The sequence below is a fragment of the Arthrobacter sp. Leaf337 genome, assembly GCF_001423745.1.
Lineage (GTDB): Bacteria > Actinomycetota > Actinomycetes > Actinomycetales > Micrococcaceae > Arthrobacter.
This window is the reverse complement of sequence record NZ_LMPC01000003.1, coordinates 1-57,082: the sequence shown is the minus strand read 5'-3', so window position 1 is coordinate 57,082 and position 57,082 is coordinate 1. Positions and strand designations below refer to the sequence as shown.

At 66.4% G+C, this 57,082-nt stretch carries 49 protein-coding genes and 2 pseudogenes (1 of these 51 cut by a window edge); 26 read left to right on the top strand and 25 right to left on the bottom strand.

The window, feature by feature from the left end:
• The 3 genes in view from ASF98_RS04425 to ASF98_RS04415 are tightly spaced (at most 40 nt apart) and all read left to right on the top strand, a layout consistent with a single transcriptional unit that may run on beyond the window.
• Positions 1 to 233: the final stretch of a MarR family winged helix-turn-helix transcriptional regulator gene (locus tag ASF98_RS04425; RefSeq protein WP_055798016.1), read on the top strand. It extends 307 nt beyond the left edge of the window; the window shows 233 of its 540 coding nt (coding positions 308–540); its start codon lies off the left edge, out of view; the stop codon is at positions 231 to 233.
• Between the two features lie 40 nt (positions 234 to 273).
• Entirely contained in the window at positions 274 to 747 is a 474-nt protein-coding gene (locus ASF98_RS04420; RefSeq protein WP_055798013.1) for a hypothetical protein, read from the top strand.
• Positions 744 to 1,613 (top strand): serine/threonine-protein kinase, encoded by an 870-nt coding sequence (locus ASF98_RS04415; protein WP_235505606.1) that lies wholly within the window; start codon positions 744 to 746, stop codon positions 1,611 to 1,613. Before ASF98_RS04420 ends, ASF98_RS04415 begins: the two co-directional genes overlap by 4 nt.
• Here ASF98_RS04415 and ASF98_RS25125 read toward each other — a convergent pair.
• From ASF98_RS25125 to ASF98_RS04405, 3 genes are all read right to left on the bottom strand, one after another.
• Positions 1,603 to 1,995, bottom strand: coding sequence for a beta-eliminating lyase-related protein (locus tag ASF98_RS25125; RefSeq protein ID WP_442854027.1), 393 nt, complete (start codon positions 1,993 to 1,995; stop codon positions 1,603 to 1,605). The two genes, ASF98_RS04415 and ASF98_RS25125, sit on opposite strands and share 11 nt — an antisense overlap.
• A gap of 109 nt (positions 1,996 to 2,104) precedes the next feature.
• The gene (locus ASF98_RS04410; RefSeq protein WP_055798010.1) at positions 2,105 to 2,863 is read right to left on the bottom strand and encodes an SDR family NAD(P)-dependent oxidoreductase; all 759 of its coding nucleotides are present in this window, start codon (positions 2,861 to 2,863) and stop codon (positions 2,105 to 2,107) included.
• Positions 2,860 to 4,263, bottom strand: coding sequence for a DUF6421 family protein (locus ASF98_RS04405; protein ID WP_055798007.1), 1,404 nt, complete (start codon positions 4,261 to 4,263; stop codon positions 2,860 to 2,862). The genes ASF98_RS04410 and ASF98_RS04405 overlap by 4 nt, the downstream gene beginning before the upstream one ends.
• A 743-nt stretch (positions 4,264 to 5,006) precedes the next feature.
• On the opposite strand from ASF98_RS04405, the gene ASF98_RS04400 reads away from it, so the two are divergent.
• Positions 5,007 to 6,563, top strand: a complete 1,557-nt coding sequence (locus ASF98_RS04400) for an amino acid permease (protein WP_055798004.1) — start codon at positions 5,007 to 5,009, stop codon at positions 6,561 to 6,563.
• 120 nt (positions 6,564 to 6,683) lie between these two features.
• Positions 6,684 to 7,466 (top strand): annotated as a pseudogene (locus ASF98_RS04395) (ABC transporter ATP-binding protein); the annotation flags it as partial.
• Positions 7,467 to 7,794: 328 nt separating this feature from the next.
• On the opposite strand, the gene ASF98_RS04390 reads toward ASF98_RS04395, so the two are convergent.
• Positions 7,795 to 8,400 carry a TetR family transcriptional regulator gene (locus ASF98_RS04390; RefSeq protein ID WP_055798001.1) on the bottom strand — a complete coding sequence of 202 codons (606 nt, stop codon included), beginning with the start codon at positions 8,398 to 8,400 and terminating at the stop codon, positions 7,795 to 7,797.
• An 83-nt stretch (positions 8,401 to 8,483) separates the two neighbouring features.
• On the opposite strand from ASF98_RS04390, the gene ASF98_RS04385 reads away from it, so the two are divergent.
• The 4 genes from ASF98_RS04385 to ASF98_RS24025 all read left to right on the top strand — a co-directional run bounded on the left by ASF98_RS04385 (position 8,484) and on the right by ASF98_RS24025 (position 13,613).
• Positions 8,484 to 9,263 (top strand): SDR family NAD(P)-dependent oxidoreductase, encoded by a 780-nt coding sequence (locus ASF98_RS04385; RefSeq protein ID WP_055798198.1) that lies wholly within the window; start codon positions 8,484 to 8,486, stop codon positions 9,261 to 9,263.
• A gap of 122 nt (positions 9,264 to 9,385) precedes the next feature.
• On the top strand, positions 9,386 to 9,691 hold the full coding sequence (locus ASF98_RS04380) for a hypothetical protein (protein WP_055797998.1): 306 nt from the start codon (positions 9,386 to 9,388) through the stop codon (positions 9,689 to 9,691).
• 70 nt (positions 9,692 to 9,761) lie between these two features.
• Positions 9,762 to 13,412 (top strand): methionine synthase, encoded by a 3,651-nt coding sequence (gene metH, locus ASF98_RS04375; RefSeq protein WP_055797995.1) that lies wholly within the window; start codon positions 9,762 to 9,764, stop codon positions 13,410 to 13,412.
• Between the two features lie 48 nt (positions 13,413 to 13,460).
• Entirely contained in the window at positions 13,461 to 13,613 is a 153-nt protein-coding gene (locus tag ASF98_RS24025; RefSeq protein WP_028269736.1) for an LPXTG cell wall anchor domain-containing protein, read from the top strand.
• On the opposite strand, the gene ASF98_RS04370 is transcribed toward ASF98_RS24025, so the two are convergent.
• The 7 genes from ASF98_RS04370 to ASF98_RS04340 form a co-directional block, all read right to left on the bottom strand.
• A complete protein-coding gene (locus ASF98_RS04370; RefSeq protein ID WP_055797992.1) occupies positions 13,603 to 16,494 on the bottom strand; it encodes an ATP-binding cassette domain-containing protein in 2,892 nt (963 codons plus the stop codon). The genes ASF98_RS24025 and ASF98_RS04370 overlap by 11 nt on opposite strands.
• On the bottom strand, positions 16,491 to 17,048 hold the full coding sequence (locus ASF98_RS04365) for a hypothetical protein (protein ID WP_055797989.1): 558 nt from the start codon (positions 17,046 to 17,048) through the stop codon (positions 16,491 to 16,493). The genes ASF98_RS04370 and ASF98_RS04365 overlap by 4 nt, the downstream gene beginning before the upstream one ends.
• Before the next feature lie 147 nt (positions 17,049 to 17,195).
• Positions 17,196 to 18,797: an APC family permease gene (locus ASF98_RS04360; protein ID WP_235505605.1), complete on the bottom strand. Its 1,602-nt coding sequence runs from the start codon at positions 18,795 to 18,797 to the stop codon at positions 17,196 to 17,198.
• Between the two features lie 124 nt (positions 18,798 to 18,921).
• A complete protein-coding gene (locus ASF98_RS04355; RefSeq protein WP_055797985.1) occupies positions 18,922 to 20,562 on the bottom strand; it encodes a GMC family oxidoreductase in 1,641 nt (546 codons plus the stop codon).
• Complete coding sequence (locus ASF98_RS04350; RefSeq protein WP_055797982.1) at positions 20,563 to 22,101, bottom strand: aldehyde dehydrogenase family protein; 1,539 nt, start codon at positions 22,099 to 22,101, stop codon at positions 20,563 to 20,565. It abuts the gene before it with no gap.
• A 97-nt stretch (positions 22,102 to 22,198) separates the two neighbouring features.
• On the bottom strand, positions 22,199 to 22,825 hold the full coding sequence (locus ASF98_RS04345) for a TetR/AcrR family transcriptional regulator (protein ID WP_055797979.1): 627 nt from the start codon (positions 22,823 to 22,825) through the stop codon (positions 22,199 to 22,201).
• 67 nt (positions 22,826 to 22,892) lie between these two features.
• Complete coding sequence (locus ASF98_RS04340) at positions 22,893 to 23,816, bottom strand: LysR family transcriptional regulator (protein WP_055797976.1); 924 nt, start codon at positions 23,814 to 23,816, stop codon at positions 22,893 to 22,895.
• Positions 23,817 to 24,012: 196 nt separating this feature from the next.
• Between ASF98_RS04340 and ASF98_RS04335 the strand changes: the two genes are divergently transcribed.
• Positions 24,013 to 24,360: a CBU_0592 family membrane protein gene (locus ASF98_RS04335; protein WP_055798193.1), complete on the top strand. Its 348-nt coding sequence runs from the start codon at positions 24,013 to 24,015 to the stop codon at positions 24,358 to 24,360.
• A gap of 487 nt (positions 24,361 to 24,847) precedes the next feature.
• Here ASF98_RS04335 and ASF98_RS04330 read toward each other — a convergent pair whose 3' ends face one another.
• Positions 24,848 to 25,387 carry a TspO/MBR family protein gene (locus ASF98_RS04330; RefSeq protein ID WP_055797973.1) on the bottom strand — a complete coding sequence of 180 codons (540 nt, stop codon included), beginning with the start codon at positions 25,385 to 25,387 and terminating at the stop codon, positions 24,848 to 24,850.
• 143 nt (positions 25,388 to 25,530) lie between these two features.
• Between ASF98_RS04330 and ASF98_RS04325 the strand changes: the two genes are divergently transcribed.
• The 3 genes and pseudogenes from ASF98_RS04325 (at position 25,531) to ASF98_RS04315 (ending at position 28,403) form a co-directional block, all read left to right on the top strand.
• Positions 25,531 to 25,824, top strand: a complete 294-nt coding sequence (locus tag ASF98_RS04325) for a hypothetical protein (RefSeq protein WP_055797970.1) — start codon at positions 25,531 to 25,533, stop codon at positions 25,822 to 25,824.
• A 133-nt stretch (positions 25,825 to 25,957) separates the two neighbouring features.
• Positions 25,958 to 26,833, top strand: coding sequence for an aminoglycoside phosphotransferase family protein (locus ASF98_RS04320; RefSeq protein ID WP_326949198.1), 876 nt, complete (start codon positions 25,958 to 25,960; stop codon positions 26,831 to 26,833).
• 96 nt (positions 26,834 to 26,929) lie between these two features.
• Positions 26,930 to 28,403: pseudogene (locus ASF98_RS04315) on the top strand (DUF222 domain-containing protein).
• Positions 28,404 to 28,497: 94 nt separating this feature from the next.
• Here the strand turns inward: ASF98_RS04315 and ASF98_RS04310 are convergent.
• A complete protein-coding gene (locus tag ASF98_RS04310) occupies positions 28,498 to 28,758 on the bottom strand; it encodes a hypothetical protein (RefSeq protein WP_055798191.1) in 261 nt (86 codons plus the stop codon).
• A 150-nt stretch (positions 28,759 to 28,908) separates the two neighbouring features.
• Here ASF98_RS04310 and ASF98_RS04305 point away from each other — a divergent pair, with 150 nt between their 5' ends.
• The gene (locus ASF98_RS04305) at positions 28,909 to 29,691 is read left to right on the top strand and encodes a GOLPH3/VPS74 family protein (RefSeq protein ID WP_055797963.1); all 783 of its coding nucleotides are present in this window, start codon (positions 28,909 to 28,911) and stop codon (positions 29,689 to 29,691) included.
• A gap of 48 nt (positions 29,692 to 29,739) precedes the next feature.
• Here the strand turns inward: ASF98_RS04305 and ASF98_RS04300 are convergent, their stop codons facing one another.
• Positions 29,740 to 30,588, bottom strand: a complete 849-nt coding sequence (locus ASF98_RS04300; RefSeq protein ID WP_055797960.1) for an HAD-IIB family hydrolase — start codon at positions 30,586 to 30,588, stop codon at positions 29,740 to 29,742.
• Between the two features lie 289 nt (positions 30,589 to 30,877).
• Positions 30,878 to 31,969, bottom strand: a complete 1,092-nt coding sequence (locus ASF98_RS04295) for a type I restriction endonuclease (protein WP_055798187.1) — start codon at positions 31,967 to 31,969, stop codon at positions 30,878 to 30,880.
• A gap of 425 nt (positions 31,970 to 32,394) precedes the next feature.
• Between ASF98_RS04295 and ASF98_RS04290 the strand changes: the two genes are divergently transcribed.
• The 6 genes from ASF98_RS04290 to ASF98_RS04265 are packed head-to-tail and all read left to right on the top strand — an operon-like array spanning position 32,395 to position 42,298.
• A complete protein-coding gene (locus ASF98_RS04290) occupies positions 32,395 to 36,072 on the top strand; it encodes a glycogen/starch synthase (protein ID WP_082506704.1) in 3,678 nt (1,225 codons plus the stop codon).
• Positions 36,069 to 37,112: a phosphotransferase gene (locus tag ASF98_RS04285; RefSeq protein ID WP_055797954.1), complete on the top strand. Its 1,044-nt coding sequence runs from the start codon at positions 36,069 to 36,071 to the stop codon at positions 37,110 to 37,112. Before ASF98_RS04290 ends, ASF98_RS04285 begins: the two co-directional genes overlap by 4 nt.
• Positions 37,109 to 39,067 carry an ABC transporter ATP-binding protein gene (locus tag ASF98_RS04280; RefSeq protein ID WP_055797951.1) on the top strand — a complete coding sequence of 653 codons (1,959 nt, stop codon included), beginning with the start codon at positions 37,109 to 37,111 and terminating at the stop codon, positions 39,065 to 39,067. Before ASF98_RS04285 ends, ASF98_RS04280 begins: the two co-directional genes overlap by 4 nt.
• A complete protein-coding gene (locus tag ASF98_RS04275; protein WP_055797948.1) occupies positions 39,064 to 40,275 on the top strand; it encodes a phosphotransferase in 1,212 nt (403 codons plus the stop codon). Before ASF98_RS04280 ends, ASF98_RS04275 begins: the two co-directional genes overlap by 4 nt.
• Positions 40,272 to 41,306, top strand: coding sequence for a phosphotransferase (locus ASF98_RS04270; RefSeq protein ID WP_055797945.1), 1,035 nt, complete (start codon positions 40,272 to 40,274; stop codon positions 41,304 to 41,306). The genes ASF98_RS04275 and ASF98_RS04270 overlap by 4 nt, the downstream gene beginning before the upstream one ends.
• Entirely contained in the window at positions 41,303 to 42,298 is a 996-nt protein-coding gene (locus tag ASF98_RS04265; protein ID WP_055797943.1) for a phosphotransferase enzyme family protein, read from the top strand. Before ASF98_RS04270 ends, ASF98_RS04265 begins: the two co-directional genes overlap by 4 nt.
• 402 nt (positions 42,299 to 42,700) lie before the next feature.
• Here the strand turns inward: ASF98_RS04265 and ASF98_RS04260 are convergent, their stop codons facing one another.
• The 6 genes from ASF98_RS04260 to ASF98_RS04235 form a co-directional block, all read right to left on the bottom strand.
• Complete coding sequence (locus tag ASF98_RS04260; RefSeq protein ID WP_028269769.1) at positions 42,701 to 43,012, bottom strand: putative quinol monooxygenase; 312 nt, start codon at positions 43,010 to 43,012, stop codon at positions 42,701 to 42,703.
• Between the two features lie 81 nt (positions 43,013 to 43,093).
• Positions 43,094 to 44,290, bottom strand: a complete 1,197-nt coding sequence (locus ASF98_RS04255) for an ABC transporter ATP-binding protein (protein ID WP_055797940.1) — start codon at positions 44,288 to 44,290, stop codon at positions 43,094 to 43,096.
• Between the two features lie 2 nt (positions 44,291 to 44,292).
• Entirely contained in the window at positions 44,293 to 45,186 is an 894-nt protein-coding gene (locus ASF98_RS04250; protein ID WP_082506701.1) for a carbohydrate ABC transporter permease, read from the bottom strand.
• Between the two features lie 4 nt (positions 45,187 to 45,190).
• Positions 45,191 to 46,138: a carbohydrate ABC transporter permease gene (locus tag ASF98_RS04245; RefSeq protein WP_200939300.1), complete on the bottom strand. Its 948-nt coding sequence runs from the start codon at positions 46,136 to 46,138 to the stop codon at positions 45,191 to 45,193.
• 26 nt (positions 46,139 to 46,164) lie between these two features.
• Positions 46,165 to 47,430, bottom strand: coding sequence for an ABC transporter substrate-binding protein (locus ASF98_RS04240; protein WP_055797935.1), 1,266 nt, complete (start codon positions 47,428 to 47,430; stop codon positions 46,165 to 46,167).
• Positions 47,427 to 48,779 (bottom strand): NAD(P)H-dependent oxidoreductase, encoded by a 1,353-nt coding sequence (locus ASF98_RS04235; RefSeq protein WP_055797932.1) that lies wholly within the window; start codon positions 48,777 to 48,779, stop codon positions 47,427 to 47,429. Before ASF98_RS04235 ends, ASF98_RS04240 begins: the two co-directional genes overlap by 4 nt.
• A 277-nt stretch (positions 48,780 to 49,056) precedes the next feature.
• On the opposite strand from ASF98_RS04235, the gene ASF98_RS04230 reads away from it, so the two are divergent.
• Positions 49,057 to 50,085, top strand: coding sequence for a substrate-binding domain-containing protein (locus ASF98_RS04230; protein WP_055797929.1), 1,029 nt, complete (start codon positions 49,057 to 49,059; stop codon positions 50,083 to 50,085).
• Between the two features lie 153 nt (positions 50,086 to 50,238).
• Positions 50,239 to 51,162 carry an NAD(P)-dependent oxidoreductase gene (locus ASF98_RS04225; protein WP_055797926.1) on the top strand — a complete coding sequence of 308 codons (924 nt, stop codon included), beginning with the start codon at positions 50,239 to 50,241 and terminating at the stop codon, positions 51,160 to 51,162.
• Between the two features lie 48 nt (positions 51,163 to 51,210).
• Here ASF98_RS04225 and ASF98_RS04220 read toward each other — a convergent pair whose 3' ends face one another.
• The gene (locus ASF98_RS04220) at positions 51,211 to 51,699 is read right to left on the bottom strand and encodes a GNAT family N-acetyltransferase (protein ID WP_055797923.1); all 489 of its coding nucleotides are present in this window, start codon (positions 51,697 to 51,699) and stop codon (positions 51,211 to 51,213) included.
• Positions 51,700 to 51,779: 80 nt separating this feature from the next.
• On the opposite strand from ASF98_RS04220, the gene ASF98_RS04215 reads away from it, so the two are divergent.
• The 3 genes from ASF98_RS04215 to ASF98_RS04205 all read left to right on the top strand — a co-directional run bounded on the left by ASF98_RS04215 (position 51,780) and on the right by ASF98_RS04205 (position 54,163).
• The gene (locus tag ASF98_RS04215) at positions 51,780 to 52,556 is read left to right on the top strand and encodes an alpha/beta fold hydrolase (protein WP_055797919.1); all 777 of its coding nucleotides are present in this window, start codon (positions 51,780 to 51,782) and stop codon (positions 52,554 to 52,556) included.
• A 337-nt stretch (positions 52,557 to 52,893) separates the two neighbouring features.
• Complete coding sequence (locus ASF98_RS04210) at positions 52,894 to 53,193, top strand: DUF3846 domain-containing protein (protein ID WP_235505604.1); 300 nt, start codon at positions 52,894 to 52,896, stop codon at positions 53,191 to 53,193.
• A gap of 268 nt (positions 53,194 to 53,461) precedes the next feature.
• Positions 53,462 to 54,163, top strand: coding sequence for a GOLPH3/VPS74 family protein (locus ASF98_RS04205; RefSeq protein ID WP_055797916.1), 702 nt, complete (start codon positions 53,462 to 53,464; stop codon positions 54,161 to 54,163).
• Positions 54,164 to 54,238: 75 nt separating this feature from the next.
• Here the strand turns inward: ASF98_RS04205 and ASF98_RS04200 are convergent, their stop codons facing one another.
• Entirely contained in the window at positions 54,239 to 54,631 is a 393-nt protein-coding gene (locus ASF98_RS04200) for a VOC family protein (protein ID WP_055797913.1), read from the bottom strand.
• 139 nt (positions 54,632 to 54,770) lie between these two features.
• Here ASF98_RS04200 and ASF98_RS04195 point away from each other — a divergent pair, with 139 nt between their 5' ends.
• Positions 54,771 to 55,574, top strand: a complete 804-nt coding sequence (locus ASF98_RS04195) for an alpha/beta fold hydrolase (RefSeq protein WP_235505603.1) — start codon at positions 54,771 to 54,773, stop codon at positions 55,572 to 55,574.
• 12 nt (positions 55,575 to 55,586) lie between these two features.
• Here ASF98_RS04195 and ASF98_RS04190 read toward each other — a convergent pair whose 3' ends face one another.
• Both ASF98_RS04190 and ASF98_RS04185 read right to left on the bottom strand, forming a co-directional pair.
• Positions 55,587 to 56,021, bottom strand: a complete 435-nt coding sequence (locus ASF98_RS04190) for a hypothetical protein (RefSeq protein WP_055797910.1) — start codon at positions 56,019 to 56,021, stop codon at positions 55,587 to 55,589.
• 377 nt (positions 56,022 to 56,398) lie between these two features.
• On the bottom strand, positions 56,399 to 56,926 hold the full coding sequence (locus ASF98_RS04185; protein ID WP_055797907.1) for a hypothetical protein: 528 nt from the start codon (positions 56,924 to 56,926) through the stop codon (positions 56,399 to 56,401).
• Positions 56,927 to 57,082 lie beyond the last annotated feature (156 nt).

Below are 57,082 nucleotides of genomic sequence, written 5' to 3'. Positions count from 1 at the left end.
CGCACCCCTCGGACCGCCGGGCCATCCTTCTCCGCCCCACCCCGGGCGCGGACGCGGAAGTCCGCCAGACCCTCGGCAAGATGCACCAGCGCATGATCGAAGTCGCGGAATCACTCACGCCCGAACAGGCAGCTGCCGTCACCTACTTCCTTCTGGCGATGCGGGACGCGGTCGACACGCTCGACAGTGAGTCGGACCAACCCCCTGCTGGACATCCAAATAAAACTAGGTAGTCTAGCTAGGTACTTAGCTAGCTATTTAGGGATGGATCGCATGACTGCTGTGGCCGAACGGACAACCTCCAGCTTTCCCCTCAAATCCCATTCCTTTCCTGGACGGTCCGTCAGCTTCACCGGGGACCTCAGCGATCAGCTCCCGGCCGGCCCGGAGACGCCGGTAAGCCACGAGGCCGCGGACGGTGCACCGTTGCACTGTGGCATGAGAATGACGCCGTCGCCGGTTCCCTCACTGCCCTGGGCGCAAACCCACACGGATCTGGGGGAATGGGTCTGCGCCTGCGGCTTCCGGCAGGACAGCTTCCGGCAGGACGCCGAGTCGGAAGTCGACCCCTTGGCCGCGGTTCACGCAGCGGGGGCACGGCTTGAGAGCTTGCAGTGGGAAATGGATGTCGCGGAGGCCGCATTCGTCTCCGCAGTGAAAAGGGCCATGGCTGCCGGGGCCGATTCCGCGGCCATTGCCTTCGAAGGCGGCCTCACGCATGCTGAGCTTCTCGAACTTCTCCAGTGACGGCAACCCTGATCCGGCCGGCGGTTGCCGGCCGGCTGGGCGCTGCCGGGGGCGGGCGCCGCACCGTGGAGCGGCGGTATCAGGTTGGAGCACTGCTGGGGCGCGGCGCGGAAGCTGACGTTTACCAGGCGACGGACCTGCTTAGCGGCGGATCTGCAGCCCTCAAGATCTTCCGGGCAGAGGCAGCCAATCCCGACTCGCCGTTCAACCGGGAGATTGAGCTCCACGCACGCCTGCACCACAACAACATCATGCGGATCAAAAGGTATGGCCGCATGCCTGCCGACGGCGGCACAGGCTCGGGCCGGAACTACATCGCCGCCGAACTCGCCGCAGGGACCGATCTCCGACGGGCGATCCACGAGGGGCCGGTGGATGCCGCGGACGTGGCGGCGTGGATGGGCGGAGTTGCGTCGGCCCTGTCGCACATCCACCGCAAAGGCATCGTGCACAACGACGTCAAACCCGCCAACATCATGGTGAACCGGGCTGATGACAGGGCCTCCAAGGCCGAGGCCAAACTCATCGACTTCGGAATCGCCACCAGCTCCTGGCACCGCCCGAACACGGATGTATCAGGCACCCCGCACTACCTGAGCCCCGAGGCAGTCCACGGACAGCACGCCACCAGCGCCAGCGACATCTATGCCCTTGGCCTGGTCATCTTCGAAAGCCTCACCGGCATCAAGGCATTTCCCGGGCCGGCCTTGGAATCGATGGTTGCCCGTACCCTGCGCTCACCCCGGCTTCCCGCTACCGTCCAGCGGCGCTGGTCCCGGCTCCTGCTCGCCATGACAGACACGGACCCTGCCCGGCGACCCAGCGCGTCCGAGGTCCACCGCACGCTCCACAGGATCAGCCGGTAGGCGGTAGCGGGAGTTGGATTTGTGCTTGCAGTCCGCAGTTACGTCTCTTACTTAGGCGTTTCGTTGGCGGGAGAGCCGACGGCAGCCTGCACTGCGGCAACGAGAGTGGACGTCGGTCTCGGTGGTGTCCCACGAGCACATCCACGGGGCGCCGTTTTTCGTCGGTATTGATATGCGCTGTTGCCGCGCAGATGACAGCGCCCCAACGCGGGAGCAGGGCTTGCAGGGCAAGGACGTTGGCCCCTGTTCCATTGAAGACCGGATAGGCGCTGGCAGCTGCCCCGAAGTGGGACTTGATGACAACTTGAAGCGCTGCTGTGTAGACATCTTCGCCGTATGCGGTGACGTGGCCTTCGTTGGCTGCCTGAACTGCTTCGACGATTTCGGCGTGAGCCCCGGCGTAGCTATCCGAGGCGAAGCCCCGGTATGCCGGGTCGTGCAGGCGCCCCGCCAGTACCTGTGGGACGCCTGCTATGTATCAACGCTGACGCTCATGCCGGTGCACCTGCGAGTTGGCCGGCCGTGAGGGGCAAGCGCTGCCCGTTGATCTGTTCTGCTTCCAGATCGAAGATCCGCTGTACAGCGTCCGCAAGGACACTGACATCGGTGTAGCCCGGAAATTTCCGTTCCGGCTGGGCTGCGCGCATCCGGTCATCGACCAGAGCCTTGACGACGAAGACCAGGGCGGCTGAGTGCTGAGCGGAGTGGGGGCTTCCATTTCCTCCCTGCAGGTGCCGGAATCCGTCGGCCACGGCCAGGGTCCATGCCTCGGCGGCTGACTTGACGGCGGCATAGGCGGCGCCGCCCGCTGTCGGCGAGGAGGCTGACTGTGCGGAAACGACGGCCAGGCGACCCGCAGGGGAGGCAGCCAAATCGTCGTAAAAAGCGCGGCTGGTGTTCCTCAATGTGGTGAGGACGCTGGTGTGCAGGAAGTCCCAGTCGGCATCCGTCTGGTCTGTAATTCCGGTACCGCCCCGCCACCCTCCCACAAGATGGATAAGGCCGTCCACGGGACCCAGATCGTTCCGGACAGACGTCGCCAAGTTCTCAACGGCTTGTAGGTCCGCGAGGTTGCAGACATAGCCCGTGACGTTGTCGTAAGCGGCCGCGAGCTCCTGCACCCGGTCCTCAAGGATGTCCACGGCGGCCACGCGTGCCCCTGCTTGCGAGAGGGCATGGACTACCGCGACGCCTGCGGCGCTTGTCGAACCGGCGACGACGACCGTACGCCCCGAGAGGTCCTGGCTCATGCGCCGGCCTCGCCCTCAGTCTTGACAGGGCTCTTCCCGGTGATTCCCGCAGTTGAGTCAATAACGGGGCGCATCTTCTTCTCCAGTGCTTCGTAGAACATCGACAGGGGGAATTCGTCATCAAGGATCTGGTCCGTCAGGTCCCGGGGCGGGCCGTCAAGCCGAAGGGCCTCCGGTCCCTTGGCCCACACGGAGGCCGGGTGGGGGGTGAGGGTTTCCGAGACGAGATCGTAGGCAGCCAGCCAGTGTGCGGTCTTCGGCCTGTCGATTGAACGCCAGTAGAGTTCCTCGATGCGGAGACCCAGTTCGACGACCACGCCGGCGACGTCTGTCCAGTCGATGCTCAACTTTCCATCGGTCCAGTGCAGGACCCGGTGCTGGTGCATCCAGGCGAACAGCAATTGGCCGCCCACGGCGTCGTAGTTACGGACCCTGTTCCCTGTAATCGCGAAGCGGAAAATGCGGTCGAAGATCACGGCGTACTGGACCAGCTTGGCGTGCTTGCGGGCGTCCTCGGAAGCCGTCTCGTCCCGCTCGATGAGGACGGACTCGCGGAAGGCGGTCAGATCGCAGCGGAGCTCCTCCAGGGAGTACAGGAAATACGGCATCCGCTGCTTGATCATGAACGGGTCAAAGGGCAGGTCACCGCGCATGTGGGTCCGGTCATGGATCAGATCCCACATCACGAAGGTCTTCTCCGTGAGGTGCTGGTCGTCGATGAATTCCGCGGCGTCAGCCGGCAGGTCCAGGGAAGTGATGTCGGCGGCAGTTTTGAGGACGCGACGGAACCGGGCAGCTTCGCGGTCCGCGAAGATACCTCCCCACGTGAAGGAAGGGGTGCTCCGGACCGCTACGCTCTCGGGGAAGAGAACTGCGGCGTTCGTGTCATAGCCGGGCGTGAAATCGATGAAGCTGATGGGGACGAACAGCTTGTTGGAGTAGTTTGTTGCCTCCAAGTCAGCCACGAATGAAGGCCAAATGACCTCGATGAGGACGGCCTCGAAGTATCGGTTCGTGCTGCCGTTCTGCGTGTACATGGGAAACAGAACCAGGTGCGGCAGCCCGTCGACGCGCCACTGCTCAGGGTGGAAGGCTACCAATGAGTCGAGGAAATCCGGTACCACGAAGCCCTCCGCCGCCCACCGCTGGAGGTCCTGCACGAGCAGTTCAAGGTAGTCCGTGTCGTGGGGGAGGTGGTGGCGCAGATCGTTGATTGAGTCCGTAATGATGCCGACATTCCGGCGGGCCTGGTCATGGTCAGCGGGTTCCGGAACGGAACCGTCCTGCACTTGAACCCGCTGCAGCCCGACGACGGCTGTTTTCAGAGCCAGCCATGCGGGGAGCGCCTTGAGGTCTTCTGCCCGGATGGTTGTCACTTCAGGGTTTGCGATTACAGACATGCTCGTTCCTTCCGTTGAGGGGATTCCTGAAGAAGCTAGCAGTGCGTAAGCATCTGTGAAGGGTTATTCCAACATGCATAAGAAATTCTTGTGCTCGGGGACCGCTCTTCATTGCAATGCCTGCGTCTGACCTGTGGGTCGGTGTTCTTAAGACATCCCGGAAACGGCGCATCACGGCGAATGAGCGGCGGTATCGGGACGGGTCGAGAGGTTCGGCTCCTGCCACGTGCGCCATCGGTGGCGTGGTCTACTCGCCGACTATCGACGCGTCATATCAGATCATCAGGGCTGCTTAGCCACCGGACGGCATCAGGTCAGCAACTCTTACGCTCAGATTGGATTGCCACCGCCTATGCGTAAGGACTTGACCCGTCGGTCGTGCAACATTCGCCCCGCCAAATGTCGCCTCCTTTGCCTGTGTTAGCTTGATCACCATCCTTCCCGGCCCGAGGGCTTCGGAAGGCCCAAACTCACCGCAGCTACCTTTTCGGAGGCACCATGGGACTTGGCTCCCACACGCAAATAAGTGATCGGGCTATTGCTACCGACACCCCTGAAACCGGTCTTTGCTCCGGTTCAGGACTGTTTCTTAGCTCGGGGTACACCAGCACGCAGGCAGCACCGCGCAATGATGCGATGGGCTATCTGCTCGACACCGCAGTCGCAGAAGCCTGCACCGGTCGAGCCGCTATTGGCACAGGGAACCCGACCCGGCCCGCAACGATATCCAGGGGTGGTGCTGCATGACCCCACCGAGCGGAACCCTCACAGAAATCAAGCCCGATGGAACAGCGGGGTCTTCCCTTGCGATAGCGGCAAATCACGCTTCCGGCGAATCCACCAACGAACTCAAGCGCGGGCTAAACCACCGCCACCTGCAGATGATCGCCATCGGCGGTGCGATCGGTACCGGGCTGTTTGTGGCCTCGGGCAGCACCATTTCCCAGGCGGGTCCCGGCGGTGCGTTGGCCGGCTACGCGCTGGTCGGGCTGATGGTATTCCTATTGATGCAGTCATTGGGCGAGATGTCGGCCAAAATACCGGTTGCCGGTTCGTTCCAGTCCTTTGCCACCCGTTTCGTCTCCCCGTCCTTTGGGTTCGCGATCGGCTGGAACTATTGGTTCAACTGGGCCATCACGGTGGCCGCAGAGCTGGTCGCGGCCGGAATCATCATGGACTTCTGGTTCCCGGGGGTCCCAGGATGGGTGTGGGCCGGCATCTTCCTGCTGGTGCTGACCGGGCTCAATGCCCTCTCGGCCAAGGCCTTTGGTGAGTCGGAATTCTGGCTTTCACTGATCAAGGTGAGCGCAGTGGTGCTCTTCCTGATCGCCGGCGTGCTGATGATTTTCGGCATCCTCGGGGATAACTCTCCGGGACTTAGCAACTGGGAAAACCGCGATGACGTGTTCCACGGGGGTTGGGTCTCGATCATCTCGGTCTTCATGGTTGCCGGGTTCTCCTTCCAGGGCACCGAGCTCGTAGGAGTTGCCGCCGGCGAGGCGAAGGACCCGCGCCGCGAGGTGCCGAAGGCTATCCGCACTGTCTTCTGGCGCATCATGCTTTTCTACATTGGCGCCATCTTTATCATCGGCTGCCTCATCCCGTTCACCGATCCGAGCCTGCTGGCCTCCGGTGAGTCCGATATTGCATCATCGCCCTTTACCCTGGTCTTCTCTCGCGCAGGCATCGCCTTCGCGGCGGCCTTGATGAACGCCGTGATCCTGACCGCCATCCTGTCCGCGGGCAACTCCGGACTATATGCCTCCACTCGGATGCTTTACGCCATGGCCCATGACGGTATGGCCCCGAAGATCTTCGGCCGAACCAATGCGCGTGGTGTGCCGATCGCGGCGTTGCTCGCGACGGCGGCCGTGGGACTTTTCGGGTTCCTCTCCGCGATCGTCGGGCAGGGTGCAGCCTACTCCTGGCTGCTGAACATGTCCGGCCTATGCGGCTTCATCGTCTGGGCGGGAATCGCGGTCTCCCACTACCGTTTCAGGCGCGGCTTCCTGGCCCAGGGAAACAAAGTCAGCGACCTGCCGTACAAAGCATCCCTGTTCCCCATTGGCCCGCTGCTGGCCTTCGCCCTGCTCATACTGGTCATTGCGGGACAGAACTACGAGGCTGTGCTTGCCGGACGGTCCGTGGAGGTGCTTTCCTCCTACATCGGGTTGCCAGTATTCATCGTTCTATGGCTGGGTCACCGCTACTTCACCAAGTCCAAAGTAGTGCCGCTGCTCGGGATGGATCTCACGGCACCTAAGGACGTCGAGGACGAACCTAGGGGTGCCACCCAGTAACTAGGCCAGAAAGAGGGAAGCCGGGTGCGAACAGCACCCGGCTTCGCTCCTCCCGCAGGTCAGTAACGGTCGTTTCTCACCCAGGTCTGGCAACCCTCAGGCCATCGTCACCCGCGGCACATTTCCGGGCTGATCATGCCGGCCATGACGTTCATCGGGAACCTGGTGTACGTGGGGATCGCCGTGGTGGGCAGGCTGCAGGTGGCGTCCGGGGCGATGCAGCTGGGCGATGTGCAGGCGTTCATCCAGTATTCGCGGCAGTGCACCATGCCGCTGGCCGCAGTTGGGGTCGATGGCCAATCTGCTGCAGTCCGGGGTGGCGTCGGCCGAGCGGGTGTTCTCTTTGCTGGATGAGCCGGAGGAGTCGCCGGAGGCTGCCGGTTCTGTTCCTGCCGGCGGGTGGGGGCGGCTGGTGTTCGAGGACGTGTCCTTCCCTACTCGCCGGACAAGCCGCTGATCTCCTTTTGACGCCTGTGGCGGAGCCGGGGCAGACTGTGGCGATTGTCGGCCTACCGGTGCGGGGAAGACCACGCTGGTGAACCTGATGATGCGGTTCTACGAAATTGACGCCGGGCGGAAAACGCTCGACGGCGTGGACATCACCTCGGTGCCCCGGCGTGAGCTGCGCTCGCGGATGGGGATGGTGCTGCAGGATACCTGGCTGTTCGGCGGGAGCATTCGGGACAATATTGCGTATGGACGGCCCTCGGCTTCGGAAGCCGAGATTCTGGAGGCGGCGCGGGCGCGTATGTGGACCGGTTCGTGCACTCGCTGCCGGAGGGCTACGACACGGTGCTGGAGGACGAGGGCGGAAACGTGTCCGCCGGCGAGAAGCAGTTGCTCCCGAACCGGTCGAGTTTGTTGACGACGAAGGTGTCGCTGGCGCCGACGGCGACGAAGGCATCGGGCAGTCCGGGCCGATCCCTGTTCCCGCCGATCAGTCCGTGACTCACGTAGATCCGGTCCTCGCGTAAGCCGAGCGCGGCAAGTCCATCCCGCTGGATGTCAGGTCCCGCTCGTCGGTTGATGACCCGCGTAGCCGGTGATGTGCGCGGTCAAGGGCCAAACGGCAGCGGTTTAGCTTCCTAAGCGGGACAGTTTTTTATGGGCGGGGCATACGCGACTCCGAGACATCATTACGTCCACACTAAAGAGGGCGGCTCCATCGAGGCACCGCACGTCCCGATGACCCCTGGTGGTGCAGTCCTTTGTGGGATCTAGAGCTCGCGATCTAAGCCTCCGGCACCCGCAGCACCCCAACAGCCGCCACCAGGTACGGCGCCGGATCCGGATCCGTCCCCGCGGCCCACTGCATCCAGGCTTCGAACGTCGCACCAAGATACGCGGCGCACATATACCCGGCAACATCCTCGCCAACACCGGTCGAAACCAGGTAGGCCCGGGCCCGCTCGCGCTGCGGCGCCAGCGACCCGTAGCTCCGGCTTGCCAGTTCCGGATGCTCGGCGATCAGCCGCAGTCGGCCGCGCGTCACCGCCAGGTCAGGCAGCACAGTAATCCCCGCGACAGCCGCCTCGCGCAGCCCCGCCAGGACATCGCCGTCGGAAGCGCCTTGAACGCGGGCTGAATCCAGAACCCGCCCGGAGGCCTCGACCACCGGCTCCATGCCGCCCCAGACGAGTTCGGCTTTGTTCGAGAAGTAGCGGTACAGGCTCTTGCGCCCGATCCCGGCCTCGCGCGCGATGTCCTCCATGGAGGTCTGCTCGTAGCCGCGCTCGGCGAACAGCCGCAGCGCAATGGCGGCCACGGCGTCGGGATCAATCGTCACCGGGCGCCCGGTGGGGCGCGGAACGGCGGTCTTCACAGCATCCGAAGGCATCCCACCAGTATTCACCCTTACATAATGACACAGAGTGTCATAAGGTGGATCACATCACCCTCAGCAACGTCTGGAAGGACATCATGGGCAACGAAGCTTCATGGCAGGAAGTCACCACCAACGGCCGGTTTGCCGGCAAGACCGTCATTGTCACGGGCGCGGGGTCGGGCATCGGCCAGGCCACGGCCCTGCGCGTCGCCAAGGAAGGGGGCCGCGTCATCGCTGCGGATATCAGCAAGGAGCGCCTGGACGCGCTCGTGGAAAAGAACGCCGGACTGGATCTGGTCCCCGTGGCCGGCGACATCTCCACCGAGGAGACCGTAGCCGCCGTCGTCACCGCTGCCGGCGGCAGGGTCGACGCCCTGGCGAACGTTGCCGGCATCATGGACAAGTTCGCGCCGATTCACGACGTGGACGATGAAACCTGGGACCGGGTTTTGCGGATCAACGTCACCGCCCTGATGCGCCTCACGCGCGCCGTAGTGCCGCTGATGCTCGACGCCGGAGTCGGCTCTGTTGTCAACGTCGCCTCCGAGGCAGGCCTGCGTGGATCCGCCGCCGGCGCCGCCTACACGGCGTCCAAGCACGCCGTCGTCGGCCTGACCAAGAACTCGGCCGTGATGTACGGGCCCAAGGGCCTGCGCTTCAACGCCGTGGCTCCGGGCGCCACGATCACCAATATCGTGGCCGACTGGGGTTCCCAACTGGCTGCCGAGCGACTCGGCCCGCTGATGCAGGTGACTATCCCCGCGCCCGCCACCGCGGCGCAGCTCGCCGCCTCCATCACCTTCCTGCTCAGCGACGACGGCACCAACGTCAACGGCGCCATCCTCGCGTCCGACGGCGGCTGGTCGGCGCTGTAGGGGCCGGGAACATAGGCGAGGAAGGGAACGCAGCGCCGGTTCAAGGCCACCCCGCGGCCCTACCGGGATGACGTTCGGAGGCCTATCTTTGAGCTGACACAGCCCGAGGAAAGGAACCAACGATGTTCACCCTGCAGATCAGCTATCCGGTCCGGGACTACGAGGCATTCAAGAAAGTATTCGACAGCGATCCTGCAGGCCGCGCTGCCTCCGGCGCCAGGTCTGTCCGCCTGTTCCGGGATACAGAAGAGCCGAACAACGTGGCCGTGCTCCTTGACTTCGACACCAAGGAAGCTGCGAACGGCTTTCTGGAACGGCTCCGCAGCGAGGTGTGGGATAAGCCCGAGGTGATTGGGCAGCTGATGACAGCAGCGCCCACAGCCAGGATCCTGGAGGAGACGGCCCGCGAGGGCCAAGGCGCGGGCTGACCGCAACCACCCCGCCGTAGTACACGGACACACAGCGCAACGTTCCGGCCCCCAGACGTAACCTGTTTAGATGCCTCGTTTTGCGCTTGATATTGAGTCCGTCCCCCGTCCCGTCCGCGCTCAGGCGCTGCTGGATGCGGTGAACCACCGGGTCGTCATCGCCGATGGGGCGATGGGCACCATGCTGCAGGGCCGGGAACTGTCCCTTGAAAAGGACTTCCTGGGGCTCGAAGGCTGCAACGAGATCCTCAATGACACGCGACCCGATGTCCTCGCGGACATCCACGACGCCTACTTCGCCACCGGCATCGACGCCGTGGAAACCAACACCTTCGGCGCCAACTGGTCCAACCTCTCCGACTACGGCATCGACGACCGCATTGAAGAGCTCGCCCGCAAGGGTGCGCAGATTGCCCGCGAGCGCGCCGAAGCGGCAGAGAAAACAGACGGACGGATGCGCTGGGTCCTCGGCTCGATGGGGCCGGGCACCAAGCTCCCCAGCCTCGGCCACACCAGCTACGACTACCTCAAGCAGACCTTCGCCCTGCAGGCCGAGGGCCTCATCGACGGCGGGGCGGACGCCTTCCTCATCGAGACCAGCCAGGACCTCCTGCAGACCAAGGCCGCCGTCAACGGCTGCAAGCAGGCCATCGTCGCCCGCGGCATCCGGCTCCCCATCTTCGTTGAGGTGACCGTCGAGACCACCGGAACCATGCTGATGGGCTCCGAAATCGGCGCCGCCCTCACCGCGCTCGAGCCGCTCGGCGTCGACGCCATCGGCCTGAACTGCGCCACCGGCCCGGATGAGATGAGCGAGCACCTGCGCCACCTCTCCAAGCAGTCCTCCGTGGCCATCGCCTGCATGCCCAACGCCGGCCTGCCCGTCCTTGGCCCCAACGGCGCACACTATCCGCTGTCACCCAGCGAACTCGCCACCGCGCACGAGCAGTTCGTGCGGGAATTCGGCCTGGGCCTCGTAGGCGGATGTTGCGGTACGACGCCGGAGCACATGGCCGCCGTCGTCGAACGGCTTGCGCCCTTCCGCACTACCGACGCCGTCGCCGGCGGCGGGAGGGGCGCCGACGGCGCCCGCGTTCCCACCGAACGGGAAGCGGGCATCGCCTCCCTCTACCACCATGTGCCGTTCGACCAGGAGTCCTCCTACCTCGCGATTGGTGAGCGCACCAATGCGAACGGTTCAAAGGCATTCCGCCAGGCGATGCTGGAAGAGCGTTGGGATGACTGCGTCGATATCGCCCGCGAGCAGGTCCGTGTCGGCGCGCACCTGCTCGACGTCTGCATCGACTACGTGGGGCGCGACGGCGTGGCCGACATCAAGGAGATCGTCTCGCGTTTCGCGTCGGCCTCAACCCTCCCGCTCGTCATCGACTCCACCGAACCGCCCGTGCTGCAGGCCGGTCTCGAACACATCGGCGGGCGCCCGGTAATCAACTCCGTCAACTACGAGGACGGCGACGGCCCGGACAGCCGCTTCGCGCGCATCATGCCGCTCGTGAAGGAACACGGTACCGCCGTGATCGCCCTGACCATCGACGAGCACGGCCAGGCACGCACCACCGAGGGAAAGGTGGCCATCGCCTCCCGCCTCATTGACTCCCTGGTGGGCGAGTGGGGCATGCGCGTCGAAGACATCATCGTCGACGCCCTGACCTTCCCCATCGCCACCGGCCAGGAAGAGACCCGCCGGGACGGCATCGAAACCATCGAGGCCATCCGCCAGATCACCGCGAAATACCCCGGCATCCACACCACCCTGGGCGTCTCGAACGTCTCCTTCGGACTGAACCCGGCAGCGCGCATCGTCCTGAACTCGGTGTTCCTGCACGAGGCCGTGCAGGCGGGCCTCTCCAGCGGCATCATCGACGCCGCCAAAATCGTGCCGCTCGCCTCATTGCCGGAGGAGCAGCGCAAGGTGGCCCTGGACCTCGTCTGGGACCGCCGCGAATACGACGCTGACGGCAACATCACGTACGACCCCCTGAACAGCATGCTTGACATGTTTGCCGGCGTCGACACCGCAGCGCTCAAGGACCAGCGCGCCGCGGAACTCGCCGCCCTGCCCACCGGCGAACGCCTGCAGCGGCGCATCATCGACGGCGAAGGCAAGGGCCTCGAAGAGGACCTCGACCTGGCGCGCGCCGAGGGAATGACCCCGCTGGCCATCATCAACGACCAGCTGCTCGAGGGCATGAAGGTGGTGGGTGAGCGCTTCGGCGCCGGCGAGATGCAGCTGCCGTTCGTGCTGCAGTCCGCCGAGGTCATGAAGAACGCGGTGGCACTGCTCGAACCGCACATGGAGAAGTCGGATTCCTCGGGCAAGGGCACCATGGTGATCGCCACCGTGCGCGGCGATGTGCACGACATCGGCAAGAACCTGGTGGACATCATCCTCACCAACAACGGCTACAAAGTGATCAACATCGGCATCAAGCAGCCGATCGCCGACATCATCGCCGCGGCCGAGGAGCACGACGCCGACGTGATTGGCATGTCCGGGCTCCTGGTGAAGTCCACCGTGGTGATGAAGGAGAACCTCGCGGAACTGCAGTCCCGGGGGCTCGCGAAGAAGTGGCCCATCATCCTCGGCGGCGCAGCCCTGACCCGTGCCTACGTGGAACAGGACCTGGCGGAGCAGTTTGAAGGAACCGTCAGGTACGCCAAGGACGCCTTTGAGGGCCTGGCACTTATGGAACCGCTGGTGCAGGTGGCCCGCGGCGCCGACCCCGACGCCGTCGGCCTTCCGCCGCTGAAGAAGCGGATCCATAAGGGAGGCCCGAAGTTCACGGTGACCGAACCGGAAGCCATGCCCGGCCGTTCCGACGTCGCCGCCGACAACACCGTGCCTGCGCCGCCGTTCTGGGGCACGCGCATTGTGCGCGGCGTGGCACTCCACGACTACGCGGCGTTGCTCGATGAGCGCGCCACCTTCATGGGGCAGTGGGGGCTCAAGCCCGGCCGCGGCGACGACGGCGCCTCCTACGAGGAACTGGTGGAACGCGAGGGCCGGCCGCGCCTGCGGTACTGGCTGGACCGCATCCTCGCCGAGGGAATGCTGGACGCATCCGTCGCCTACGGCTATTTCCCGGTGGTCTCCGAGGGGGAACAGGTGGTGGTGCTGCACCACGGGGAGGATCACGACGGCGTCCTCGGCAACGCGGGACTGCTCGCCCCCGATGGCGGCTCCGGCGGTCCGATCGGCACCGAGCGGCTGCGTTTCGATTTCCCGCGCCAGCGCCGGGACCGGCACCTGTGTCTGTCCGACTTCGTCCGCTCGCGCGAATCAGGGCAGGTGGACGTCCTGCCGGTGCAGCTGGTCACCGCCGGCTCGAAGATCGATGAGGTGACTTCCGAGCTGTTCAAGGGGAACCACTACCGCGACTACTACGAGCTCAACGGCCTGGTCATGCAGCTCACGGAAGCGCTGGCGGAGTTCTGGCACGCCCGCATCCGCTCCGAGCTGGGATTCGCGGCCGAGGAGCCCAAGGACAAGGCAGGGTACTTCAAGCTCGATTACCGCGGTGCACGGTTCTCGCTCGGGTACCCCGCGTGCCCTGACATGGAGGACCGCCGCAAGGTCACGGAGCTGCTGCGTCCCGAGCGGATGGGCGTAATCCTGAGCGATGAGCTGATGCTGCACCCCGAACAGTCCACCGACGCCTTCGTGTTCCACCACCCGGAGGCGAAGTACTTCAAGGTGTGAGGTGGAGTCGGTGCCTGTTTCAGCAGGGATAACGCCTAAGCTTCCCCTATGGGAATTATCATCACACTGCTTATTATCTGGCTTGTCCTGTCGATCCTCGGCTTCGTGGTGAAGGGCCTGCTGTGGCTGGCATTCATCGGCCTGATCCTGTTCGTGGCCACGGCCGTGTGGGGCTGGTTCAAGCGGAAAACTAACGCCTGATCTCCTCCAGATCAGATACGACGGCGGGTAGGGTCCTGGTGGCCTGCCCGCCGTCGCTGTATACCGGCTTCACCCGCCGGAGCGCCGCGAGAATGGCCCGCCCCACCACGGCGATCCCGATGATCGTGGTGACGGCCCGCAGGGTGTCCCAGCCCGCCGTCGACGTCACCAGCGAGTAGAGCAGGAAGCTGCTGAGGTTGGTGCCCAGCGGCGCGCCGGGCACGTAGGAGATGCCGGTGCCGGCACCCACCGCGAAGGGCCAGAACCACAGGTTAGTCAGCAGGCCGAACAGGTAGGACGCCAGGATGCCGTAGCCGCCCAGCATCCACAGTTCGGCCTTCCCCCGCACACGACGGGGGAGCAGGCCTGCCCCGGCGCCCACCCACGCGCAGGCGAAGATCTGGAACGGTGTCCAGGGCCCGATGCCACCCCACAAGGCGCTTGAGAGGGCGATGGTGGCGGCGCCGAGAAGCATGCCGAAACGCGCGCCGAAGGCCCGGCCGGCCAGGATCAGCAGGATAAAGACAGCCTCAACGCCGCCGACGCCGGTGCTCGCCACCCGCACCGCCGAACCGACGGCGGCCAGGACGCCGAGCAACGCCACCGTATGTGCGGAGCGGACCGAGCCGTCCAGGGACACGACGACGGCGACGGCGGCGAGCGGCGCAATGGCCAGCGCCGCGTAGGGGAGGGCCGCGGCGGCATCCTCCGGGAAGGCCGCGGCGAGCAGCGGCCAGCAGAATGCTGCCAAGGCCAGAACGTTCGCAGCTGCGAGAACTGCCAGCTCGACACCCCGCGGCAGCCGGATGCGGCGCTGCCTTGCCGCGCCCTGGGAGTCTGTTTGTTCGATGACCCGTGGCCTCGGTCCGGCCCCCGCTGGCCGGGAAAACGGCAGGGGCGGTTCAGGTGCAGCGGCCGCCGCGGCTTCCGGCACGGAAGAGGGCGCGACGCCGTCACGCATCGGCAGGATCCGGGCGCCAAGGCCGTGGGCAAAGTCGTGGTCGTGCGTGGCGATCAGGACCGCCGTACCGGAGTCCGCTGCTGCCCGCAGCGCGGCCGAGACTGCCGTGCGGGCCGCAGGGTCGAGTCCCCGGGTGGGCTCATCGATGAGAAGTACTGATGGCTCGTCCATGGTCTGCAGCGCGATGGCAAGGATTCTGCGCTCTCCTGCGGAGAGGTCCCGGGGATGCTCATGTCCGATGGGCATCCCTACGTCTCCGCGCAAACGGGCCAGGTGCGCCGCCGCAGGCATGGGGGCAGGCTGGTCAACGCGCCGGTCCTGGTGCCGCCCGGTGCGGGCCTGGCGCGCAGCGCGCGCCCGACGCCGATCTGCCGCGCGGAGCTCTCCTGCCACCGTGTCCCTGGTGAAGAGGTCGTCCGAGGCGTCCGGGACTAGGGCGACGCGGCCGCCGTCGACCGTGCCGCCGTCCACCATGCCGCCGTCGACCGTTCCCTCACGGAGGGCGAGCGCCACCAGCAGGGACGACTTCCCGGCCCCGTTGGGCCCCACCAGGGCCACCACTTCACCGCGGTGCAGGGCCAGGGATGCCTCACGCACGAGCGTCTTGCCCTTGCGGTGCACCGCAAGATTCGTCGCCGTCAGCACCGGCGCGAGGTCAGCTGGCTCAGCCGGCGTCGGACGCGTATCGACAGGGTGCGAAGGTGCGGCTGGCGCGGCACCCGGCACGAGGGCGCCGTCGTCGATGGTCCACCACGAGCCGGCGACCGGGACGAACTGCTCCGCCCGGTGCTCCGCCACGATGACGCAGACACCTTCTTCGCGGGCGAGGCCGTTGAGCACGGCGATGACGTGCCCGCGTGCTGTGGTGTCAAGGTCAGCCAGGGGTTCGTCGACCAGGAGAAGGGGCGGGTGCTCCACCACCGCGGCCGCGATGGCTACGAGCGTTGCCTCACCCGCCGAGAGGGTGCTGACATTGCGGTCCAGCAGCGCCGACACCCCGATATGCTCCGCGACCTCGAGCACCCGGGCCTTGGCGGTCCCGGTTGCCATGCCGCGCAGCTCCAGGGCGAGGCCGATTTCGTCCCGGACCCGGGTGGTGGCGAATGCGGCGCGGGGATTCTGCAGGACGACGCCGGTGAGGCGGGCGGTATCGCGCGGCGGCGCGGTGGCACGGTCAATTCCGCCGACGCACACGGTGCCGTCGACCGTGCCGCCGTCAATGTGTGAGAGGAGGCCCGCAATGCCCCGCAGGATGGTGGACTTGCCGGAGCCCGTGGGCCCCGTAATCACCGTGATGGACCCGCTGGCGGGCGCGAACCCGGGGACGCGCACCTGTGCGTCACCGATGCGGAATTGTGCGTCCCGGACGACGACCGGTGCGACGGTACCCCCGATGGGCCGGTGTGCTGCCCGGCTCCCGAAGCCGCGCAGCTCCAAGGCGGCGGCAACCCGGCCGGCGTGCTCAAGGGTGCGCTCGAGCACGGGCACCAGGGCGCGGGGTCCGAAGCGTTCGCCCCGCAACCGGAACGCCAGGCGTACGGAGGCGACGGCGTCGGAAAGCGCCGGGAGCGCCGCCCACGCCACCACAAGGGTTCGGGCCAGGCCCTGCATGGGGCCGCGGCGGGCCAGGCGCACGAAGCCGCGGGCCACGTCCACCCACGCGTTGAGCAGGCCGAAAGCGAGGAACATCCCGGCAACCGGCAGGGCGGACAGGACCGCCGCCCACAGCCCTTGCGCCGTGACCGGACCGAGGAGGACCACGTGGGCGTACGGGGCAGGCAGCGGCACCGCCGGCAGGTCAAGCAGCACTGGTCCGCCGATGCCCGCCCCGTTGAAAAGGATGCGGTAGATGACCCGCGCCGCGATGAAGACGACGGCGAGAGCCGCCCCAGCTCGTAACGGCGCGGGTCGAAAGGTCATGCCTTGGGGGCGGCCGGTTCGCCGTCGACCGTGAAGAGCAGTTCCAGGCTCTGTCCCGGGCTTACCTGCAGGGTGGCGAGGCCTTCCTGCGCGTAGGCCCAGTCGCCGGTCGCCGGCTTGACCCAGAGGGCCCAGTAGGCGAAGGCTGCGGGCATCTTGCTGCAGTCTTCCCGGTAGGTGCCGCCCTTGTGGGTGATGTCGAGGTCTGCGGCGGGCACGCCGTTCACCCGGCACACCAGTTCCTTGGGGTACTGCGTGGTGCCCTCGGTTTTCACCTTTGCCTCGTCCAGCACCTTGGAGGCGGCAGTCGGCGCGTCCACGGGGACGCAAACGGACGTGTCAGCGGCAGCCTGCTTCAGGGAGCCGGAATCGACGATGACCTTCACGCCGGTGCAGGGCCCGGCGGCGGCGCTGGATGAAGCCGCTGCCGTGGAGGCAGGGGCAGAGGTGGTGGGCTGGGTGGCGGCCGGCGCGGAACAGGCGGCAAGGGCAAACAGGAGACCGGCGGCGGCGAGGGAGCTCGCGGCGGCGGTGCGGATCTTAGTCAAAGTCACCTGTCAAGGGTAGGACGTGCTTGTCCGGATCCGGAGGCCGTCGCGTTGTGTGACGTTAAGTCACTCACCTGCGCGGGAGTCACCAAAGCAAAAGGGCCGACGACGGCGCTCAGGTGAGTGCCGTCGTCGACCCTTCCGGGGGCGTTACTAAGCTTCCGACGCGGCCATCTTGACTGCCAGCGCATCCTCCGGGGCTTCGTGCTGCGCTGATTCGTACTGCGCTGATTCGTACTGCGCAGCGCCCGACGACGGATGTGCTGCGACTGCCGCGGCGTGTTCGGCCAGCACTCCGGTCTGGTGGCGGATCTTCAGGCGGTAGAGCAGGGCGCCGCCAATTATCACGGCGCCCACGAAGATCACGCCGCCCCACTGCAGGTACCACTCGAACGGCGGCACCGAGTTGTAGATCTCCGGCCGGGGCCAGACCAGATTCAGTGTCATGGCACCGCCCCAGAAGACCGCGAGGATGTTCACCGGCAGACCCCATTTGCCAAGGCTGAACCCGGCTTCGGACTGCTGATCCCGCAGTGGCCACTTCTTCAGCAGCCGGTGGCGCAGCAACGGAACAGTGACCAGCAGGTAGGACAGATAGATCAGGACGATGCTGATGCTGGACGTGATGGTGAAGATGGCCGGCTGCATCACGTTGACCAGCAGCGGAATGACGGCAATGACGCCGATCACGATCGCCGCGATCTTGGGGGTCCTGCGGACCGGATCCACCTTGCTGAGCTGCCGGCTGAACGGCAGGTTGTTGTCCCGTGCCATAGCGAACATCATGCGGATGGCGGCGGCGTGGACAGCCAGGGTGCAGACCACCACGGCCACCACGATGCATGCCAGGAAGGCCTTGCCGAAAGGTCCGCCCAGGACGGAGAGCACAATGTACTGCAGCCCGCCGTCGGCAGCTCCCACCTTGGGATCGGCCAGGTCCGGTGCGGCCAGGATGCCAAACAGCAGGATCAGGCCGCCCAGCAGGAACGAGGCCGTGACGGCGCGCAGGATGGCCTTGGGGGCCGTGCGCTTGGGGTCCTTCGTTTCCTCCCCGAGCGAACTGGCGGTATCGAAGCCGTACATGACGTAGCCCGAAGCCATGGCGCCGATGAGGAAGACGCCGAAGAAGCCGAGGTCGTGCCCTTCCCCGAAGCCGGCGGTGTCGAAGAAGACCTCGGGCCCCCGCACCACGTGCCAGCCCAGCGCGAGGATCAGCAGCACGGCCGCGGTCAGCTCCACGAAGACTCCGATGCTGTTGATCCTGGTCATCAGCTTCACACCGAAGGCGTTGATGAGGGTGGAGATGGTGATCATGATGGTGGCCAGCACCACGCCGTTCATGGCGAAGTCGTAGGGCCCGGTGCCGTCACCGACGAACTGGAAACCGGACCAGAGCTGGGGCAGGGTGAGCTGCAGGGCCAGTGCCACGGAGCCCAGCGCCACGATCGAGGAGAGCAGGAGCAGCCAGCCCGCCAGCCAGGACGAGGTCCCCGATGAGAGCCGCTTGGCCCAGTTGTAGACCGATCCGGCCACGGGGTAGCGGCCGGCCAGCTCGGCAAAGCACAGCGCCACCATCAGTTGGCCGACGAACACGATGGGCCAGGACCAGGCGTATGCCGGGCCGGCCATGGAAAAACCGAAGTAGAACAGTTGAAAAACACCGGTGAGGATGGAGATGTAGCTGACACCTGCGGCGAAGCTGGCAAACTTGCCGATGCTCCGGTCCAGGGTCTGGGTATAGCCAAATTCGTCCATGCCGCTTGAATCAATACTCTTGCTGGGTTCCAAAATGTGAACTCCTATGTCAGAAAAGTACGACGATGCACCCCGCGGCCGCAATTGGACACGGGTGAAATCAATAGCCTCCGGAACTTGCCTCTCAGGCGAAGGACGGGCTGAGCTCCACCTCTCTCTTTACAGTGCCACCGGTGTGGCCGGTCTGGATGAGGTCGGCGCAGCGCTCGCCGATCATCATGACGGTGATGTTGGGGTTGACGGTGACGTGTTCAGGCATCACGGAGGCATCCGCAACGCGCAGGCCGGTGACGCCCTTGACCCGCAGCTCGGGGTCCAGCGGTGACATCCCGTCGTCGGCCGGGCCCATCCGGACCGTGCCCACCGGGTGGTACACGGTGTTGTGGGTCTTGCGGATGTAGTCCTGCAGCTCCTCGTCCGTCTGCGCCTCGATGCCGGGCGAGAGCTCGCGGCCGGTCCATTCGGCCATGGCGGGCTGGGCGGCGATTTCGCGGGCCTTGCGGATGCCGGCCACCATGACCCGCATGTCGTGGCCTTCGGGATCCGTGAAATAGCGCGGATCCACCATGGGCTTGTCGCGGAAATCGCGGCTGCGCAGCCTGACGGTGCCGCGGGAGCGGGCGTGGGTGACGTTCGGGGTGAGGCTGAAGCCGTTCTCCGTGGTGGGGTAGCCGTGCCGCAGGGTGTTCATGTCGAACGGGACGGAACCGTAGTGCATCATCAGGTCCGGGCGGTCCAGGCCGTCCTCGGTGGGGGTAAAGATGCCGATCTCCCACCACTGGGTGGAGGTCTGCACCATGGGCTGCTTGGCCTCGAACTGGACCACGCCTTCGGGGTGGTCCTGCAGGTTCTCGCCCACGCCGGGGGAGTCCACCAGCACCTCGATGCCGTGCTGGGCCAGGTGGGCTGCCGGGCCGATGCCGGAGAGCATCAGCAGCTTGGGGGAGTCGATGGCACCGGTGGACAGGATGACCTCGCGGTGCGCGGAGAGCCGGTGGGTCCGGCCGAACGCCGAGTCCACCACGTCCACGCCGGTGCAGCGCTTGTCCGCGTCGAACACCAGCTGGCGGGCGCGGAGGCCGGTGAGCAGGGTGAAGTTGTCGCGCTCGATGATCGGGTGGATGTAGGAGACCGAGCTGGAGGCCCGGGTGCCGTCCGCGCGGCGGTTGATCTGGAAGAAGTTGGCGCCGTTGATCACGGTGGTGCCGGTGTTGAACTTGGTACGGGGAATGCCCGTCTGTTCGCAGGCGTCCAGGAGCGCGACGCCGGCGGGATCCACCGGGGGCACGTTCATCAGGTGCACGGGTCCTGAGTCCCCGTGGTGGGGTGCGTCCGGCCCGGCGTCCTCATTGGTTTCCAGCCGCTGGTAGAGGGGCCAGGCGGCGCTGGCGTTCCAGCCGGTGGCGCCGTACTTGGACTCCCACTCGTCCAGGTCCTCGCGGGGTGCCCAGAAGGCGATGCAGGAGTTGTGGCTCGAGCAGCCGCCCATCACCTTGGCACGGGCGTGGCGCATGAAGGAGTTGCCGTTTTCCTGCGGTTCCACCGGGTAGTCCCAGTCGTAGCCGGATTCGAGCAGCTCCATCCAGCGGTCCAGCTGCAGGATTTCGGGGATGTTGCGGTCGTCCGGGCCGGCTTCCACCAGTGCGACGGTCACGTCCGGGTCCTCGCTCAGCCGGGCCGCGACGGCGGCACCCGCGGATCCGCCGCCGATGACGACGTAGTCGAACCCGCGCTCGGGGACGTCGTCGATGTTGTCGTAATGCATCTAGTTCTCCTTGCTGTGGTCAGCAAACCAGCCGGTTACCTGCGGGCTGGTGTTCTGGTAGATGTGCTTGGCTTCCTGGTATTCGGCCAGGCCCGTGGGGCCCAGCTCGCGGCCGACGCCGGACTGGCCGAAGCCGCCCCACTCGGCCTGGGGGAGGTAGGGGTGGTAGTCGTTGATCCAGATGGTGCCGTGCCGCAGCCGGGATGCCACGCGCTGCGCCTTGCCGGCATCCTGGGTCCAGACCGCCCCGGCCAGGCCGTAGATGGTGTCGTTGGCGATCGCCACCGCTTCGTCCTCGGTACGGAATGTTTCCACCGTCACCACCGGGCCGAACGCCTCGTCGGTGACAACGGACATGCCTCTTTCCACGCGGTCCAGGACGGTGGGCTGGTAGTAGAACCCGCCGTCGTACTTTTCCCCTTGCGGTGCCGCGCCGCCGGTCCGCAGCCGCGCACCCTCCTGGATGCCGCGCTGGACATAGGCGTGGACTTTGTCGCGGTGGGCCGCGGAAATCAGCGGCCCGGTTTCGGCGTCATCATCAAAGGGACCGCCCAGACGGATGTCCCTAGCGCGGCGGACCAGCTCGTCCACGAAGCGTTCGGCGATCGATTCCTCCACCACCAGCCGTGCCCCGGCGGAGCAGACCTGCCCGGAGTGGACGAACGCGCCGTTGAGGGCATTGTCGACGGCGGCGTCGAAGTCCGCGTCCGCGAACACCACGTTGGGATTCTTGCCGCCAAGCTCCAGGGCCACCTTCTTGACGGTGCCGGCGGCGGCCGCCGCGATGCGCTTGCCGGTTTCCAGTCCGCCCGTGAAGGAGACGAGGTCGACGGCGGGGTGTTCCGAGAGCGGCGCGCCCGCCTCCGCGCCGGCTCCGGTCACCAGGTTGGCGACGCCGTCCGGGAGGCCGAGGTCCTGCAGCAGCTGCATGGCCAGGATGGCGGTGGACGGGGTCAGCTCGGAGGGCTTGAGGACGAAGGTGCAGCCGGCGGCCAGTGCGGGTGCGATCTTCCACGCCGCCTGGAGCAGGGGGTAGTTCCACGGGGTGATCAGGCCGCAGACGCCCACGGGTTCGTAGACGATTTTGCTGACCACCTCGGCGTTACCAGCGTCGACCATGCGGCCCGCCTGCTGCCCGGCGAGCCTGCCGAAGTACTCGAAGCAGGCGGCAATGTCGTCCATGTCGATCCGGCTTTCGACCATGCGCTTGCCGGTGTCCAGCGACTCGGCGCGGGCGAACTTTTCCCGGCGTTCGCGCAGGCCGGCTGCGACCTTGAGCAGGAAGGTGCCGCGTTCGGGTGCCGGGACATTCGACCAGATTCCGGAGTCGAAGGCGGCACGGGCTGCGGAGATGGCGCGCTCGGCGTCCTCCCGGCCGGCCTCCGACACTGTGGCCACCAACTCGCCGTCGGCGGGGTTGCGGATTTCGCGCACAGCGCCGGAGGCGGCCGGCTCCCATGCACCGTTGATGAACAGGGTGGATGCTGTCTCGGTTGTTGCGGTTTGGGTGACGTCCCGAAGGGGTGTGGCGTAAGTCATACGAAGGACAGTAGCGGACATTGAACGACTGTTCAATACTTTTTTGAACAGTTGTTCAATGCTACGTATGGAGCTAACCTGCCCGGCTGCCGGCGGTTCAGGACTCGTACAGCTCGTGGTCCTTGATGGTGTGGTCCTGAAGCGGCGCGAAGGCGATTTGCTCCGTGCGGGCGATGCTTCTCTGGATGGAGGCCTCATCTACGCCGAGAAGCGCCGTCAGCCACATGCCGTTTTGGATGACGACAATGTCAGCCGCCCGCTCCCTGCATGTCTCCCAGGAAAGATCGGGTTGGGCGTTGGAGACCAATGCAGCGAGGCCGTCGAGATAGCGGTCGAAGGCCTCGGCGTTGATCTGTGCATAGCCCTCGTCCGCCTGGGCAAGGGCCCAAAGGTGCAGGCGCAGGGACAGGTAGCGGGTGGTCAGCAGATCGGCGGCCGCCACTCGGCGCAGGGCCTTGCGCAGCTGTTCCTCCGGACCTGACGACGGGTCGGGCGCCACCAGCAGAAGGTCGTGCTCGTCGACCCGGCGCAGGGCTGCCCGTATCAGGCTCGTCTTGTCGTCGTAGTAGTAGTTCACCAGGCCGAGCGCTACACCGGCTTCGCGGGCCACGGCCCGCATGCTCACACCCGAAATCCCATGGCGGGACAGCAGATCCAGCGCCGCCTCGAGAATGCGCGACTGCCTGTCCATCTGTTCGCCGGAGTTCACGGCATTGGTCCCCATCTGGCCAGACTATTGCCTAACCCGTACGAGTGCACTTTCCGGGTCCGTATGACCTTGCTGCAGGCGGTCAGGATGTGGACCTCGTGTCGAACGCCGCGGCCGATTCCCGCAGAAGGCGCGCGACTGTGTCAACCGGCATGCTGGCTGACCGCCGTCGGTCGTACCGCCGCAGGACGATGCGACGCGTGCCCAGTCCCGGGACGTCCAGGACATCCACCCCGTCATGGCTGACGCCGCTCAACGCCAGGGTGGGTACGATGGCGACACCCTCGCCCGCCGCGACGAGGGCCAGTGCGGTCAGCGTGTCCTGGTACTGATGCACCGTTTCCATTTGGGCGCCCGTTGACTGACGGAGCCGGCCGAGCACTGAAGCGTTGGCGGCTGAGGAATCGACGCCGAGCCACGGAAGCGGCAGGTGGCCAAGGTCGATGTTCTCGGTGGTGAGCAGGGCACCCGCGGGAACCACCAGTTTCCACGGCTCGTCCAGTAGGGGCTCCTCGATCATTCCGGCGGGCAGTGAGCCTTGGCCGGGCGTCGTCGAATCGAGCTCCACCACAACGGCGTCGAGCGCGCGCTGCCGGAGCAGCCGCAGCAAGGCAGGGAAGTCGTCTTCAATCATCCGGATCTGCAATTGCGGGTACCGGATGCGCCACTCGGGCAGGCGCGGGATGACCACCGTGCGGACAAAGCTGGTGAATCCGCCCACCCGCACCACCCCCGCGACCTTGGCCCCGCCCTCCATCCGGGCGCGGGCAACGCTGAGTGCACGCTCGATCTCCTCACCGGCTTCCGCAACGGCCAGGCCCGCGGGTGTCAAAACCGAGCCTTTGAGTGTGCGCACCACCAGCGCATGCCCCGTCTCGTCCTCCAGCTTGTTGAGCTGCTGGGACACGGCCGAGGGCGTAATCCCCAGTTCGTCAGCCGCGGCGAGCACTCCGCCCGTGCGGGCAACCGCAAGGAGGACTCGCAGCCGGCGCGGATCGATATCCATGTTAAGTAGTTCTAAACCACATCTTCAGAGGAATGCAATTGATCTACAGTCACGCCGTCCTCATAATTGCTGTTGAAAGCCAAATCCAGGGATGCCTGATCCGATCGGCAACGGCCCCGAAACACGTAACTTCAGCCCGCTATTTGCACCTTCCGCCCAGCGGATGGCAGCCGGGCACCACCCCCGAAAGGACATCATGGAACTGCTCTGGGAAATTGCCGGCTGGGCAGGCGCTGTTGCCATCCTCAGTGCGTACCTGGCGGTGTCCATGGGCTGGCTGAAGGCCGGCAAGGGCTTCCAGACTGCGAATCTCCTCGGTTCCTGCGCCTTCATCATCAACGGCGCCTTCCACGAAGCATGGCCGTCCGTGGTCACGAATATCGCTTGGTTCCTCATTTCCGCGGTGGCGCTTCTTCGCATGCGGTCCATGCAGGATTCACCGGCGGCCGCTGCCGAGGCCCCGCACGTGCAGTTTCCCGGCGTCCCTGACTCGACCGGGCAACTGGCCATCGTTGAAGCACCCCGGGCAGCCAGCTTTACGTAAGCGGACGAAGACTTAGGCGGACGGACGAACACTTAAGCGGACGACGGCGGGAGGTCCCGCCGTCGTCCGCTGCCGTTTGGCGCGCGGTAACAATTGGTCAACTGGTTGGCGGATTCCGCCGAGGGTGTCTGATAATCAAAGTAAGGCTTGGACCGCGTGTGCCGGTTCCCTCGCCTCAAGAATCAGCCCGCCTCGGAGTCACTGGTCCTCGCCCGCAGGCAACACCTTCAAATAATTCGGGGATACCTCTATGGACAGTTCAGGCTTCATGGCACTTTTTCTTGCCGGGACAGACGACACCGCCACGAGCGCGCTCCCGAATGCTCCGCGAGTGCACCGGGCAACCAGACCACAGCTGTCGCGTTGGTCCGCCATGCGAGGCCGGATGGCCAGCCTGCTCCACCGCCTTGCGTGGGCGATTGAGCCGGATACGCGTCGCATCCACTGACCAAAGAATCGGTCCGGAGCTGACCCCGGCGCCCCAGCCCTAGTTGTTCAGGGCGGCGTAGAGGTTCAGGCTGGCCGAGAACACCAGCCACGAAACGTACGGCAGCATCAATACCCCCGCCGTCGTGCTGATCGGCCCGAACCGCAGCACGGCGAACGTCGCAACCACCGCGTGGGCTGCGATCACCAGCAACGCCAGCCACAGCGCGGGGCCGCCAATGATCGGATACAGGCCGAAGAACGTCAGCGGCCACGACAAATTCAGCACCAGCAGGCCGCCGTAGACCTTGAACGCCTCCCGGCGCGGGAACCGCTGCTGCCGCCACACCAGCCACGCCGCCACGGCCATGGCCGCGTACAGCACCAGCCAGGCCGAGCCGAACATCCACCCCGGCGGGCTCCATGGTGCCTTGTTCGCAGCCGCGTACCAGGCGCCGTTCAACCTGATCGGCAGGGATCCCAGCAACGACACCGTCCACGAGACCGCCAGAAAACCGCAGAGGGCCGCAATCTGCCGCCGCGGCGGCCGTGGGCCGGGAGCGGGAGTGCCCGGGGCGCTTTGTTCAACGTTCAAGGGCACTGACCAACTGTGAACAACTGCAGGCCCTCCCGTCAAACGACGACGGCGGCACCGCCCGCCGTCGTTGGCCCGGGCGGCCTTTTCACAGCCCGCCCATAGGCAAACGGTGCCTCCTTCCCATGCGGGGGGACCACGATCAGAGTATGAGCGCATGGAGAAGGAAAGCAGTTCCCGGGCTGGCCGCCGTCGCGGCGTTCTTCCTGGTCGCAGCCAGCGCGGCCGGAATCGATGAAATGGCCAACGCAAAAATACCGGGCGTGGCCACTGGAATCGTCCAGGCCTGGGCCATGAACACCGAGCCGGGGCTTGAGCACGTCCTTCTGGCCGGACTGAGTCAGGGTTCCCTTCCCGGTGGCTTCCCGAACGATGATGTCCGGGACGACGAGTACGACGACTATCTGGAAACACTCCACTTTCAGCCACGGCCCCCGGCCTGAGAACACCGGCCTGAGAACACCGGACCATCAGCCAGCGAGCACCGCGTGCTCCGGGGTACTGAACTATATTCGGACAAGGGAAAGATCCGGTTGCGTCGCGGGATCAAGGGAGGCGGATCTCTGAATGGCGGGAATGCCACCAGCCACGCTGGAAGTGAGCGACACCGTCGTCCAGTGCCTTGTCCGGGACCAGCGGCCCGGCCTCGGTGATCGTCCCCTAGCGCGGGTTGCGAACGGCTGGGACAACGCGACATTCCGGCTCGGTGACGACTTGGCGGTCCGGCTGCCCCGCAGGGCGGAGGCTGTACCGCTGATACTCCATGAGCAGCAGTACCTTCCGGACATAGCCCGCCGCTCCCCGGTTGCGGTTCCTGTGCCTGTCCATACCGGCCGGCCGACGTCGGACTTTCCCTGGCCGTGGAGCATCGTGCGGTGGGTTCCCGGAGCCGCCGCGGCCGACGTCCGCCCGGCAGACCGCGGGCCGGCCGCTGAAGGCCTGGCCGATTTCCTCCTTTCCCTCCATGTGCCGGCCGAAAACGGCGTCCCGGTGAATCCATTCCGCGGCGTGCCGCTGGCGGACCGTGACGCTGCGGTGCTGGAACGGCTCGGGGACCGCGAACGCTACTCGCAGGCAGCCGCGCTGGGTGCGGTGTGGGCGCAGGCCTGTGCCGCAAAAGCCTGGGCTGGTCCGGCGATGATGCTCCACGGGGACCTTCACCCGGGCAATATCCTTCTGGCGGACGACGGCTCGCTGGCCGGCGTCATCGATTTCGGCGACGTCGGAGCAGGGGACCCGGCCGTTGATCTTGCGGTGGGGTGGCTGATGTTCGACGCCGGCGCCCGCCGCCGCTTCACGGACGCCTTTGGCCCCGCTGTGGACGGGGACACCTGGATGAGGGCCCGGGGCTGGGCTCTCGTCCTGTCCACCGCGATGGTGAGCAACTCCGACGACAATCCGCGGATGTTCGCCGTGGGAGAGTTCGGGGTCAGGCAGGTCCTGGCAGGCTGACTTTCGGCCTGCAGCTTTGAAGCGGCGTTAATTGTCGGTGCCTGTTGAGATGCTGTGGGTATGGACGGCAAAGCGGTTGTGGAGACGTTGGAGGCCATGGCGGCGTCCCTTGCCGCGTTGGCCGGATGTGCCGGTCGTGCGGCCGGGAATGGGGCCCCGGCTGGTGCTGACCTTCTTCGGGACGAAGCGGACGCGTGCCTGGACGGCCTGGCCGTGGTGGCCGGGTTGGACGCCAGGATCGCTGCGCTGAAAGTGCACTTCGCCGCCGGGTACGCGCACGCGGCCGCTGCGGTGGCGGCACCGGCCCTGTCTCCGCAGGGGCGCACCGCCCGGGACATGGCGGTGACGGCGGAGGTGGCGTGTGTGCTGACGGTGAGTGAACGATCGGCGGCGGCGCTCCTGGGCGGAGTCGGCCGCCCTGACGGCAGGGTTGCCGCTGACGCTCGCTGCGCTCCGGTCAGGGACCGTGTCGTGGCAGCACGCCCGGGCGATGTGTGATGAAGCGTCCGGTCTGGACCCGGCCGCGGCTGCTGCCCTGGAGGCTCATTTCCTGGACCCCGAAGCTCCCTTTGCTGCCCGTGGCTGCCCGGCGGGGGAGCTCGTGCCGGGCAGGTTCCGGGCCAAAGCGCGCAGCTGGCGTGAACGGCATCATCCGGTCAGCATCGAAGGGCGCCACCGCAAGGGCGTGACGGACCGCCGGCTGGAATTTGTCCCGGACCGGGACGGCATGGCCTGGCTTTCGGCCTACGTGACGGCGGAGGTGGCAACGGCTGCCTGGTCCCGTGCCACGGCAGCGGCCCGCGCGCTCCAGGGGCCCGCCGAATCCCGGACCCTGACCCAGCTCCGGGCGGACGTCGCCGCTGACTGGCTGATCGCGGGGGTGGCGGAAGGAACCCCGTCACCGAGGGCGCAGGTGTTGGTGACCGTTCCGGTGCTCTCGCTCCTGGGCACCGGGGAGGAGCCGGCCATGCTGGACGGGTACGGTCCTATTCCGCCGTCCGTGGCCCGCCGGCTGGTCGGGGACGGCGCCGGATCGTTCCTGCGGGTGCTGACCGATCCGCGCAGCGGGGCGCCGCTGGAGATCGGACGCACCAGCTACCCGGTGCCGAAGGCGATGCGCCAATGGTTGCGGCTCCGGGATGGCCGCTGCCCGTTTCCCGGATGCAGCAACCATTCCCTGGACAATGAAGCGGACCACCTGCTGGCCTGGTCCGAGGGTGGCGGCACCGGGGTCACCAACCTGGGCCAGCCCTGCCGGAAGCACCACCGACTCAAACACGGCACAGCATGGACGCCGGTTAACGCCACCCGGGACCAGCCACCCGGCTGGATCTCCCCGGCGGGACGCTCCTATCCCAGCGAATACCAGGACTGGGAACCACCACACTGGCCGGAGCTGCCTACCGGCGCGGACGACCTCGGCCTCGCGGGCGACGACACCGAGTGGGAACCGCAGTGGGAACCGCCAGATTGGCCCGACGAAACTGCCGGCGCCCCCGGTCCCGGAGAGACCGGCCCGCCATTACCGGTGGATCCCTTTCCTGACTGGGCACTATTCATCGCGGCCTAGGATCGACTCGTCACTGTCCTTCCCGGTTGCCCGCTGCCCGTTGGCCAGTGCCCGCTGCCCGGTGGAGGCGACATCCTGATCAGGGGCGGTCCGCCTAAGGCTCGACGAGAATCAGGATTGTTTCCGGACGGACGCCGTCGAATTTCATTGCTTCGGCGGCCGTTTCGGACTCCATGATTCGCTGGAATGCTTCCATGTCGGGGACCTGGACGATCAGGCCTACACGCTGGCTCTTGGCCGGGTCGATGAACGTTCGAACGGTGATGCCCAGCGGCCCGAATACTTCTTCTCTCTTTGGTGAGCTGAGCCAGTGCTCAACATCGTCGACCTCGTGGAAGACCATTAGAGTTGGCATCGTTGCCTCCGCTTTCCGGGGTTGCGCCAGGAGCCGGGCTGGATAGGGGCCGCATGGGACATCCTGATCACCGTGAACGTACCACGGCGTCGAATGAAGCGGTAGCAATTCCTCATTGTGGTGGATGCCCAACAGGGCCACCATGATCCTATGGATGCTGAAACACCTAAAGCGGTGGAACTGAGCCTTCCCCAGGCCTTCCTGCTTCTGGCCACAAACGACAAAGACGGCAAACCTGAAGTGCCGGTGTTCGCCCTCAGAACCACTACGGCAGGGGCAATACTGGCCGAGCTGGCCCTGCTCGGGGCGATCGAACTGCAGGGGAAGCACATCAGGGCTACCGACGCCGCTCCCAAGACCGACTTCCTGCACGAACTGGAACTCATCCGCGGCAAGTCCCGGCCCCACACTCCCAAGGCGTGGGTCGCCATACTGGAGGGCCGAGCCGAAGTGCGGCGTGTCTATGAGGGGATGGCGGCACAGGGCATCGTGGAACATGTCGGAGAAAAGCACCTGGGCCGCTTCCGGGCCATGCGGTACCCGGAGAAGGATCATGCTTCGGAGGAGGCGCTCCTGAAAAAGATCCAGGCGACACTCAGCAGTGCGTTGTCCGATCCCGAGGCGTCTGCATCCCGAGTGACCGAGGCCGAGGCCGAGGCGGTTGATGCGGGGACGATTGCTGCGGAGGCGGCTGACGCCAAGACGCCTGATGCCGCGACGCGGGCTCCCGCGAAGCCTGGTGCCCAGGCGCCCGATGCCAGGTCCACAGCGCTGATCGCCCTGCTTCAGGCGGCCGGGCTGTTCGGCAAGCTCTTCCCGGAGGCGAACCGAAGCCGGGCGAGTGAGCTGGCGAGGAGCTATTGGCCGTCCCGCGCGGTGGAGGACGAACTTCGTCTGATTAGGTTGGCAGAGGAAGAGGCTGCAACCCTGTGACGCTTGCCCCATAGCTTCTTCGTGCCGTTGAGCCGGATACGCGCCGGGTCAGATGAGGCCGAGCTCCGCGAAGGCGGCAACGAGCCCTTCCTGCCGGGGAGGAGCGGCCGTTAGGTCGGCGAGCGCCACAAGCTCGGGGAGCGACCCTTCGATGGCGATGCCGACTCCCGCGAAGGCGATCATCTCCAGGTCGTTGGCGCCGTCGCCCGCCGCTATCGTGTCTTCGCGCGCGATGCCCAGATGGGCTATGACGGCCGCGACGCCATCAGCCTTGCTGATCCCGCGCTGGAACAGTTCCCCAGCGTGCCGGCCCTCGTCGGCCACCGAATTCGCGACCACTGCAATGGCCCCGCCGATTTCCTCGACCAGTCGCTCCATGGCAACGGGGGAGTCAAACACGGAGACCTTGGAAAACGGCACGTCGGCACCATTGGAGGTGGAGCGCACCGCGCGGAGGATATCGGACGAACCCACCGGGCCTCCGGGTGCCTGCTCGAAATGGGCGTCAAGAATTACCTGCAACCGCTCGAGTGCAGCGGGTGGTACGTGCAGTGCCTCCTGCGCTTCCAGGATGTATACGGCGTCGTGCGCGTCGAGCGCCCGGACCGTCCTGGCCGCAAGGTCCGCCGGGAAGCGCCGGTCCATCAGCACCGTCCCGGCCACCTCGGCGTAGGCGCCGGCACTGGCCACGAGGCCGTCGAAACCCGCGGCCAGGATGCTTTTGGGCAACATTGAGACCGGGCGGCCCGTACACAGGAAGATCCGGTGTCCTGCCTTCCGCGCGGCCTGGACCGCGCGCATATGGCCCTCGGGGACGACGCCGTAGTCCGCGTAGGTGCCGTCCACGTCAAGGAAGACAGCCCGGACAGTTCCAGCGGTGCTCGGCGTAGCGCTCATGCTCCGGGATCATACCCATGCGCAACATCCCGGCCTAACCGGTGCCGGCTGCTGCATCGACTTAGTCGAACCATTCCGCGTGATCGACGCTGTGGGGGAGCGGCACCAAACTGAAACGGTCGACGGCGGGAAGTCCCGCCGTCGGCCGCCGCTTCCTGCTCTGGGGTTCAGGGTATTTTTAGCATGCCCTTCAGCCGCGTTGTGCTCGCATGGCTCCAAATGGCGTGGACAGGCGTCGGCATGGCCGCGATGGCGACAAGAAGCCGATCGAGGTCAGAAGCAGCCGCGCTCACAGGTAGCTCTTGACGCTCGCACGCAGGGCCTCGGTGTGCTCATAGATCTCTTCCAGCGAGCCGATGGGCACCCGGGTCTCTTCCTTGTTGTCGTCGAAAATTCCGATGTACTTCTGGGTGCGGTTGAAGTGCAAGCGCGCGATCGGTTTGCGGTTGTTGTCGTCCAGAAGCACCGCAAAATAGGACTTGGCGTCCCTCTGCACTACGCGAGCTGGCTTCACTTCGCTGCAGACGATGGCCCGGACAATCTGGTACCCCTCGATTTCCTCGAGCGTCGTTTCCAGCCCGTCCGCCTCGGCCAGGTCGGCTTCGGCCACAGGTGCGCTGGTGACACTGGCGGCGGCAGCAGGGTCGTCATTCTGGGGGAAGCCCGGGGCGCCGAGGGCTTTCTTAAGACGCTCATTTACCTGGTCGTTCAGGAACTGCTTGGACGCTTTAGCTACCAAGGCGGTGAACTGCTCGCGCACTTTCTGCGTATAAGGGCCCGGATATACGCGACCGGTGAGGAACTTGACCCATTCGTCTTCCGGTTCCTTGAACTGTGCTGCGAGTGTCCTTTTGAGTTCGCCGATGTATTTCAGTTCGCCAGCGGCGCTGATGATCGAATCGAGGTCAAAGATGTCTTTGGACAGTTTCTGCAGTTCCGGAATGAGCGACTCGTCGATATCGTTCAAATCGAGCACAAGGAACGGCTTGGCGTCCATGCGGTTCGGCGCATCGAGGTCAGTGAAGAATTGGTACACCTCGCCGTTGGTGAGGATTGCGATCCTGGCGTTGGTGACGGCAAAGTACCGGAACAGCTGCGATGCGTGCTCGATCTTGACCGGCTCCGTGGATTTCTTGCACTCGATCAGGATCTGCACGTCGCCGTCTTTGACGATCGCGTAGTCGATCTTCTCGCCCTTCTTGAGTCCGACATCTGCGATGAACTCTGGAACGACTTCCATGGGATTGAAGACGTCGTAGCCAAGAATTGTGGAAATGAAGGGCATCACAAAGGCATTCTTTGTTGCTTCTTCCGTTTGGATCACACCCCGCTGCTGGCGCACCTTTGCTGCCAATGCTGAAAGCTTTTCTGCGAACTCCAGTTGTCCCCCTAAGAAATGATGGTGGTGCAACGGTAGCGCAGCACCATGACAATTTGATGAATTAGCAGAATCTAGCTGCCCCTAGTCCTGATTTACTCCTTTTGTATTGCTAGCGCCGGTCCTTGTTAGGGCCTTGAAGGATCGCCAACGTCAACGAGCCACCGGCGCGTCCGTCGCGGGCCGGTCGGCACTGTAAGCGAGCAGCGCCAGACCGGAACGGACGACGGCGGGAGGTCCCGCCGTCGTCCGGTGTGCTTGAGTGTCCAGTGGGCTGCTAGCCCGCAATCCCGCCCGAACTGGACAGACAGCGCCTTCATGAAAATTCCTTCATGATCCCTTCATGTGTGCCTCATGGTTCTCGGCCAAGCTGAAGAAACGAAGCGGCTGGCGCCGGAAAAGCCTAAGTGGGAACACAGGGGGTGGGCATGGAAGGACAAAGCCCGTCCGCGGACCGTCCCTGGCAGGTCCGCCGGGCGCCATTGAACCCTGCCCCGACGGTGTCCACCCTGGGGAGGATCGGCGGTTCTCCGCTCCACGCCGAACCCGTATTCCACGGCGAACCGGCATTCCAGGCCGAACCGGCCGAGGACCTCTCCAGCATCCCGGCGCAACGGCCGCAGCGGATCCTTTTCGCCAGTGCCGAGGCTTACCCGTTCGTCAAGGTGGGCGGGCTGGCTGACGTCAGTATTGCGCTGCCGAAGAGGCTGGCGGAACTGGGCTTCGACGTACGCCTGGTGATCCCGGCCTATCGGGGGATCGGCGGGACCCCTGTGCTGACGTTCGACGTCCCCTTAGGTCCGGTGGCCGAGCGTGTGGTGGTCCGGCGGCTGCCGCCGCTCCGGGGCGTGGAGGTCTTCACCGTCGGCCTTCCGGGGTGGTTCGACCGCGAGGTCCCCTACAGCTACCAGGACGACGACGTCATGCCGTTCGTGCTGTTCTCCAAGGCAATAGCGACGCTCGCGGCGCAGGACGCCTGGCGCCCCGACATCATCCACTGCAACGACTGGCACTGCGGGCTAGTGGCCCAGGAAGCCCGGCTAGGACCCCACCGGCTCGCGCTGGACCGCACCGGCGTCGTCTTTACGATCCACAACATCGCCTACCAGGGGCCGGTGGGGGCCGCCACCGACCAACTGATCGGACTACCGCCGGCAGGAAGCCTGCTCGAGCGGGGCGTCACCTTCGCAGACCAGGTCAACACCGTCAGCCCCCGCTACATGCAGGAGATCCTGACCCCGGCGCAGGGCGCCGGCATGGACCAGCTGCTGCGCACCCGCGGGGACACCGCACGGGGCATCCTCAACGGCGTCGACTACGAGGAGTTCAGCCCGGAACGTGATCCGTGGATCGACACCCGCTACAACGGTTCGTTCGTCCTCGGCAAGCGTGCGAACAAGGAAGTCCTACAGCGCATCAGCCAATTGGAGTTCGCGCCGGACCGGCCGCTCTTCGGCATGGTGGCCCGGCTGGTGTCGCAGAAGGGGGTGGGCCTGCTGTCCTCGGCCCTGGACCAGTTCGTGGCCCGCGGAGCCCAGGTGGTGGTGATGGGCGAGGGGGCGCCCCGATATCAACGGGAGCTCCAGGCCGCGGCGCGCCGGCTCTCCGGCAACATGGCGTTCCACCCGACCTCGCAGGAATCCCTGGCCCGTCAGGTCTATGCGGGCTCGGACCTCTTCCTGGCGCCGTCCGTCTTTGAGCCCTGCGGGCTGACACCGCTGATCGCCCTGCGTTACGGCACTATCCCGGTGGTCCGCCGGACCGGTGGCCTGGCGGACACGGTGAAGGATTACACCGAGGACCCTGCCACAGGGCTGGGCTTCACCTTCGTCCAGCGCCGCGTCGCGTCGATGCTGTCCGCCGTCGACAACGCCATAGCGGTCTATCGTCGCAAGCCTGAGTGGCGCCGGCTGCAGACGCGGGCGATGGGGGCGGATTTCTCCTGGCAGGCACCCGCACGTGAATACGTCGCCCTGTACGACGAGGCCGTGCGCTCGCGGCGCGGCGCCGCCGTCGTCCGGAACGCCGTCGACATCCGGAACTCCGCCGTCGTTCCGGGCCCCTCCGTTCGGGGCACCGCATCGCCCGGCATCCCGATGCCCCGGCAGCGGCAGCGGCCGCGCCCGGCTCCGCTTCCCCTGGCGATCGTCCACCACGCCAACCAGTTCCTGGTCACGGACGGCTACCAGGACCGGGAAGGCCTGACTTCACTGGTGAACGGCTACGCGGCGCTGCTGCGGCTGCACGAGAAATACCGCACCCCGGTCACGCTCCACCTGTCCGGAACCATGGTGGAAGCGGCCGCCTGGCACCACCCCTGGTTCCTGGCTGAGGTCCGCCGGCTGCGCGACCTCGGACTGCTCTCGCTGGTGGGCGGAACGTACTCCGAAAACATCCTCACCGCCTTCGACCCGGAGTACAACCGGCGGCAGCTCAAGGAGCTGTTCTGGCTCTACCGGCAGCACTTGAAGTGTGCCCCGGAGGACCTTGAGATCTGCTGGATCCCCGAACGGGTATGGGACACCAGCCGCCTGGCCGGACTGCTGACCGATCCCACCCTGCCCAACGGAGGGTACCGGTACGTGCTGCTCGACGACCGGCTGCTGTATCCCACCGACGGATCCCACGGGAGCAGCGACAGGGCCGACTTCGACGGCGCCGATCAGGACAGCCCTCCGCCGGCGGACGCGCTGCGCCCCTACTGCATCGACGGCGGCAACGGCCTTCAGGTGGTGCCGATGTCCACCCGGCTGCGGTACTGGCTTCCCCCGGACGACCGGAGCCACTGGCGCAGCCTGTCCCGCACGGCCGAACTCCCCACGGCTCCGGGCGACGACACCATCCTGGTGTACGCGGACGACATGGAGAAGAGCGCCGGCGTGGGCCCGTGGCACCCCAGCGCCCTGGGGCGTTATGAGGAATTCCTGCGCTGGCTGGCCACCCAGCCCCACCTGATACCCGTGGACCTGCCGTCATGGCTCCGCCAGCGCCGGCGGACCCCCGGCGTCCGCGTCGTGGAGCGTGGCACCTTCGTGGAGCTGGCCCAGGACTGGCACGCGGGAGAGGACTACCGGGGCTGGGACCAGGACACGGCCTGGGCCCCCTATCAGCAGCACCTCGCCCGTGCCCGCCGCGCCGTGGCCGGCGCTGAGAGCGCGGGTGCCGAACCGCGGCTGACCGCGCTGGCTTGGAAACACCTGCTGGCCTCGGGGTACGAGACGGCATGGCACGACACGGACCACCCGGAGCGGCAGCCGGCCGCCTGGGCCAAGGCCGTGGCAAGCCACGGACGCGCCGCCGGCGTGCTGGCTGCCGCAGCCCGGTGGTTCGGCAACCCCGCCCGCGCGCTCGGGGCGGAACTGGTGGACCTTGACGAGGACGGCGCGGAGGAACTGGTCCTCAGGAGCGAGCACCTGTTCGCAGTGCTGTCCCCGGAGTGCGGCGGCCGCCTGGTCTACCTGGCATGCCGCGGCCCGGACGGCGGCATGCTGGTGATCGGGAACCCTACCGACGACTGGAACAAGCAACAGGAGCTGAACAGCTACATGGACGTCCCGGCCAACCACCCCGGTGCGCTCGCCGACGTCGGGGGTGTCCACGACCGCCATGAGGTAACCATCCATGCCGGCGACGGAGCGGTCCAGGTTGAACTGACCAACGTGCAGGAGGACAGTCCGCTGCACGGGCTCCGCAAGCGGATCCTCCTCGATGACGTGAGCCCGTCACTGCTGGTTGCCTACGATCTCCCCGCGGCAGCGCCCGGTATCACGGTGGAGACCTGCCTGTCGCCGGACTACTACCGGCTGCTCCGCCACGGGGTGGCAGAGCTGCAGCGTTGCGGAGGACGCAGCTGGCGGGGCGCCCGCAACCGCGGCGCGGACGTCTGGGTCGCCCTGGCCGGCGACGAGGACACCGCCTGGCGGGATCCCTCCGGGCCGGAACCCGGACACGGCGTACTCGTCCGCGTGCGCGCCGAGACGCGGTCCTTCCACCTCCTCATCGGAGTGGGAGAGGTCGACGACGACACGGCGCAGCTGGCGATGGAGGCGGGGCGGGAACGGCTCCACCACCTGGCCGCCCACAAAACAGCGGGAGGCCTGAGGTGATCACCCGTGCGGCCTCCGTCGCGGCCACGACCTCCGATGCGGCCACGGCCTCCGATGCCCGCCGGGCTGAACGGCTCGCCGTAGCCGAGTCGCTGCTCGTCTCGCCGCCACCGCTGGATGGCCTGCCGCCGGGCCGGGTGCAGGTGCTCACGCGGTCGGTGGTTCATGCGTCCCGGAGCCGGCCGGTGGTCCGATGGACAGTCACCGTCGACTCCGGGACCGGCCCTTCGTCTCCGCTGGCGGTGATCGGCAAGAGCTACCGCGCGGGTGGCGGAGAGCAGGCGTGGCGGTTGCTGAGCAGCCTGCACCATGCCGGTTTCGACGGCGCCGAGCTCGGGGTTCCCGCGCCGTACGGCTTCGACCCCGCCCGTCAGCTCCTCGCGCAGGAGGAGGCGCCTGCCACTACCCTGCACTCGTTTCTGGACGGCGACCCGGGGCCAGCCTCGCCCGAGGCCGGGCGGGCCGGGCGCTGGCTCGCGCGCCTGCATGGCATCCGGGGCGTGCAGGTGCCAGACCTGGCGGAGGACTTCGAGCGGCTCAAGCTCGCGGAGTACGGTACGGCGCTGGCCGGGCTGCTGCCGCAGTCGGCTGCCCGCCTGGACGAACTCACGGCCGGGACCCTGGAGGGCTTGGCCGGCTCCGTCGGCTCCCGGGTGGTGACCCACGGGGACTTCCAGCCCAAGAACATCCACCTGGACGCGGACCGCTTCGTGGTCATCGACTTTGACCGGGCCGCCTGGGCCCCCGCCGCCCGGGACCTCGGACACTTCATCGGGCAGACCCTGACCATGGGTGCCGCCCGGCACGGGGACCTGGCAGCCGCCCTGCCCTGGGTGGGGGCGTTCCTGGACGCCTACTCGGACTGCAGCGGCGACGCCGGTGCCGTCCGTTCCACCCCGGCCTACGTGGCCCGCACCTTCGCCGAAGTGCTCTTCTACCGCCTGGTGGTCCGCCCGGTGGCGGACACCTCGTTCGTGCCGGACTGGCTCGACGCCTGGGAAGCGGCCGTGGAGGCCGCGGCAGCGGGAGGATACCGGTGAGGGTATCCGGTACCGGGGCCACATATCCCGACCGCGCCGAGCGCCGGCGGCGCCAGCGCGGCGCCTCCGTGCCGGTGATGCGCGCCGGCGTGATCCTGCGGACCTTTGGTCCTTTCCTGCGGCCCCAGTGGCCGGGTTGCGTACTGGCAGGGTTGCTGGCCGCAGCCAGCGCCGGCGTCGCCCTGCTCAAGCCGTGGCCTCTGAAGTACCTCTTCGACGAAGTGCTGCTGCCGGCCGGCGGCCCGGGGGGACAGGACGTGCAGCGCGTCCTCGTCCTCATCGTCGGCGCGCTCGCCGTCATCACTCTCCTGGACTCACTGATCAGCGCCGCACGCAGCTACACACTGACCGCCGTCGGTGAGCGCGTCTCCGCCGCTATCCGCACGAAGCTCTACGACCATCTGCAGCGGCTGCCCCTGAGCTACCACGAGCGGACCCCCACCGGTGAACTCACCACACGCCTCACCGGCGACGTTGACAAGGTGCGCTCGTTGCTTACCGTCACGTTCGTGGACGCCGCCACGAACGTGCTCACACTCGCCGGCATGGCCGGAGTGATGCTGATTCTCGACTGGCAACTCAGCCTGGCGCTGCTGCTGGTGCTGCCCATGCTCCTGCTCACCGTTTCCAGCTTCCGCGCCCGCATCCGGGCCGTGGAGGAGAACTCGCGGGAGATCGAGGGGGACCTGGCGGCGATGGCGCAGGAATCACTGGTGGCGGTCAAGCTGGTGAAGGCAACCGGCCGGGAGGAACACGAGTCCCGCCGCTTCCGGAGCCGTTCCGACGCCTCGGTCGCGGCCGTGCTCCGCTCCGCGCGCACCAGTGCCGCTTTCGGTGCCGCGGTGGACGCGGTGGTGGCCATTGCCACGACGGGCCTGGTCTGGCTGGGTGCCCAGCGCGTGCTCTCGGGTGCCCTCACACCGGGCGACCTGGTGATCTTCACGGCGTACCTTCGCGACTTCTTCGGCCCCACCCGGGCGCTGTCCAAGCTGCCGGCGCAGCTGACCCGGGCCGGTGTCCGCGCGGCACGCATTGCCGACACCCTTGGCCGCCGCCCGGAAGTGCAGGACAAGCCCGATGCCCGCACGGCCGGCCCGCCACGGCGGCGACTGAGCCTTGACGCCGTCGGATTCTCCTACAGCACCGACTGCCCCGTCCTGCGGGACGTCGACCTGAGCGTTCCGGTGGGCACCACCCTCGCGATCGTCGGGCCCACCGGCGCGGGGAAGTCGACGATTGCCGCGTTGCTGTGCCGGCTGCAGGATCCCACGAGCGGCCGCGTCCTGCTGGACGACGAGGACCTGCGAGACCTGACCGGCGAGAGCCTCCACACCCAGATCGGACTGGTCACGCAGGAGGCCCTGCTGTTCCGTGCCTCCGTGCGGGAGAACATCGCATATGCCCGTCCCGACGCTTCCGCGGAGGAGGTGGAGCACGCCGCCCGCACGGCCCAGGCACACGACTTCGTGCAGGCACTGCCGGACGGCTACAACACGGTGCTGGCCGAGCGCGGGGCGACGCTGTCCGGCGGGCAGCGACAGCGGCTGGCACTGGCGCGCGCGGTCCTGCAGGGCTGCCCGGTCCTGGTACTCGACGAGCCGACGACGGGCCTGGACGCGCATTCCGAGCACGCCGTGCTCCGCGCACTCCGGCACGTCAGCTCCGGCCGGACCACCGTGATCATCACGCACCGGATGGCAGCGGCCATGGCGGCGGACGAGATTGTGGTCATCGAGGAGGGGCGCGTGGTGGAACGCGGCACCCACAGCCGGCTCATCGCTGCGGGCGGCCTCTACACGGAGATGTGCCTCCTACAGGGGATCACCCGCCAGGGGAGCACCGGCCCCCGGGCCGCCCTTTACGGCGACGCCGCCGATTACGGGCGCCACGCCGCCTCGTCTTTCGACGTAGACGGCAACCAACCCGCCACCGATTTGAAGGGAGCCCTCCCATGACCGAGCCCAGTGTCCGGGTACCAGCGAGCGACCTCGCGTTCATCACCACCGGATCCACCGACGGCGTCCTGGCCGCCATGGCCGACGCCGCAGCCCCGGCTGCCGACCCGGCGGACCGGCTGCTGGTGCTGCGCAGTTCAGTGCCCCGCCAGGGCGGCCGGCTGCCCGTGACTGCGGTCGACGAGTCGGCGCTAATCCCGGTCCTGGAGGACGCTTACGGCCTCGGCCGGTGGCGCGCGTGGCGCCGCACCGACCACGGCAGCTCGAACATGAGCTGGTTCGTCCGCACGGATGCGGGCGAGGTGGTGCTCCGCCGCTCGCACAACCTGAAGACCGTGGCGGGGGCGGAGTTCGAATGCGCCCTCATCGACCACCTGCGCGGACGCGGCTACCCGGCTCCGCCCGTGGAGCGGACACGAGACGGCGCCGTCTCGGTGCAGGTGGACGGCGTCCTGCACATGGTCACGCGGCTGATGCACGGCCGCGCGTACGATCCCGGCGACGCCGCCCAGCTGGCGGAAGTGGCCCGGGGACTCGGGCGCTATCACGCCATCGTGTCGGAGCTGTCGATGCCGGGATACAGGGAGCGTTCCTCCGGCCTGGCCACCCTCGGGCAGGTGGGGCAGGAGAAGCTATACGCCGCCGTCGACGTCATGGCGTCGCTGCTGGACGCCGACGCCGGTACGGCACTACGTGAGGACGCCCGCTATCTGGCTGACCGGATGGAGCAGCTGAACGTGGGGCTCGGGGGACGCCAGAAGGACCTGACATCCATGGTGATCCACGGTTCCTATGGCCAGTCCGCCGTTCTCATGGACGAGGGCCGGCTCAGCGCGGTGCTGGACTTCGACCGGTCCGCGCAGGAGCTGCTGGGCCTGGATCTGGCGTATGCCCTGAGGTCGTTCTGCTTCGACGGCCCGATCCGCCGCGCCGGGTTCGGCCTGGACCCGGACCGATGCCGGACCTTCCTCCACCACTACCGCAGCCATGCCCCGCTCGCAGAGGCGGACCTGTCGGCCATGCCGGACATCTTCCAGGCCCAGCGGCTGATGGTGGTGGTCAAGAAGTGCGAGAACCTGCTGACCAAGCAGGCGTTGATTCCCCGGCAACCCCAGGACGCCGTCAAGTTCGCGCGAATCATGGACCGCGAGGCATCCTGCATCCGCCTGCTCATGGACAACCCTTTCACCATTACGGAGGAAGCATGAACCCCACCCAGACCCGGACCCAGATCCATGCCCAAAGCCATCAGGTGAAGGAGCAGCAGGTCCTGCGTGCCGAACGGGTCCGCACCCCGGAATTCCTGGACCGGTATGTCCGCCCGCACCTGGGCTCCGCGGCCGGCGGCGGGTCGTGGGCAACGAACGTGATCCAGCTGGACGGCACCGGGGCTGCCACGGTGCAGATAGAACTCGACGACGGCGCCCCCGTGTTCGCCAAGCTCTTCCCCTTCGAAGACGGTCCCGCCGTGCACGCGAAGTTGCAGGCCCTGCGTACCGCCGGGCTGGGGCACGGTTCCGCTTACCAGTCCGTCGAACCACTGGCCTGGTACGGAGATGAGAAGATCCTGCTGTGCAGGGGAGCGCCGGGTGAGCCGATGTCCACGCTGTTCGCCGCGGACAGCGCCGACCTCGCAGCGGCCGCCGCCCGTGCAGCGTCGTGGTTGGCCCGCCTGCACAGCCTGGACCTCCGGATCGGGACCCCGCATTCCCTTCTGGTGACAGGAGAACTGACGAGCTTGGCCAAGCGCCTGGCCAAAGTGGCGGTCGCCAGCCCCGGTTATGTCGACGCGGCCCTGGGCATGCTCGAACAGGTGGACGGCCTGGCCCGGGACACCGTGGACGGCATCCAGGCCCAGAGCCACGGACAGTTCCGGCCGATCCACGTCTTCCTGACTGAGGACGTCGTGACGGTCATCGACCTGGACCGCAGCGCGCCTGCCGACCCCGCACGGGACGTGGCGGAGTTCCTGCACAGGATGCGCCAGGGCGTGTACTCGGCCACCGGTGACATCAGCAGGGCCGACGAGCCATGCGCTGCGTTCCTCGCTGCCTACCGGGAGGCCACGCACGGCGACCGGCTGGTCAACCTGCGCTTCCACTGGGCGCGCTACATCTTCCACAGCCTCAACCGCGAGATCAAGACCGGGGATGCGGACTGGCGCGACCGCGACGACACTCAGTACCGCCTCTACGTGAATGAGTTCGAACGGGTGGCAGAGGGACGGGCGGGAGCATGACGCCGACGGAGGGCAGCGTGCTGGACCGTGCCGGGCAGGCGCTGCCTGTGGCCGAGCTCGAGGGATTGTGGCCCCTGGGTGGGTGGATCTCGGTCAGCCCTCTTCCGGGGGGCAAGAACGAGCACCTGCGCGTCGCCGCTGCGGACGGTGTCCACTACCTGCGCCGCTCCTACCGGGCCAAGACGCGTGATGAGCTCACCGGCCAGTTGCGCCTGATGCGGCTGCTCCGGGACAGGGGGTTCCCTGCCCCGGAGGTGGTTCCCGCCCGCACCGGCGCCGACTACATCGAGCTCTTCGGCCGGTTGTGGATCGCCACCCGCGGCGTCGAGGGGACGCCCTTCGACGACGACTCACCCGAGCACGTGCGGGCGCTGGGCCGGACGCTCGCCCGGTACCACGCCGTCGTCGCCGACCTGCCAGCGGTGGCTGCCGAACCGGCTGTCCTCAGCGAGCTGCGGAGCCGGGCCGGTGAACAGGATGTGGAGCCGGCACTGCGTGCCCGGACCGTGCACGTACTCAACAAACTGACCGGCCTGCTGCCGGAGCTTCCCCGGGTGGTGGTGCACGGCGGGGCCAGGCGCGGCAGCCTGGTGTTCGCCGGCGACCAGGTGGTGGGGGTCCTGGACTTCGACAGCGCACACCCGGACGTGCGGGTCCTCGATCTCGCGGTGGCCGTTCACGACGTCGGCAAGGTGTACACCCGTCTCGGGGAGGCCGACCACAAGGTGGCCCTCGACCTGAGCCGGGTCACCGAACTGCTCGCGGCCTACGGCAGGGATGCGCGGCCCACGGCGGCCGAGGTCGAGGCGCTGCCGCTGCTGCTGGAGGCCAAGCGGCTGAAGCGTGGCCTGGGCCGGCGCAGCCGTGTCCTGGGCGGCGAAACCCTGTCCGAGAACGACCACGCCAAAATACGTTTGGAAGACCACCGGCTCGCCTGGCTGGACGAGCACCAGGACGCACTCGCGGCGGCCTGCCGCGCGGTCCTTGCGTGAGACCGCAAGAAACGGGCGATGCAGCCGTAGGGTCGAACGTCCCGGAACAGGGTCCGGCTATTCCGGCTGGTGGCAGAAGCACTGAAGCCGGTCGCACTGGGTGTCATAGGGGCCGACGAACGTGTAGTCATCAGGAGGATCGGCATCCTGGGAGCGTGATTCGGCCGACTGTTGGACGTTTCCGGAACGTGATTTCACGGATCATCCCCCATTTCCGCTCAATGGTCGTCCCAGATCCGAGCCAAAAATGTTTCCCATAACAGGACGTTGGAGCTAGCCTACGATCCGGACGTTTCCGCTGCCGATCCGTGCCGTTTCGCCCGTGTTACAAGGCTGCGCACAACGCCAGCGGACGACGGCGGGAGGTCCCGCCGTCGTCCGCTGCCAGCTGTCCGGTACTACTTAGAGCGCGCCCTGCTGTGCAGTTCCGGCGGGGATCGGCACCAGCCGAGTGACGTCCACAGGCTTCGCCAGGAGCCCCTCGAGTGAAGCATTGAGCCGCTTGACGGCGTCGCCGGCGCCGTGGGCGTCGAGCAGTTCCACGGTTTCCCATTTTTCGATCATCATGATCTGGCCGGTGGGGGATTCGTGGATGGCGTAGAGCAGGCAGCCGGGTTCTTCGTGCACCTCGGCAATGGCGGGGGCGAGGGCGGCGACCACCTGGTCGTAGGCGCCCTCAACGGGAGTGAATTCTGCGGTGACAATGATGGTCATCGGTGACTTTTCCTTGTGTGTGAAATGAGAACAAGCATGGTCTGAACTGCCAGCCTAGGGCTGGCTGGGAGGTGCCGCCGGTTAGCCACGCGCCGGCAGCATTCCGGCGTCGGAATCCTTGCCGGCCGATGCCAGGTTCTGTCCGGTATCGCTGTCGAAGTAGCTGGCCATTCTGGCCTCGGGCATTACCGTGCAGGGATCTCCGGCCATCAGGCGGGTCTGGCCCGTCTGGCGGATCCAGAGGAGGTCGTCCTGGTTGAGCTCCCACATGTTCAGCCCCAGCGCCGGGTCCGGCTGTACGCCGATCAGGGTGTCCGCACCCAGGTCCTCGATTCGCCGGACCGTTCCCGCCAGGCCCGGACCGTCGAGGTCGGCGGAGACCGTCAGGTGTTCCGGGCGCAGGCCCAAGGTCACAGTGCCGGTCCCGAGCCGGAGTGCTTCGGGCGCAGGGAGCCGCAGCCCGCCGAGTGCCGGCTGCCCGCCGGTCACGGCCGCCGTCATGAGGTTCATGGGCGGGCTGCCGATGAACCGGGCAACGTATGTGTTGGCGGGGCGTGCGTAGATCTCCTGCGGGGTGGCGTGCTGCTGCACGATGCCGTTGTGGAGGATGACGATCTGGGTGGCCATGGTCATGGCCTCCACCTGGTCGTGCGTGACGTAGACGAAGGTCTTCCCGGTCAGCCGGTGCAGCCGGACGATTTCGCCGCGGAGTTCCGCGCGGAGCTTGGCGTCGAGGTTGGAGAGCGGTTCGTCCAGCAGGAACATCGACGGGTTGCGGATCAGTGCCCGTGCCAGGGCCACGCGCTGGCGCTGGCCGCCGGAGAGGCCTCCGGGCTTGCGGTTCGCGTACTCGTCCAGTTCCAGCATCGACGAGACACTGGCCACCTGCTTGGCGATGTCCTTGGACGAGCCGAAGACGCGGCGCGCGACGGTGCTGACGCCCGGGATGTGGTGCCAGCCCTTGAACCTGTCCAGGGCCAGCGGGAAGGCTATGTTTTCGCGGACCGTGAGGTGCGGATAGAGCGCGTAGGACTGGAACACGAAGGCGATATCGCGTTCGCGCGGGCTTTGCCGGTTTACGCGGAGGTTGTCGAAGATGACGTCGCCCGCGCTGGCGTCGGTGAGCCCGGCAATGATGCGGAGCAGCGTCGATTTTCCGGACCCCGACGCGCCGAGCAGGACGAGGAACTCCCCGTTGTCGACGTCGGCGCTGAAGTCGTGGATGACCTGGGTGTCCCCGAAGCGCTTGCTGATGTTGCGTAGTGAGAGCTTTGCCATGATCAACCTTTGACTGAGCCGGCCGTGAGGCCCGAGACGATACGACGCTGGACAAGGAGGAAGAAGATCAATGCCGGGAGGGTGAACAGCAGGGCTGCGGCCATGACGGAGTTCAGCGAGGTCAGGTACTGTCCGATGAACGAAGCGAGGCCCACGGACGCCGGCCACAGGTCCCGTTCGGCGATGAACGTCTTGGCCAGGAGGAATTCGTTCCACCCGTCGAAGAAGTTGATGACGGCGGCAGCGGCGATGCTGGGAAGAATCAGCGGGGTGAGAACCAGCGACAGGATGGTGACCCGAGGGCACCCGTCGACTGCCGCGGCTTCCTCGATTTCATAGGGAATCGCGTCAATGGCTCCCTTGATGATCCAGACGCTGACGGGCATCGTGAATGCCACGTTGGCGAGGATCAGGCCGCCCATGCCGTTGAGGAGGCCCAGCGACGCGAAGAGTGCGTAGATGGGGACCACGAGCAGTGCCTCGGGCAGCATCTGGGTGGCGAACAGCAGGAACCCCGCAGCGCCCTTGCCGTAGAACTTGAACCGGGACAGTGCGTAGCCGGCCAGCACCGCGAAGATGAGGGACAGCAGTGTGGTCCCGCCCGCGATGACCACGGAGTTGGTGAGCCACTTGAAGATGGGGACGCTGCCGATGAGGTCCCCGAAGTCAGCGAGCCGTTCCCAGTGCGGCCACCAGCCCTGGGCCTGGCCGTACAGTTCCGAGTCCTGGCTGAGCGCCGTATTCAGCATCCAGTAGAGCGGGAAGCCCGAGAAGAGGACCAGCGCGGCCAGCATGGCGTACCGGGCGGGCTTGCTGAAATTGCGGTTGCCCGGCGCCTTCAGCCGGCGCTTGTGCGGCGCAGCCTCGGGGAGTGGTGGTGCTTCTTTGGTGGTCATTGTTCTAGGCCTCCTTGGCGGCGTTGCGCCGTTCCATCATGAAGTAGACAACCGTGACCAGCAGGGACAGCACCAGGCCGAGGGCGCCGATGGCTGCCGCGCGGCCCAGTTCCTGGTTGCTGAAGGCCTGGCGGTAGACGTTGACGACGAGGGTGTTGGTGGTGTCCACCGGGCCGCCGCCGGTCAGGAGATAGATGATCTCGAAACGGCGGATGGACCAGATCGTCATGAGTAGCGTGACCACCCTGACGGTGGGGGCGATGTGCGGCCAGGTGACGGCCTTGAACGTCTCCAGTGCCCCGGCGCCGTCCATGCGGGTGGCCTCGTAGAGTTCGCTGGGGATGGACTGCAGCGAGGCAAGAACCACGAGCATGACCAGGGGCATGACCTTCCAGACCGAAGTCAGGACGACGGCGGCCATCCCGAATTTCGGATCGACCAGCCAGCCCTGCTGGCCGACGCCGAGCACTCCGACCACTTCGTTCAGAACGCCGTCGGACCGGTTGAAGATCCAGCTGAAGATCAGGGCGGTGGCCACCGTGGGGACGGCCCAGGGGAACGTGATGATGGCCCGGACAATCGTGCGGCCCTTGAAAGCCTGGTTCAGGAGCAGTGCCGATCCGGCGCCGATGGCGACGGCGAAGATCACGGTCGCGGCCGTGTACAGGATGGTGGCGCCCAGCGAATTGTAGAACTGCGGGCTGCTGAGCAGCCGGGAGTAGTTCTCCAGCCCGACGCCGGTTCCGCCGTCGGGCCTGACGAGCGGAGTTTTGGTGAAGCTGAGCTGGATGCCCTGCACCACCGGGATGATCATGAAGATGATCAGGTACACGACGGCGGGGCCGATGTAGATGTACGGGGAGATCCTCTGCCACATGTGATGCCGGGAAGGGGCATCCTGGATGGGAGGCTGCGCCACGGCGGGCGGGGAGATCGAAGTTCGGAGCGACATTGCCCGGATCCTTTGCCTAGGTCTTCTCAGCCAAGCAGCTGAGTTACTTGTGTCTGTGCGGTGGCGAGTGCCTTTGCAGCGTCGCCGCCGTCCACGAGGTAGCGTTCCACCTGCGTCATCACTTCGCGCATGATGGCCTTGGTCTGTGCCTCATAGCCCCGGATGAGGGGGCTGCGAGACTCGGAGGCGAGGTCGATGAATGCCTTGGCCCACGGGTTGGCCGCGGCGTAGTCGGGAGCCAGCGGCACATCGGTGGCCAGTGTTGACGGGCCCATTGCCGCCCGGAGCGCCGCCTGTCCTTCATCGGAACCGACCCAGCCGACGAAGTCGACGGCGAGGTTTTTGTTTTTGCCGTACCCGTTGACTGCCAGAACGATCTCCTGGTGGGCCGAGGGCTTGGGCAGCGGAATCCGGTCGGCAAAGCCGATGTCGGCCGACGTCAGGGCCTTGGAGGACCGCAGGATGCCGGCCACCGTGGAGGAGACATCGATCATCATGCCGAGGCGGCCTTCGCGGAACTTGGTGCGCATCGTTGACGCGTCGTCTCCGATGGGCATGGCACCCGAGCGGTAGATCTCGCCGAACGCCTCAACGCCGGCGATGTTCTCCGCGGAGTCGATGGTGGGCCGTGAGCCGTCCGACCAGGATCCGCCGTGCCCGTAGGTCCACACGTCGAAGTCCATGAACCAGGAGTCGAATTCCGTCATCTGGTGCCGGACACCGAAGCCGTCCAAGCCTGTTGCCGAACGGATCTGGCCCGCTGCCGAAATCAGTTCAGCGACGTTCGTCGGCGGCGTCACGCCGGCCTTGTCCAGGATCTTGCGGTTCCAGAAGAAGTTCCAGTTCAGCCGTTCCCATGTGATCCCGTACTGCACGCCGTTGACCAGACCGGATTCATTGGTGTGGTTGAACGGCGTGCCCTTGTGCGAGGAGATGACCGAGGTCAGCGGGGCCAGGATGCCGGCGTCGGCCAGCGGATAGAAGTTGACGTCCTGCACGACGAAGACGTCGGGCCCGCCCTTGCCGCCGAGCTCGGTGTTGAGCTTGTCGGCGAAGGAAAGGAACGGCGTGGTGCTCTGGGCCAGGACCGCGGACGGATTCACCTTCTGGTAGGCCTGGATGGCCTTCCACATGGCCTCGCCGCGGCCCGGCTCGAGCCACTGCCAGCTGCCGAACTTCAAGGTGCCACCGGCCGATGCGGCACGGTTGGGGTCGATTCCCGGGGTGGCCCCGCAGCCGGCGAGCAGCATGCTCGCCGCGGCGGCTCCCAGGAAAGTGCGGCGGTCGATCATGTCGCCGGCACCACTTCGAGTGCGAGGGCCTCCGTCTCGCGCCGCAGCTTCAGCGCCTCTTCCAGGGAGGTATCGATCTCGACGTCATCCCAGCCGACGATGCCGCCCTCGGGAACGTCGTTGACGAGCTTGACGTGGTGGGCCATGGCGACCGGAAGGGCGCGGTCCCGGACCGACTTTTCGGCCGAAATCAGCTTGCCCCAGACCGTGAAGCCGCCCTCGCCGTCGAGGATTTCCCCGGCGTGCAGGTCCTTCTTGGCACAGGCGACGACGTCGGCGTGGAAGCCTTCCGGAGCGCCGGTGGCCACACCGCGAAGCACTGCGTTGGCGATGGAGACGTTGAGCTCCAGGCCGACGTAGTGGTAGGGGCGGTAGAGGGCGGCGTACTGGCCGGTGGGGTCCGGGTGCCAGGGGTATTCCTGGAAGCAGCCGGAGACGTACTTGTTGGTGGCCTTCACCACGACGAAGACGCCTTCCTGGGTGTTGTGGGGGATCCAGTCGCCTTCACGCGTCACGCTGGACATCACGTCGACGCTGCCGGCGTTGCTGAGGACGCCGCCGTCGGCCGCGGGACGGCAGATCGTGGCGATCTGTTCGACGTCGCCGGGGGTGAACGTCAGCCCTTCATCGGACGGGCGCAGGCCCGCGGCATTGGCTACGGCAGCCATTTCGATGGCGGCTTTGGTGCCGTCACGGAAGGAGGTGTGCATGTAGGGGTTGAGCTGGCCCGAGTCCGTCAGTTCCTTCGAGAATTCCCAGTTTTCCCAGACGTTGTCCGGGTTCATCTGGTGGTAGTGCGAGAGGTACTTGGCGCCCTTGCCGGCGCAGACGACGTCGAAGCCGGACGTCCGGGCCCAGTCCACGAGCTCCCAGATCAGTGCGGGCTGGTCGCCGTAAGCCAGTGAATAGACGACGCCGGCCTCCTTGGCCCGCTTGGCCAGGGCCGGACCCGCCAGAGCGTCCGCCTCGACCGTGACCATGATGATGTGCTTGCCCGTTTCGATGGCGCGGAGTGCGTGGTTGATGCCGACAATCGGGTTGCCGGTGGCCTCAACGATGACGTCCAGGTCCGCGTCGAACAGGACAGACGCATCGGTCACCACAGTGGTGGCCCTCGTGGCGATGGCCGTCTCGATGTCTTCAACGAAGGCTTCCTCGGGCCAGTCCACCAGCTTCAGGGCGCCCTTGGCGCGTTCGGCGTTGATGTCGGCGATGGCCACCACGTGGATGCCGGGGATGTTGCGGGCCTGTGCCAGGTACATGGTGCCGAAACGTCCGGCGCCGATCAGCCCAACGCGGATCGGGGCGCCGTTGGCCTCGCGTTCGGTCAGAAGTTTGTGCAGGTTCATAACTACCTTTCAATGGGTGCGGCTCCATCCCGTGTGGATGGCCGGCGGAAAGCATCGGGTCCGCCGCAGCGTTGCGGTGAAGTGACGCTCAGGCGGGTGGCTGGGGTGTGCTGCCTCAATCCCGGGCGGTGCTGCGGTAGACAATCGGCTCCGAAGTAAACATAATGGAACCGGTTCCACTTTTATTTCATACCTGCTCGACGAGGTCAATACCCTAGTCTGAAAAAGTTCCTGCCGGAGGTACCGGGGAGCCGCAGTAGCCGATGGAGGAGTACACGTGCAGAAGCAGCCGACCATCCGCGATGTTGCCGCGGCTGCGGGGGTGTCCGTCGCCGTCGTCTCCCGCGTCCTCAATCCGGGCTCCGGCCCCGTGGCGGAGACGACCAGGGGCCGCGTCAACGAGGTGATGGAAACCCTTGGCTACCACCCCCGCACAGCTGCCAGGGAACTGAAGCACGGGCCCCCCACCACGCTGGGACTGCTCCTTGCCGACGTCTCCAATCCCTTCTTTGCCCGGCTGGCGGACCAGGTTGTCCAGGAGGCTCACTCCCGCGGGATCCAGGTGCTGCTTATGACCACACAGGAGGACGACCAGCTGGAATCGGAGCGTCTCTCCACACTCATTGAGCGACGGGTGAGCGGGATCATCGCCACTCCCACGGGGAACAATCTGGAAATCTGGAAGAAGCTCCAGGACATGGGAACCGACGTGGTCTTCGTTGACCGCTCCATCCCGGCGCTGCCGGAGGTGGACGTCGTGACCATCAACAACATCGAGTCGGCACGGTCCGCCACGGCCCTGCTGGCTGCCCACGGGCACCGCCGCATTGCAATCATCTCGGGCCCGGCGACATCAACCACCGGCCGGGACCGGATCGCGGGCTATCGCGAAGCCCTCGAAGCCGCCGGGTTGGAACAGGATGACCTGCTCGTCCGTTCCGCGGCCTTCCGGGGTGCCGCCGGCGGGGATGCCATGACGGCGTTGCTCAACCTGGACGATCCGCCCACCGCGCTGGTGGTGGCCAATACCGCCCAGGTGACGGCAGTACTCCGGCGCCTGGCGCATGCCGGGGTCTCGATTCCCGACGAGCTCTCGGTCATCGTGTTCGAGGATTCGCCGTGGACCGAGCTGATGACCCCGCCGCTGACGATTGTCCGGCAGCCCATCGACCTGCTGGCCAGGCACTCCGTGCAGCTGGCCCTCTCCCGGGCGAGTGGGAAGAGTTCCGGGAAGCCGACTGTGGTCCGCGTCGACGCCGAACTCATCGAACGGTCCAGTGTGGGGCGGCCGAGGGTGCGCACTTAGTTTTCCCCGACGGCGATTTACACCGATCGACCCGCATGGTACAAAAAGTGTACCGGTTCCACTTTGGTTCCATTCATACGTTCAGCTGCCTTCCCGAGGCCCACGCGCACAGCCGCGCCGCCGGCCGCCGACCCCAACTCTAAGGATCCTAAAATGGCGGAAACCCCGCGCACCTCGCTCGCTCTGTTGGGCCTCGGCCCCATGGGCGGTCCCATGGCCCGCCGGCTTCTCGAGCTCGACGGCGACCTCACCGTCTGGAACCGGACGTCCGCGAAAGCGGAACCCCTGGTTGGGCTGGGTGCGCGCGGCGCAACGTCGCCCGCGGACGCCGCGGCCGACGTCGTTCTCACCGTCTTGCCCGACCTGGAGCAGGTCGAATCGCTGCTGCCGGGACCGGACGGATTGCTGGCAGGCTGGGCGGCCAAGGGCATTGACCGGCCCGTCCTCGTAGTTCATGGCACCGTTTCGCCGATCGCCGTCGCGGCCTTTGCGGAACGTTTGCTTCGTGACCACGGGGTCACGGTCCTTGATGCGCCGGTCAGTGGCGGCACCGTCGGCGCGGAGGACGGAACCCTCAGCATCATGGTGGGCGGCGACCGGGAAGCGGCCCGATCCGTGGAGTCCGTCTTCGCGGCCATGGGCACCACCGTCCGGTACATGGGACCCAGCGGATCAGGGGCGCTCGCCAAGGCCTGCAACCAAATCGTCGTCGCCGCCACCGTGACCGCAGTCTCCGAGGCGATGCTCCTCGCCGGCAAGGGAGGCCTTGACCTGTCAGTGATGCTCGAGCTGCTGCAGGGCGGGCTGGCCGATTCCGCTGTGCTCCGGCAGAAGGGCTACCGGTGGATCAGCAACGATTTCGAGGGTGGCGGCAGTGCCCGGAACCAGCTCAAGGACCTCGGCTTCATTCGGGACGCGGCATCTTCGGAAGGCCTCGAACTACCCCTGATCAGTACGGTGACGGGGATGTTCGGCGAGATGGTGGCCCAGGGTGACGGCGCTCTCGACCACACGGGCATCCACCGCACCCTCGAGCGCCGGTCGCAGGTGTCCGCCGGATCTGCTGCACAGCTGTAGCCGCCGGTTTCGGGCAGGATTCCGGACTCAGGTGCGGGCGGACCTTGTTTAAAGGCGGAGTTCCATGAAAACGCTGTTGGGATCCAGGGTGTAGCCGCCAAAGGGAGGACACTCGGTGAAGCCGTTGCGGACATACAAGCGCCGTGCGGGCGCGAAATAGTCCTCGGTTCCTGTCTCAAGATAGATGCGCTCGAAGTCCCTGGTCCGGGCGGCGTCAAGGATGTGCCTGAGCATCAGGGTGGCGACCCCTCGCCCCCGCGCGCCTGCTGTGGTGCGCATGGACTTGATTTCGCCGTGCTTCTTCGAGGCGTGCGTCGCTGCGCCATGCGGGGAATCGAGGACTTTGAGCGCGCCGCACCCCAGGAGCTCGCCGTCCTCGCGGGCCGTCCAGAACGTGATCGACGGGGCGGACAGTGCGGAAGGGTCCAGCGCGTGCACACTTTCGGCCGGCGAGGTGGCGAACATGTCCGCCAGGTGCTCGTTCAGGAGTCGGCTGACATCCCCTCGTGCAGGGTCATCCTGGTCAATGTGAATCATCGCCCCAAATTTACCGGCGGCCTGAGCAACTATGAAAATCGCCACAGCGCCCTGCCCGTCCGGAAAGATACAGTGTCACGGTGAACATTGCCTTGGCCCCGGATGGCGCCGCCCTGGCGTGGACCGAGCAGGGCCGCGGGGAGCCGCTGCTGCTGATCGCCGGGCAGGCGACGGCCATGGACGGCTGGGGGCCAACCGCGGAGGCGCTGGCCGAACATTTCCGCGTCATCCGCTTTGACCACCGGGGAATCGGCAGGAGCAGCGACGGCGCGGCCGACCGGTACACGACGAGGTCCCTGGCAGCCGATGCGGCCGCCGTCCTGACTGCTGCCGGTGCCGAGAGCGCCCATGTGTACGGCCATTCGATGGGTGGCAGGATCGCCCAGTGGCTCGCCATTGATCATCCGCAACGTGTCCGCGCACTGGTACTGGCCGCGACGAGCGGCGGGAAGCTGGCCGGGGCGGAGCCGTCCCGGGATGCCATGGAGGCGCTGGTCAGCGGCGATGCCGACCGGCTGGCGCCGTTGTTCTTCGACCCCGTATGGGCGGCCGCCCACCCCGACGCCGTACGCGTCTTCTTCAATTCGCGGGCGTCCGCCTGGGCGAAGTCCCGCCACTTCCGCGCCAGCCGGGAACACGATGCCTGGAGCCGGCTGGCGTCCGTCCAGTCACCAACCCTCATCCTCCACGGCGCCGAAGATCCGTTGACGCCCCTGGAGAACGCCGTCCGGATGCACGGGCACATCCGCCGCTCCACGCTGGTCAGGGTGCCCGGCGCCGGCCACGGCCTTCACCTGGACCGCCCCGAAACCATCCAGTGGATCCGGCAATTCATCACGGCAAGAGCAGCACTGTGAAAGCGCAGTAAAAAAGCTTCTTTTTTGGAAGATGGCATAAAAAATATAAGTGTGTATGGTACTGGGTAAGCACTAACCCATGAAAGGTGTGATTCCAATGTCAGGAAAATCGCCCAGAAGCGCTGGCGCCAAAAAGGCGGGAAAATCTATTCTCGAAAAGCGCGCTGATAAAAAAGCGAAAAATGAAACTAGTGAAATCCAGTTCATAAAGCCGCGAAAGAACCAGCGCTAACACCCTTCGGGCGGTCGAATGCGGAACCCCTAGTCCCGTCGGCCGTCCGCACTGCTCGCCGCTGCCGGGGCCCTGAGCCCCGTTTCAGACACAAGGGACCAGTCCATGAACACTACCTACAACGCCTTGGTGGTCCCGGCCCGCCTCACCCAGCCGGTGCGCATCGAAGCGGTGAACACGGACATGTCCGCACTGCAGAAAGTGCTTGCGGGAAACGTCGGATCCATCACGGGCGCAGACTGGCACGTTTACCTGAACGACGAGGGAAACCGCATGCCCCCGAATGTCAGGGCTGAAGTGCTCATCCGGGAAGCAGGCGTCGATATCGAGGACTGTGTTCATGGTGCGGCCGTATTCCTTGGCCTGGAAGGTATGTTCAGGAATCGGACGTTCCGCGCCATTTGATTCGGCTGGCTGAACAGCTTTTCGACTCACCGCTGGCGGCTAAGTAAATCTGGCTTGAGCTGAATCAATTCGTCACGAGGAAAAATAGGAGATCGCATTGCTCTTTTGATGCGGTAATTTGTGATCGTGGAATTGTGGCGGGAAACATCGAGTGCCAGTTGTGCCACTGGCGAGTGGCATTCACCAACTGGAATGCGGGACGTTCGGCCGTCGTCCGGGCCTTGCGAAAACCGTTGTGGTGGCTGCCCAACTGCGCCACCATGATCGTATGGATGCTGAAGAGCCGAATACCGAAGAACCGGCGGTCGAGGAACCCAAGGCCGAGGAGCTGACCATCCCTCAGGCTTTCCTCCTTCTGGCCACGAACGACCAGGACGGCGAAGCCGAAGTGCCGGCCTACGTACTCCGGACCGCCTTGGCCGGGGCCATACTGGCGGAGTTGGACCAGCTCGGTGCTATCGGGTTGCAGGGCAAGCACGTCAGGGCAACCGATCAGGCCCCGCAAACGGGCTTCCAGCACCAGTGGGAGCTCATCCGTCACAAATCACGGCCCCACACTCCCAAACGCTGGGTCTCCATGCTGGAGGGCCGTGCCGAAGTGCAGCGGGTCTACGAGGGCCTGACGTCACGAGGCATCGTGGAACATGTGGGCGAGAAACACCTTGGGCTTTTTAAGTCCACGCGGTATCCGGAGAAGGACCATGCGCCGGAGGCCTCACTCCTGACGAAGGTCCAGGCGGCGCTCAAGGGCGGGCCGTCCGATGCCAGGACCACAGCACTCATCGCCCTGCTTGAGGCGGCCGGGCTGCTCGTCAAGCTGTTCCCGGCAGCGGACCGGACACGGGCACGGGAACTGGCGAAGGATTACTGGCCCGCCCGTGCGGTGACGGACGAACTGCGCATGATCAGGCTGGCAGAGGATGAAGCCGCAATGTTGGCTGATCCTGTACGTGCAAGACACCCGGGGTGACCTTCCGGTCACCTACCTGAGGGCTGACCGGGCCGGTCTCACGGCAGGGTGTCCAGTTCGGGAAACTGTTGGGCCCTATTCGTCGGCGGGTTGGAACAACTCCACCACGTTGCCGGCAGGATCTTCCAGCAGGATTTGCTGTCCGCCCGGGCCTTTGACGATGTCGTTTCGGAACGTGAGGCCCGCGGCGCGAAGCCGGTCCACTTCGGCGGCGATGTCGCCCACGATCAGGTGGATTCGGTTCCATCCGCCAGGTGCCGGCACGGCGCCGTCCGGCATAGGCCGGCCCGCCGAGCTGGTCGGCCCGCTCAGCAGTAGCCTTAGCTGGCCGCGGGCGACGTCGGCGAACGCCGGTGCGGCGCTCATCCTGAGGGTGAATCCGAGGTGCTTTGTGTAGAAGTCGACCGCCGCCTCGACGTCGTCAACCATGTACCGGACGCTGACCATGTCCGTGTTGTCGTCGGGCATTTCTAGCTCCTTCCCTAACTCGTGCGGGAATCCTTGATGGGGCACAGCAGGAACTGGATACTTCTATCTAACTAGTGTGATGGTTTTGGACCGGGTCTGACCCCCTTTTCCACGGAAGCCTCCGGCGTTAGGATGCCGTGTGACTTTCACCTACGGCTACGCGGACAACGACGGTCTTCGCATGTACTACGAGGTCCACGGGGAGGCGGTGCCGGGCCAGCCGCCGCTGCTCCTCATCCCGGGCGGCGGCTCCACTATCGGCACCAACTTCGGCGAACTCATCCCGCTGCTGGCCGAACACCGCCAGGTGATTGCCGTCGAGGAGGAGGGCCACGGCCGCACGCAGCCCACCGCCCGCCCGCTCACTGCCGAGAACTCCGCCGGCGACATCCTCGCGGTTCTGGAACAGCTCACTGTTGAAACCGCTGACGTGCTGGGATTCAGCGCCGGCGGGCACACCGCCGTCGCCCTGGCACTACGGCGTCCCGCCGCTGTCCGGCGCCTGATCGTTGCCTCTACCTTCGTGGGCCGCGATGCCGTGCCGGCCGAGTTTTGGGACGGCATGGCGAAAGCCACGCTGGACGACATGCCTGACACGTACAAGGACGCCGACCGCCTCCTCAACCCTGCACCCGGCCACTTGGAGCGTCTCTTCGAGCTGGACCGCCGGCGCATCCTGGACTTCCCCGGATGGTCGGACGAAGAACTGGGCACCATCACGGCAGCCACGCTGGTGGTAAGCGGCGACCGGGACATTGTCGCCGCCGACTACGCAGCGCGGATGGCTGGCGTGATCCCGGGCGCTCGCTTGCTGATCGTCCCGGGCGGCCACGGCGACTACCTTGGCGAGCAGGCCGCCAGCGACGGGGACCTGCGGACGATGCACGCCACCGTCCCGTTGCTGCTGCGGTTCCTTGGCGGGCAGGGCCCGGCTCTGGACTGAACTACTCAGTCCTTACTCGGCGTCGGCTGGATTGGCGAGTGTTATTTGGGTGTGGATGATGACCGCGGAGCACTGGAATTGGGCGCTGCAGGTTTGCAGGTAGACCGAAGCTGCGGCGGCACCCTCATTGAACGCCATCATGGTTGGAACTACCCGTATGGTGACTGTCTGGGTCTGCTTGGTGCAGCTGAGCTGATCGTTCCCGCCGCCGCCGGCGATGCGACCGTCGCTGACTCTTTGGGTGATCTGGACCACGGGTATTGCCATGACCAGGGCAGGGTCGGTGTCGCACACGAAAGTGACGGGAACATCCACCGCCGCGCCGTCGGCGACGAGGACTCCCGGCCCCGCGCTTACGAGCGTGGCGGGGGCTGCGTGCGCGGGGGTGGCTATCGCCACGAGGGCGGCGGCAAGAGCGGCGGCGAGGCAGCTTCTGGTGCCTAACATCAGGTTTCTCCCTTGAATGGAGGCGTGGCGTCCTGCGTTCCGCATTGTCAGCCAGTGCGGTGATGGGGCGTCTTCTAGGTACGGGGCGAAGCCCCTGACGGCAGCGCCGTTCCGGGCGCCGCCTGATGCGGCCGAAAGTCCGGTTGGCCGTAGACTACCCACTACCTGCCTGCGTGACAACGGTTAACGCAAACGGACGACGGCGGGAGGTCCCGCCGTCGCCGGAGCCTTTAAAGCCGCCTCAGGGCATTTCGTTGGCGATGACGAGGTGGGAGCTGACAGTATTAAAACGGTGCGGGCCGGAAACGGCGGAGAACAACCTGGATTAGTGCGCTGGCCGTGTTGGGCGCATGGCTCCCGGGAGTCATACCAGTGGTTCAGGTGGCCCGCACCCGCTGGAGTCCCCAGGTCATCTTCCGGATCGCTTCGCACTGGAGCCCGCTGAGCGCTGCGAGCTCGTAGTCGTCCATGACGCCCAGCCGGCGGGCCGCGGCCAGGAGCTTCAGCCGGCGCCCCTCCAGGTCCGCCTTCGAGGCCTCGAGCGTGGCCAGCTCGGACTTCAACGCGCCAATCGCCGCCAGCTGCTGGGCGGCCGGCAACCCTGACGGCGCCAGGTCATCAAAAGACAGGCCGATGGTTCGCACCGTCCAGCGGGTCAGCCCTGCCGCCTTGGCGATGCCGGTGACCTTCAACCCGTCACACAGCGCCTGGGCGACGTGCTGGTTCAGCCGGGCCGTGAGGGCCCGCATGCTGCTGGCGTTGAACGAAATCCGCTGCCGGTCCTCGCGGAGGAGCTGGCGGAGCCGTTCCACTTGGACAGCAGCCCTGTCAGCCTTCCGCCGCCCCCGGTAACGGTAGAAGCCGCCGTCGGCCGCGGGTGAATCAACGGGGTGCAGAACGGCCAAAAGGCACTCCTCAGGTCGGAATTGCCGCCAGGCGGGCCGGCGTACGTAAAACGCTAGATGTATTGACCACGGACGTTAGGAACATGCGGCGTGGTTAGGTGACAAAAAGAAGACCTCCGAGTGGAGTGGGGCTTGTCTAGAGTCCGAACCACAAGG

What these genes read in the sequence shown, in the direction of transcription:
- ASF98_RS04300 (WP_055797960.1), bottom strand. Translation starts at nt 30,588, where the DNA reads ATGAGCGCTACGCCGAGCACCGCTGGAACTGTCCGGGCTGTCTTCCTT.
- ASF98_RS04245 (WP_200939300.1), bottom strand. Translation starts at nt 46,138, where the DNA reads ATGTCGCTCCGAACTTCGATCTCCCCGCCCGCCGTGGCGCAGCCTCCC.
- ASF98_RS04310 (WP_055798191.1), bottom strand. Translation starts at nt 28,758, where the DNA reads ATGCCAACTCTAATGGTCTTCCACGAGGTCGACGATGTTGAGCACTGG.
- ASF98_RS04320 (WP_326949198.1), top strand. Translation starts at nt 25,958, where the DNA reads ATGCCACCAGCCACGCTGGAAGTGAGCGACACCGTCGTCCAGTGCCTT.
- ASF98_RS04370 (WP_055797992.1), bottom strand. Translation starts at nt 16,494, where the DNA reads ATGACCTTTCGACCCGCGCCGTTACGAGCTGGGGCGGCTCTCGCCGTC.
- ASF98_RS04275 (WP_055797948.1), top strand. Translation starts at nt 39,064, where the DNA reads ATGACCGAGCCCAGTGTCCGGGTACCAGCGAGCGACCTCGCGTTCATC.
- ASF98_RS04255 (WP_055797940.1), bottom strand. Translation starts at nt 44,290, where the DNA reads ATGGCAAAGCTCTCACTACGCAACATCAGCAAGCGCTTCGGGGACACC.
- ASF98_RS04235 (WP_055797932.1), bottom strand. Translation starts at nt 48,779, where the DNA reads ATGAACCTGCACAAACTTCTGACCGAACGCGAGGCCAACGGCGCCCCG.
- ASF98_RS04190 (WP_055797910.1), bottom strand. Translation starts at nt 56,021, where the DNA reads ATGTTAGGCACCAGAAGCTGCCTCGCCGCCGCTCTTGCCGCCGCCCTC.
- ASF98_RS04260 (WP_028269769.1), bottom strand. Translation starts at nt 43,012, where the DNA reads ATGACCATCATTGTCACCGCAGAATTCACTCCCGTTGAGGGCGCCTAC.
- ASF98_RS04210 (WP_235505604.1), top strand. Translation starts at nt 52,894, where the DNA reads ATGAACACTACCTACAACGCCTTGGTGGTCCCGGCCCGCCTCACCCAG.
- ASF98_RS24025 (WP_028269736.1), top strand. Translation starts at nt 13,461, where the DNA reads ATGGGAATTATCATCACACTGCTTATTATCTGGCTTGTCCTGTCGATC.
- ASF98_RS04205 (WP_055797916.1), top strand. Translation starts at nt 53,462, where the DNA reads ATGGATGCTGAAGAGCCGAATACCGAAGAACCGGCGGTCGAGGAACCC.
- ASF98_RS04385 (WP_055798198.1), top strand. Translation starts at nt 8,484, where the DNA reads ATGGGCAACGAAGCTTCATGGCAGGAAGTCACCACCAACGGCCGGTTT.
- ASF98_RS04290 (WP_082506704.1), top strand. Translation starts at nt 32,395, where the DNA reads ATGGAAGGACAAAGCCCGTCCGCGGACCGTCCCTGGCAGGTCCGCCGG.
- ASF98_RS04335 (WP_055798193.1), top strand. Translation starts at nt 24,013, where the DNA reads ATGGAACTGCTCTGGGAAATTGCCGGCTGGGCAGGCGCTGTTGCCATC.
- ASF98_RS04390 (WP_055798001.1), bottom strand. Translation starts at nt 8,400, where the DNA reads ATGCCTTCGGATGCTGTGAAGACCGCCGTTCCGCGCCCCACCGGGCGC.
- ASF98_RS04380 (WP_055797998.1), top strand. Translation starts at nt 9,386, where the DNA reads ATGTTCACCCTGCAGATCAGCTATCCGGTCCGGGACTACGAGGCATTC.
- ASF98_RS04250 (WP_082506701.1), bottom strand. Translation starts at nt 45,186, where the DNA reads ATGACCACCAAAGAAGCACCACCACTCCCCGAGGCTGCGCCGCACAAG.
- ASF98_RS04405 (WP_055798007.1), bottom strand. Translation starts at nt 4,263, where the DNA reads ATGTCTGTAATCGCAAACCCTGAAGTGACAACCATCCGGGCAGAAGAC.
- ASF98_RS04340 (WP_055797976.1), bottom strand. Translation starts at nt 23,816, where the DNA reads ATGGATATCGATCCGCGCCGGCTGCGAGTCCTCCTTGCGGTTGCCCGC.
- ASF98_RS04220 (WP_055797923.1), bottom strand. Translation starts at nt 51,699, where the DNA reads ATGATTCACATTGACCAGGATGACCCTGCACGAGGGGATGTCAGCCGA.
- ASF98_RS04345 (WP_055797979.1), bottom strand. Translation starts at nt 22,825, where the DNA reads ATGGGGACCAATGCCGTGAACTCCGGCGAACAGATGGACAGGCAGTCG.
- ASF98_RS04200 (WP_055797913.1), bottom strand. Translation starts at nt 54,631, where the DNA reads ATGCCCGACGACAACACGGACATGGTCAGCGTCCGGTACATGGTTGAC.
- ASF98_RS04410 (WP_055798010.1), bottom strand. Translation starts at nt 2,863, where the DNA reads ATGAGCCAGGACCTCTCGGGGCGTACGGTCGTCGTCGCCGGTTCGACA.
- ASF98_RS04420 (WP_055798013.1), top strand. Translation starts at nt 274, where the DNA reads ATGACTGCTGTGGCCGAACGGACAACCTCCAGCTTTCCCCTCAAATCC.
- ASF98_RS04305 (WP_055797963.1), top strand. Translation starts at nt 28,909, where the DNA reads ATGGATGCTGAAACACCTAAAGCGGTGGAACTGAGCCTTCCCCAGGCC.
- ASF98_RS04360 (WP_235505605.1), bottom strand. Translation starts at nt 18,797, where the DNA reads ATGGACGAATTTGGCTATACCCAGACCCTGGACCGGAGCATCGGCAAG.
- ASF98_RS04270 (WP_055797945.1), top strand. Translation starts at nt 40,272, where the DNA reads ATGAACCCCACCCAGACCCGGACCCAGATCCATGCCCAAAGCCATCAG.
- ASF98_RS04225 (WP_055797926.1), top strand. Translation starts at nt 50,239, where the DNA reads ATGGCGGAAACCCCGCGCACCTCGCTCGCTCTGTTGGGCCTCGGCCCC.
- ASF98_RS04240 (WP_055797935.1), bottom strand. Translation starts at nt 47,430, where the DNA reads ATGATCGACCGCCGCACTTTCCTGGGAGCCGCCGCGGCGAGCATGCTG.
- ASF98_RS04350 (WP_055797982.1), bottom strand. Translation starts at nt 22,101, where the DNA reads ATGACTTACGCCACACCCCTTCGGGACGTCACCCAAACCGCAACAACC.
- ASF98_RS04325 (WP_055797970.1), top strand. Translation starts at nt 25,531, where the DNA reads ATGAGCGCATGGAGAAGGAAAGCAGTTCCCGGGCTGGCCGCCGTCGCG.
- ASF98_RS04265 (WP_055797943.1), top strand. Translation starts at nt 41,303, where the DNA reads ATGACGCCGACGGAGGGCAGCGTGCTGGACCGTGCCGGGCAGGCGCTG.
- ASF98_RS04355 (WP_055797985.1), bottom strand. Translation starts at nt 20,562, where the DNA reads ATGCATTACGACAACATCGACGACGTCCCCGAGCGCGGGTTCGACTAC.
- metH (WP_055797995.1), top strand. Translation starts at nt 9,762, where the DNA reads ATGCCTCGTTTTGCGCTTGATATTGAGTCCGTCCCCCGTCCCGTCCGC.
- ASF98_RS04400 (WP_055798004.1), top strand. Translation starts at nt 5,007, where the DNA reads ATGACCCCACCGAGCGGAACCCTCACAGAAATCAAGCCCGATGGAACA.